This window comes from Streptococcus suis, assembly GCF_002960425.1.
Taxonomy (GTDB): domain Bacteria; phylum Bacillota; class Bacilli; order Lactobacillales; family Streptococcaceae; genus Streptococcus; species Streptococcus suis_S.
Genome location: NZ_POIZ01000033.1, coordinates 1 through 57,671, shown reverse-complemented (window position 1 = coordinate 57,671; position 57,671 = coordinate 1). Strand labels below are relative to the sequence as shown.

Annotated in this window: 58 protein-coding genes, 2 pseudogenes and 1 riboswitch (1 of these 61 running past the window's edge); of the genes and pseudogenes, 11 read left to right on the top strand and 49 right to left on the bottom strand. The window is 43.7% G+C overall.

What is annotated here, in order from left to right; translation table 11 throughout:
• The 15 genes from C1G57_RS04155 to C1G57_RS04075 all read right to left on the bottom strand — a co-directional run.
• Window positions 1-356, bottom strand: partial view of an ABC transporter ATP-binding protein gene (locus C1G57_RS04155; RefSeq protein WP_105113864.1) — the start only. It extends 775 nt beyond the left edge of the window; 356 of the gene's 1,131 nt are visible here — the first part of the coding sequence; the start codon lies at window positions 354-356; its stop codon lies off the left edge, out of view.
• Between the two features lie 109 nt (window positions 357-465).
• Window positions 466-1,320, bottom strand: coding sequence for a helix-turn-helix domain-containing protein (locus C1G57_RS04150; protein ID WP_105113863.1), 855 nt, complete (start codon window positions 1,318-1,320; stop codon window positions 466-468).
• A gap of 1 nt (window position 1,321) precedes the next feature.
• Entirely contained in the window at window positions 1,322-1,720 is a 399-nt protein-coding gene (locus C1G57_RS04145) for a Mini-ribonuclease 3 (protein ID WP_105113862.1), read from the bottom strand.
• A complete protein-coding gene (gene cysS / locus C1G57_RS04140) occupies window positions 1,713-3,056 on the bottom strand; it encodes a cysteine--tRNA ligase (RefSeq protein ID WP_105113889.1) in 1,344 nt (447 codons plus the stop codon). Before cysS ends, C1G57_RS04145 begins: the two co-directional genes overlap by 8 nt.
• A 162-nt stretch (window positions 3,057-3,218) precedes the next feature.
• Window positions 3,219-4,001, bottom strand: a complete 783-nt coding sequence (locus C1G57_RS04135; RefSeq protein ID WP_105113861.1) for a nucleoside phosphorylase — start codon at window positions 3,999-4,001, stop codon at window positions 3,219-3,221.
• A gap of 29 nt (window positions 4,002-4,030) precedes the next feature.
• Window positions 4,031-4,648, bottom strand: coding sequence for a serine O-acetyltransferase (cysE, locus tag C1G57_RS04130; RefSeq protein WP_105113860.1), 618 nt, complete (start codon window positions 4,646-4,648; stop codon window positions 4,031-4,033).
• Window positions 4,649-4,700: 52 nt separating this feature from the next.
• Window positions 4,701-6,920 (bottom strand): polyribonucleotide nucleotidyltransferase, encoded by a 2,220-nt coding sequence (gene pnp / locus C1G57_RS04125; protein ID WP_105113859.1) that lies wholly within the window; start codon window positions 6,918-6,920, stop codon window positions 4,701-4,703.
• A 335-nt stretch (window positions 6,921-7,255) separates the two neighbouring features.
• Window positions 7,256-7,525: a 30S ribosomal protein S15 gene (gene rpsO, locus C1G57_RS04115; protein ID WP_002938849.1), complete on the bottom strand. Its 270-nt coding sequence runs from the start codon at window positions 7,523-7,525 to the stop codon at window positions 7,256-7,258.
• 203 nt (window positions 7,526-7,728) lie between these two features.
• Window positions 7,729-9,006 carry a uracil-xanthine permease family protein gene (locus C1G57_RS04110; protein ID WP_105113858.1) on the bottom strand — a complete coding sequence of 426 codons (1,278 nt, stop codon included), beginning with the start codon at window positions 9,004-9,006 and terminating at the stop codon, window positions 7,729-7,731.
• A gap of 221 nt (window positions 9,007-9,227) precedes the next feature.
• The gene (locus C1G57_RS04105) at window positions 9,228-9,701 is read right to left on the bottom strand and encodes a DUF6773 family protein (RefSeq protein WP_105113857.1); all 474 of its coding nucleotides are present in this window, start codon (window positions 9,699-9,701) and stop codon (window positions 9,228-9,230) included.
• Window positions 9,682-9,900 carry a helix-turn-helix transcriptional regulator gene (locus C1G57_RS04100; RefSeq protein ID WP_105113856.1) on the bottom strand — a complete coding sequence of 73 codons (219 nt, stop codon included), beginning with the start codon at window positions 9,898-9,900 and terminating at the stop codon, window positions 9,682-9,684. Before C1G57_RS04100 ends, C1G57_RS04105 begins: the two co-directional genes overlap by 20 nt.
• A gap of 145 nt (window positions 9,901-10,045) precedes the next feature.
• On the bottom strand, window positions 10,046-10,555 hold the full coding sequence (locus C1G57_RS04095) for a hypothetical protein (RefSeq protein WP_105113888.1): 510 nt from the start codon (window positions 10,553-10,555) through the stop codon (window positions 10,046-10,048).
• Between the two features lie 5 nt (window positions 10,556-10,560).
• Entirely contained in the window at window positions 10,561-11,289 is a 729-nt protein-coding gene (locus tag C1G57_RS04090) for a pseudouridine synthase (RefSeq protein WP_105113855.1), read from the bottom strand.
• Window positions 11,280-11,906, bottom strand: a complete 627-nt coding sequence (locus C1G57_RS04085) for a GNAT family N-acetyltransferase (protein WP_238595264.1) — start codon at window positions 11,904-11,906, stop codon at window positions 11,280-11,282. The genes C1G57_RS04090 and C1G57_RS04085 overlap by 10 nt, the downstream gene beginning before the upstream one ends.
• A gap of 235 nt (window positions 11,907-12,141) precedes the next feature.
• Window positions 12,142-13,311 (bottom strand): MFS transporter, encoded by a 1,170-nt coding sequence (locus C1G57_RS04075; protein ID WP_105113854.1) that lies wholly within the window; start codon window positions 13,309-13,311, stop codon window positions 12,142-12,144.
• A gap of 129 nt (window positions 13,312-13,440) precedes the next feature.
• Between C1G57_RS04075 and def the strand changes: the two genes are divergently transcribed.
• Window positions 13,441-14,055 (top strand): peptide deformylase, encoded by a 615-nt coding sequence (gene def, locus C1G57_RS04070; protein WP_105113853.1) that lies wholly within the window; start codon window positions 13,441-13,443, stop codon window positions 14,053-14,055.
• Window positions 14,056-14,087: 32 nt separating this feature from the next.
• Window positions 14,088-15,185 (top strand): hypothetical protein, encoded by a 1,098-nt coding sequence (locus C1G57_RS04065; protein WP_105113852.1) that lies wholly within the window; start codon window positions 14,088-14,090, stop codon window positions 15,183-15,185.
• A gap of 540 nt (window positions 15,186-15,725) precedes the next feature.
• Here the strand turns inward: C1G57_RS04065 and C1G57_RS04055 are convergent.
• The 5 genes from C1G57_RS04055 to C1G57_RS11470 all read right to left on the bottom strand — a co-directional run bounded on the left by C1G57_RS04055 (window position 15,726) and on the right by C1G57_RS11470 (window position 20,729).
• Window positions 15,726-18,068, bottom strand: a complete 2,343-nt coding sequence (locus C1G57_RS04055) for a hypothetical protein (RefSeq protein WP_105113850.1) — start codon at window positions 18,066-18,068, stop codon at window positions 15,726-15,728.
• The gene (locus C1G57_RS04050) at window positions 18,065-18,949 is read right to left on the bottom strand and encodes an ABC transporter ATP-binding protein (protein WP_105113849.1); all 885 of its coding nucleotides are present in this window, start codon (window positions 18,947-18,949) and stop codon (window positions 18,065-18,067) included. Before C1G57_RS04050 ends, C1G57_RS04055 begins: the two co-directional genes overlap by 4 nt.
• A 68-nt stretch (window positions 18,950-19,017) precedes the next feature.
• The gene (locus C1G57_RS04045; protein WP_105113848.1) at window positions 19,018-19,230 is read right to left on the bottom strand and encodes a hypothetical protein; all 213 of its coding nucleotides are present in this window, start codon (window positions 19,228-19,230) and stop codon (window positions 19,018-19,020) included.
• A 550-nt stretch (window positions 19,231-19,780) separates the two neighbouring features.
• Window positions 19,781-20,392, bottom strand: a complete 612-nt coding sequence (locus C1G57_RS04035) for a hypothetical protein (RefSeq protein ID WP_105113846.1) — start codon at window positions 20,390-20,392, stop codon at window positions 19,781-19,783.
• Window positions 20,393-20,603: 211 nt separating this feature from the next.
• Window positions 20,604-20,729: a hypothetical protein gene (locus tag C1G57_RS11470; RefSeq protein ID WP_264294683.1), complete on the bottom strand. Its 126-nt coding sequence runs from the start codon at window positions 20,727-20,729 to the stop codon at window positions 20,604-20,606.
• Window positions 20,730-20,923: 194 nt separating this feature from the next.
• On the opposite strand from C1G57_RS11470, the gene C1G57_RS04030 reads away from it, so the two are divergent.
• Entirely contained in the window at window positions 20,924-21,784 is an 861-nt protein-coding gene (locus C1G57_RS04030; protein WP_105113845.1) for a helix-turn-helix domain-containing protein, read from the top strand.
• A gap of 74 nt (window positions 21,785-21,858) precedes the next feature.
• Here the strand turns inward: C1G57_RS04030 and C1G57_RS04025 are convergent, their stop codons facing one another.
• The 9 genes from C1G57_RS04025 to C1G57_RS03985 form a co-directional block, all read right to left on the bottom strand.
• Window positions 21,859-22,119 carry a type II toxin-antitoxin system RelE family toxin gene (locus C1G57_RS04025; RefSeq protein ID WP_105113844.1) on the bottom strand — a complete coding sequence of 87 codons (261 nt, stop codon included), beginning with the start codon at window positions 22,117-22,119 and terminating at the stop codon, window positions 21,859-21,861.
• A gap of 1 nt (window position 22,120) precedes the next feature.
• Window positions 22,121-22,342 (bottom strand): type II toxin-antitoxin system RelB family antitoxin, encoded by a 222-nt coding sequence (relB, locus tag C1G57_RS04020; RefSeq protein WP_024391430.1) that lies wholly within the window; start codon window positions 22,340-22,342, stop codon window positions 22,121-22,123.
• 484 nt (window positions 22,343-22,826) lie between these two features.
• The gene (locus C1G57_RS04015) at window positions 22,827-23,612 is read right to left on the bottom strand and encodes an L-threonylcarbamoyladenylate synthase (RefSeq protein ID WP_105113843.1); all 786 of its coding nucleotides are present in this window, start codon (window positions 23,610-23,612) and stop codon (window positions 22,827-22,829) included.
• 59 nt (window positions 23,613-23,671) lie between these two features.
• Window positions 23,672-24,265, bottom strand: a complete 594-nt coding sequence (leuD, locus tag C1G57_RS04010; protein WP_105113842.1) for a 3-isopropylmalate dehydratase small subunit — start codon at window positions 24,263-24,265, stop codon at window positions 23,672-23,674.
• On the bottom strand, window positions 24,265-25,656 hold the full coding sequence (leuC, locus tag C1G57_RS04005; RefSeq protein WP_105113841.1) for a 3-isopropylmalate dehydratase large subunit: 1,392 nt from the start codon (window positions 25,654-25,656) through the stop codon (window positions 24,265-24,267). Before leuC ends, leuD begins: the two co-directional genes overlap by 1 nt.
• Window positions 25,653-26,705, bottom strand: a complete 1,053-nt coding sequence (gene leuB / locus C1G57_RS04000; protein WP_105113840.1) for a 3-isopropylmalate dehydrogenase — start codon at window positions 26,703-26,705, stop codon at window positions 25,653-25,655. Before leuB ends, leuC begins: the two co-directional genes overlap by 4 nt.
• 8 nt (window positions 26,706-26,713) lie before the next feature.
• Window positions 26,714-28,276: a 2-isopropylmalate synthase gene (locus C1G57_RS03995; RefSeq protein ID WP_105113839.1), complete on the bottom strand. Its 1,563-nt coding sequence runs from the start codon at window positions 28,274-28,276 to the stop codon at window positions 26,714-26,716.
• 428 nt (window positions 28,277-28,704) lie between these two features.
• A complete protein-coding gene (locus tag C1G57_RS03990) occupies window positions 28,705-28,938 on the bottom strand; it encodes a GlsB/YeaQ/YmgE family stress response membrane protein (protein ID WP_024378839.1) in 234 nt (77 codons plus the stop codon).
• Between the two features lie 58 nt (window positions 28,939-28,996).
• On the bottom strand, window positions 28,997-30,238 hold the full coding sequence (locus C1G57_RS03985) for an aminopeptidase (protein WP_105113838.1): 1,242 nt from the start codon (window positions 30,236-30,238) through the stop codon (window positions 28,997-28,999).
• A gap of 148 nt (window positions 30,239-30,386) precedes the next feature.
• Between C1G57_RS03985 and C1G57_RS03980 the strand changes: the two genes are divergently transcribed.
• Genes C1G57_RS03980 through C1G57_RS03960 form a run of 5 tightly spaced genes read left to right on the top strand, consistent with a single transcriptional unit; the run spans window position 30,387 to window position 34,914 of the window.
• On the top strand, window positions 30,387-31,088 hold the full coding sequence (locus tag C1G57_RS03980; protein WP_105113837.1) for a glycosyltransferase family 2 protein: 702 nt from the start codon (window positions 30,387-30,389) through the stop codon (window positions 31,086-31,088).
• The gene (locus tag C1G57_RS03975) at window positions 31,085-31,423 is read left to right on the top strand and encodes a DUF2304 domain-containing protein (RefSeq protein WP_105113836.1); all 339 of its coding nucleotides are present in this window, start codon (window positions 31,085-31,087) and stop codon (window positions 31,421-31,423) included. Before C1G57_RS03980 ends, C1G57_RS03975 begins: the two co-directional genes overlap by 4 nt.
• Window positions 31,416-32,669 (top strand): lipopolysaccharide biosynthesis protein, encoded by a 1,254-nt coding sequence (locus tag C1G57_RS03970; RefSeq protein ID WP_193434479.1) that lies wholly within the window; start codon window positions 31,416-31,418, stop codon window positions 32,667-32,669. The genes C1G57_RS03975 and C1G57_RS03970 overlap by 8 nt, the downstream gene beginning before the upstream one ends.
• On the top strand, window positions 32,662-33,447 hold the full coding sequence (locus C1G57_RS03965; RefSeq protein ID WP_105113835.1) for a glycosyltransferase family A protein: 786 nt from the start codon (window positions 32,662-32,664) through the stop codon (window positions 33,445-33,447). The genes C1G57_RS03970 and C1G57_RS03965 overlap by 8 nt, the downstream gene beginning before the upstream one ends.
• Window positions 33,448-33,456: 9 nt before the next feature.
• The gene (locus C1G57_RS03960; RefSeq protein ID WP_105113834.1) at window positions 33,457-34,914 is read left to right on the top strand and encodes a DUF2142 domain-containing protein; all 1,458 of its coding nucleotides are present in this window, start codon (window positions 33,457-33,459) and stop codon (window positions 34,912-34,914) included.
• Window positions 34,915-35,561: 647 nt separating this feature from the next.
• Here C1G57_RS03960 and C1G57_RS03955 read toward each other — a convergent pair.
• From C1G57_RS03955 to dhaS, 4 genes are all read right to left on the bottom strand, one after another.
• Entirely contained in the window at window positions 35,562-36,164 is a 603-nt protein-coding gene (locus C1G57_RS03955) for a nitroreductase family protein (protein ID WP_105113833.1), read from the bottom strand.
• Between the two features lie 143 nt (window positions 36,165-36,307).
• A complete protein-coding gene (locus tag C1G57_RS03950) occupies window positions 36,308-40,699 on the bottom strand; it encodes a PolC-type DNA polymerase III (protein ID WP_105113832.1) in 4,392 nt (1,463 codons plus the stop codon).
• A 116-nt stretch (window positions 40,700-40,815) separates the two neighbouring features.
• The gene (gene dhaQ / locus C1G57_RS03945; protein WP_105113831.1) at window positions 40,816-41,805 is read right to left on the bottom strand and encodes a DhaKLM operon coactivator DhaQ; all 990 of its coding nucleotides are present in this window, start codon (window positions 41,803-41,805) and stop codon (window positions 40,816-40,818) included.
• Window positions 41,786-42,367, bottom strand: a complete 582-nt coding sequence (gene dhaS, locus C1G57_RS03940; RefSeq protein ID WP_105113830.1) for a dihydroxyacetone kinase transcriptional activator DhaS — start codon at window positions 42,365-42,367, stop codon at window positions 41,786-41,788. Before dhaS ends, dhaQ begins: the two co-directional genes overlap by 20 nt.
• A 143-nt stretch (window positions 42,368-42,510) precedes the next feature.
• On the opposite strand from dhaS, the gene dhaK reads away from it, so the two are divergent.
• From dhaK to dhaM, 3 genes are read left to right on the top strand one after another with little or no spacing between them, the layout of a single operon-like run.
• Entirely contained in the window at window positions 42,511-43,500 is a 990-nt protein-coding gene (gene dhaK, locus C1G57_RS03935) for a dihydroxyacetone kinase subunit DhaK (RefSeq protein WP_105113829.1), read from the top strand.
• Between the two features lie 10 nt (window positions 43,501-43,510).
• Complete coding sequence (gene dhaL, locus C1G57_RS03930) at window positions 43,511-44,086, top strand: dihydroxyacetone kinase subunit DhaL (RefSeq protein ID WP_105113828.1); 576 nt, start codon at window positions 43,511-43,513, stop codon at window positions 44,084-44,086.
• On the top strand, window positions 44,083-44,457 hold the full coding sequence (dhaM, locus tag C1G57_RS03925) for a dihydroxyacetone kinase phosphoryl donor subunit DhaM (RefSeq protein WP_105113827.1): 375 nt from the start codon (window positions 44,083-44,085) through the stop codon (window positions 44,455-44,457). The genes dhaL and dhaM overlap by 4 nt, the downstream gene beginning before the upstream one ends.
• A 99-nt stretch (window positions 44,458-44,556) precedes the next feature.
• Here dhaM and C1G57_RS03920 read toward each other — a convergent pair whose 3' ends face one another.
• From C1G57_RS03920 to C1G57_RS03845, 16 genes and pseudogenes are all read right to left on the bottom strand, one after another.
• Complete coding sequence (locus tag C1G57_RS03920; protein ID WP_105113826.1) at window positions 44,557-45,138, bottom strand: DUF4352 domain-containing protein; 582 nt, start codon at window positions 45,136-45,138, stop codon at window positions 44,557-44,559.
• A 10-nt stretch (window positions 45,139-45,148) separates the two neighbouring features.
• Entirely contained in the window at window positions 45,149-45,991 is an 843-nt protein-coding gene (locus C1G57_RS03915) for a mechanosensitive ion channel family protein (RefSeq protein WP_105113825.1), read from the bottom strand.
• Between the two features lie 63 nt (window positions 45,992-46,054).
• A complete protein-coding gene (locus C1G57_RS03910) occupies window positions 46,055-47,389 on the bottom strand; it encodes an alanine/glycine:cation symporter family protein (protein ID WP_105113824.1) in 1,335 nt (444 codons plus the stop codon).
• A 110-nt stretch (window positions 47,390-47,499) separates the two neighbouring features.
• Window positions 47,500-47,604: riboswitch (glycine riboswitch) on the bottom strand.
• 76 nt (window positions 47,605-47,680) lie between these two features.
• Window positions 47,681-47,827: pseudogene (locus tag C1G57_RS11340) on the bottom strand (ABC transporter ATP-binding protein); the annotation flags it as partial.
• Window positions 47,828-48,676, bottom strand: a complete 849-nt coding sequence (locus C1G57_RS03900) for a hypothetical protein (protein ID WP_105113823.1) — start codon at window positions 48,674-48,676, stop codon at window positions 47,828-47,830. It abuts the pseudogene before it with no gap.
• A gap of 10 nt (window positions 48,677-48,686) precedes the next feature.
• Window positions 48,687-49,739 (bottom strand): trypsin-like peptidase domain-containing protein, encoded by a 1,053-nt coding sequence (locus tag C1G57_RS03895; protein WP_161941101.1) that lies wholly within the window; start codon window positions 49,737-49,739, stop codon window positions 48,687-48,689.
• 18 nt (window positions 49,740-49,757) lie between these two features.
• On the bottom strand, window positions 49,758-50,060 hold the full coding sequence (locus C1G57_RS03890) for a hypothetical protein (RefSeq protein WP_105113821.1): 303 nt from the start codon (window positions 50,058-50,060) through the stop codon (window positions 49,758-49,760).
• A 280-nt stretch (window positions 50,061-50,340) separates the two neighbouring features.
• Complete coding sequence (locus C1G57_RS03885; protein WP_105113820.1) at window positions 50,341-50,973, bottom strand: ABC transporter ATP-binding protein; 633 nt, start codon at window positions 50,971-50,973, stop codon at window positions 50,341-50,343.
• A 1-nt stretch (window position 50,974) separates the two neighbouring features.
• Window positions 50,975-52,960 carry a DUF1430 domain-containing protein gene (locus C1G57_RS03880; RefSeq protein ID WP_105113885.1) on the bottom strand — a complete coding sequence of 662 codons (1,986 nt, stop codon included), beginning with the start codon at window positions 52,958-52,960 and terminating at the stop codon, window positions 50,975-50,977.
• 67 nt (window positions 52,961-53,027) lie between these two features.
• Entirely contained in the window at window positions 53,028-53,381 is a 354-nt protein-coding gene (locus C1G57_RS03875) for a lactococcin 972 family bacteriocin (RefSeq protein ID WP_419579852.1), read from the bottom strand.
• Between the two features lie 302 nt (window positions 53,382-53,683).
• On the bottom strand, window positions 53,684-54,541 hold the full coding sequence (locus C1G57_RS03870; protein ID WP_105113883.1) for a helix-turn-helix domain-containing protein: 858 nt from the start codon (window positions 54,539-54,541) through the stop codon (window positions 53,684-53,686).
• A 132-nt stretch (window positions 54,542-54,673) separates the two neighbouring features.
• Window positions 54,674-55,612 carry a peptide-methionine (R)-S-oxide reductase MsrB gene (gene msrB, locus C1G57_RS03865; protein WP_105113819.1) on the bottom strand — a complete coding sequence of 313 codons (939 nt, stop codon included), beginning with the start codon at window positions 55,610-55,612 and terminating at the stop codon, window positions 54,674-54,676.
• Between the two features lie 51 nt (window positions 55,613-55,663).
• Window positions 55,664-55,978, bottom strand: coding sequence for a thioredoxin (gene trxA / locus C1G57_RS03860; RefSeq protein WP_002941035.1), 315 nt, complete (start codon window positions 55,976-55,978; stop codon window positions 55,664-55,666).
• Window positions 55,979-56,377: 399 nt separating this feature from the next.
• Window positions 56,378-56,698, bottom strand: coding sequence for a hypothetical protein (locus tag C1G57_RS03855; protein ID WP_002935924.1), 321 nt, complete (start codon window positions 56,696-56,698; stop codon window positions 56,378-56,380).
• 12 nt (window positions 56,699-56,710) lie between these two features.
• Window positions 56,711-57,097: a hypothetical protein gene (locus C1G57_RS03850; RefSeq protein ID WP_105113818.1), complete on the bottom strand. Its 387-nt coding sequence runs from the start codon at window positions 57,095-57,097 to the stop codon at window positions 56,711-56,713.
• A pseudogene (locus tag C1G57_RS03845) lies at window positions 57,076-57,671 on the bottom strand (triacylglycerol lipase); the annotation flags it as partial. The gene C1G57_RS03850 and the pseudogene C1G57_RS03845, both read right to left, overlap by 22 nt.

Here is a 57,671-nt window from a genome sequence, read left to right as displayed (position 1 = left end):
GCTTCTTCCACACGTTTTTTGATTTCGTCCTTGCTGTACTTACGCAATTTCAAACCAAAAGCCATGTTGTCAAATACAGTCATGTGTGGGTAGAGGGCATAGTTCTGGAATACCATGGCAATGTCACGGTCTTTAGGTGCCACATCGTTCATGAGAACGCCATCGATGTATGCTTCCCCTTCTGTAATATCTTCCAAACCAGCAATCATACGAAGAGTTGTGGACTTACCACATCCTGAAGGACCTACGAATACGATAAACTCTTTGTCCTTGATGTCCAAGTTGAAGTCTTCAACTGAGTAATGCTCGCTGTTAGGATATTTTTTGTAGATATTTTTTAAATTCAATTGAACCATGTTCAATCCTCGCTTTCTTTGATGATTTTATTATAAATGAAAACGCTTTATTTTTCTCTGTCAATGTGAACAAAAATAAAAAAATCTTTTGTACATCTTGCACAAAAGATTAGTAAATTCTATCTAATAATACTTGATAACAGAAACTCAAGTCTGTCAATTCCTTCAATTGAAGACCTGTCATATCCTGCCATTTATCCAATCGGTATTGGAGGGTATTCCGGTGAACATAGAGGGACTGAGCGGTCTTAGTGACCACGGCCCCCTCTGCCCATAAGGCTAGAATGATATCCTGCATATCTTGCTGGTCAATCAGATCTAGCATACTGGCTTTTATCAGACCAAGCTCCAAGCCTGCTCTGCCTTGTCCCCAAAGAAAAAGTTGACTAAAAGAGAGGACGGTTGATTGGTGGTAGTGGGCTCGCCATTGAGCGAAAAGGACCGACTCTGCTTGGTAGAGTTGAGGCCAGCGGTCTGCGAGTTGACGGGGCCAGACCTGGCCGACCAAGAGGGTCAGGCGCAAGCCGAAGTCGAACTCCAAGGCCGACAGGGTGTCTGCAAGAAGAGTTTGATAGTCTGTCCAAGTCCCTTGCTCCAAGATGAAGAGGTAGTCCTGAGCCGTCAGCTGCACCTGAGTCACCTGGCTGGGCAGAAGATCAGTCATCATGATCCGCCAAGCATCCAACTGGGCCTCTTTCTGTGACCAAAGGTGGACATGAATAAACTGAATGACTTCGATCGCCTGGGGCAGTGAGCCCTGACCTTGTAGGTAGGACTGCCAGGGGCTAGACGGTTTCTGCTCTTGAGGATGTGACAACAAGGACAAGAGATAGCGTTCCCGCTCTGTCAAATCCGCATCCGCCAGATTCAGATAGCGACCGTCGCCCAGAGCCAGAGTGTTTTCGCCCGCTTCCCGCGACAACCTAGCCTGCGGAAACCAACCTGCAAGTTCCTTCTCGTTCATCTTATCCCCTTTCTATTTTGTCAATACACCATCCCACCAGTTCCTCCAAGCGTTCGATCTGCTCAGTCATGTGCAGGTAACCCAAAATCGCCTCAAAACCTGTGGACATCCGATAGGTCACCACGTCTGCATTCTTGGCCTTGGTGTGACTGTTGGTGTTGCGGCCCCGTTTGTAGATTTCTTCCTCTTTTTCGGTCAATAGCTGAGCTTCTAAGAGGGCAGAAATCAGGCTTGCTTGAGCCTTGGCAGAGACGTATTTATTAGCCTCGCCGTGCAGTTTGTTGGGCTTGGTCAGCCCCTTGAAAATCAAGTGCCGTCTGATATACATGGAATAGACAGCATCCCCTTCAAAAGCCAGGGCAATACCATTGATGAGATTGACATCTACTGCCTTAGTCACGTGTCCACCTCACACCATCTTTGGTATCCAAGAGCTTGATGCCCTGGGCTGCCAATTCATCACGAATGCGGTCAGCCGTCGCAAAGTCCCGATTGGCACGCGCTGCTTGACGTTCTGCTATCAAGGCTTCAATCTCGCTATCCAAGACTTCTTCTTCAAAGACGATGCCAAAGACGGCGAGCATTCTGCCAAAAGCTTCCTTAACTGTTTCATCGTAGTTGCCAGAGTTGATCCATTTGGCAAAGTCAAAGATAGCCGTAATTCCATTTGCCGCATTGAAATCATCATCCATGGCTGCTTCAAAGGCTGCCAAATGCAATTCAAGACCTGACTTATCCACAAAGTTTTGCACAGGTTGTGTATAAGTGTTTTTTAGATATTTGAGATTGATTTCCGCATCTGAAATAGCCTTCTCAGTGTAGTTGAGTGGACGGCGGTAGTGCTGGGTAGATAGGAAGAATCGCAAGACCTGACCGTCAATTTGTTCCAACATATCATGGGCTGTCAGGAAATTGCCCAAGGACTTGGACATCTTCTCATCGTTGATATTGAGCATGGCATTGTGCATCCAGTAGTTAGCAAAGGCCTGACCTGTCTTGCACTCAGACTGGGCGATCTCATTGGTATGGTGAGGGAATTCCAAGTCCGCACCACCACCGTGAATATCAATGGTATCTCCCAAAATCTCTGTCGCCATAACCGAACACTCGATATGCCAACCTGGACGACCTGCTCCCCAAGGACTTTCCCAAGACACTTCGCCTGGCTTAGCAGTTTTCCACAGGGCAAAGTCGAAAGGATGTTCTTTGAGTTGACCTTCTCCCTCAACACGACCAGAAGCCCCAGCTTCTAGGTCAGACAGGGTTTTGTTGGCCAAACGAGCATAGTTTTCTGCCTTTTCCACACGGAAATAAACATCGCCTGCCGCTTCATAGGCGTAACCCTTGTCAATCAAGACCTGCACAAAATCAATGATTTCATCCATATAGTCGATAACACGAGGATTTTGGGTAGCTGGTTTGACACCTAACTTTGCCACATCTTCCTTGAAAGCTGCGATAAACTTATCAGACAGTTCCTTGGTTGTCATGCCAGCTTCATTAGCAGCTTTGATAATCTTGTCATCCACATCCGTAAAGTTAGAAATGTAGGTCACATCAAAGCCACGGTATTCAAAATAGCGGCGGATGGTATCAAAAGCCACGACACTACGGGCATTGCCGATATGGATATAGTTGTAAACCGTCGGACCGCAAACATACATCTTGATCTTCCCCTCTTCCAAGGGAACAAAGTCACGCAAACTGCGAGTCATGGTATCGTAAATTTTAATCATGCTTTCTCCTACTTTTTCTTCCGCTGGATCCAAAGAAAGACCAGTCGGATCACCCAAAAGATTGCCAAGGCAGCCCAGATATGACCGAGTCCTTAAGAACCCTGGCTATAATTTAAAACAGCCAACACAATGGCCAAAATCAGATTGACTGGATAGAGCCAGTCATTTCCCTTGAATGTTTTCATTTGTTACTCCTTTTGCAATCGCCATGGCCACTTCAAAGAAGGTCATGCTGTCGGCAGTTCGTTCTTCCCGACGGGCATCCCATTCATTCTTGTGGTGGTCCACATAGTCTGCCGTGTAGAAAAATTGATAGACCTTGGCTTGACGAAAGTTTGCCCAGGCCATGATAGCAGAAGCTTCCATATCGACCACCATGGCACCAGCGGCTAGGCGACGCTTGACCTTGGTAGCCGTTTCCCGATAGAAAGCGTCCGTTGTCCAGGTCTTGGCCCGCACGTGCTCGATTCCCACTTGGTCCAAGGCTTTTTCCATGGTCAATAGCAAAGCAGGGTCATAGCTGATTTCCTCGCTGGCAGGAGCGTAGTGATAGCTAGTTCCCTCATCCCGAAGAGCAGAGCTAGGAAAGATAATCTTATCCGCAGCAAGCGACTTATCCAGCACACCGCAGGAACCAAGAACTATAAAATTCTCAAAACCACATGCTTTCAACTCTTCTAGATGACCAACCGCCATTGGAGCACCGATTACTGCCAACATGACTGCAACCTGCAGTCCATCTCTTTCCAAAATATACCAAGGATGACGACCATTTAAGGTCTGTAAATGACCACCTTCTCTGCTCTCAGGTAGCTGACGGACACGATCTACAATTTCCCCATTGAAGGAGAAAATCATGGTGTCACATACCTCTCCGCCACCACGGATAGCCTTGTCCGTTGGTTCAATGACTGCAGAGGTGTTTTCAAATTCTTCTAGTAGCATTTTCCCTCCGAATCTTGTCCCTTACAACTCTACAAATGCGACGAATGATGGCTGGCTTCTCTCAGCTCTGCCAGTTTGGTGGTGTAGTGTTCACGACCACCTTCCATGTCATGAATGACCTTCTCATCTTTTTGACCATGCACACGGACAATTTTAGCTGGCATGCCGACTACTGTCACATCTGCTGGAACATCGGTTAGGACAACGGCAGCTGCACCCACTTTAGCATTTTCTCCAATCTCAATAGGGCCAATGACTTGGGCGTGGGCAGAGACAAGAGCCCCTTTTCGCACGGTCGGATGGCGTTTGCCACAATCCTTACCCGTACCACCAAGCGTTACGCCGTGGTAAAGCATGACACCTGATTCGATAATGGCGGTTTCTCCAATGACCAAACCGGCTCCATGGTCAATGAAGACTCCCGAAGCAATCTCGGCGCCTGGATGAATTTCAATATTAGTCCAAAAACGCCAAAATTGGCTGTGCATCCTAGCCAGCAATTTAAAGCCTTTCTTCCACATCCAGTGGGACAGGCGGTGGGCAGCCAAGGCCTTGACACCTGGGTAGGTCAAAAGAACTTCCAAGGTGGTCCGTGCTGCCGGATCTTTTTCTTTTACAATCTCAATGGTGTCCTTCCACCAACCCATAGTCACTCCTTCTAGCGAAAGACAAGCCCGCTACCGAACTTGTCTACTCAGCTTATTTCTTTTCAACCTTGTGGAATTTAAATTCGCCAAAGTTGTTGTCTTTTTTCTCTTTGTTGTCTTTATGACGGCGTGGTCTGTCAGAACGCTCGCGTTTTTCTGGTTCCACATAACCTTCTGGTTTTGGAAGAAGAGCCTTCATAGAAGCGTCAATACGTCCTTTATCATCAATCTTGATAACTTTGACATCAACAATATCGCCGATTTCAACTAGGTCTTCTGGTTTATTGACACGGGTCCAAGCCATTTCAGAAACGTGGACCAGGGCATCTGTCTTATCGAAGAGGTTAACAAAAGCACCGAATTTCTCCAAACGAACCACTTTTGCTTGGAAGACCTCGTCCACTTTTGCTTCACGAACAAGTCCTGCAATGATTTCTTTGGTCCGTTCAATCGCATCGCGATCTGGTGAGAAGATAGCCACAAGACCGTCTTCGTCGATATCGATTTTCACGCCAGTTTCTGCAATAATCTTATCAATGGTTTCGCCACCCTTACCGATAACAATCTTGATTTTATCTACATCAATCTTGATAGTGTCAATCTTCGGTGCGGTTGGTGCCAAGTCAGGACGAACTTCTGGGATAGTCGCTTCAATCACATCAAGAATTTCAAAACGAGCTTTCTTAGCCTGTGCCAAGGCTTCTTCCAAGATTTGCGGCGTGATACCATCAATCTTGATGTCCATTTGAAGAGCTGTGATCCCGTCACGGGTACCAGCTACCTTGAAGTCCATGTCGCCGAAGTGGTCCTCAAGACCTTGAATATCGGTCAAGACAGTGTAGTTGGTACCGTCTGAAATCAGACCCATGGCAATCCCTGCAACTGGTGCCTTGATTGGCACACCACCGGCCATGAGGGCAAGGGTACCAGCTGTGATAGAAGCCTGTGATGAAGAACCGTTTGACTCCAAGACTTCTGCCACCAAGCGGATTGCGTAAGGGAAGTCTTCCAAGCTCGGCAAGACTTGCTCAAGAGCACGCTCACCAAGTGCACCGTGACCAATCTCACGACGACCTGGTGCACCGTAACGACCAGTTGATCCCACTGAGTATTGTGGGAAGTTGTAATGGTGCAAGAAGCGTTTCTTGTACTCGTCGTCCAATCCGTCGATGATTTGGGTTTCACCCATTGGAGCCAAGGTCAAGACAGAAAGAGCTTGCGTTTGACCACGGGTAAAGAGACCTGAACCATGAACGTTTGGCAAGAAGTCCACTTCTGCATCCAGCGGACGAATCTCATCCACACGGCGACCGTCTGGGCGAACCTTGTCTTCTGTAATCAAACGACGAACTTCTGCGTGTTCCATGAGTTCCAAGATTTCATGGACATCACGCATGATGCGGTCGAATTCTTCGTGTTCAGCATATTTTTCTTCGTAGGCTGCGATGACAGTCTCGCGCACGGCATTGGTCGCATCTTCACGAGCCAATTTTTCTTCAACCTGCACCGCTTTTTTCAAATCGTCATTGTAAGCTGCAACAATCTCAGCCTGCAAGTCTGAGTCCACTTGAAGAAGCTCCACATCTGCCTTTTCCTTGCCGACTGCTGCTACGATTTGATTTTGGAAGTCAAGGAGTTCTTGAATAGCCGCATGACCTTTGAGGAGTGCCTCCAACATGATGTCTTCTGACAATTCTTTGGCACCAGACTCTACCATGTTGATAGCGTCCTTGTTACCAGCCACTGTCAAGTCAAGGAGAGACTCTTCCATTTGAGCTTTGTCAGGGTTGATGATGAGTTCACCATTGACATAGCCGACCTGGACACCTGCGATTGGACCGTTGAAAGGAATGTCTGAGATTGCTAATGCCAATGAAGAACCAAACATGGCTGCCATAGGAGCAGAGGCATCTGGGTCATAAGAAAGCACTGTGTTGATGACTTGAACTTCGTTACGGAAGCCTTCCGCAAACATTGGACGGATTGGACGGTCAATCAAACGAGCAGTCAAGGTCGCATCGGTCGACGGACGGCCTTCACGCTTAATCCAGCCACCTGGAAATTTCCCTGCGGCATACATTTTTTCTTCATAGTTGACTTGGAGGGGGAAGAAATCACCCGTTGCCATTTTCTTGGACATAACTGCCGCTGTAAGAACTGTTGAGTCGCCATAGCGAACAACAACCGCACCGTTGGCTTGTTTGGCAACCTGGCCAGTTTCAACGACCAATTTCTTGCCAGCAAAAACCGTTTCAAATACTTGTTTTGACATGAATTGTCTCCTATTTTTTCTAAAATTTTTCTTGCGTGTTTTCTACAAAAGACAATCAAACAAACTTGTTTCACTCTCTTTTGCACAAAACCACGCATACTATTTATTCTATCATATTTGACGGAAAATGTGGTGAAATGAGGAAGGAATTTGAGGGAAAATCTAACCTACCATATAAAAAACTGAACGAAACGAATACTCTTCACTCAAACAAAGAACACCCAGCTTTTCAGAGCACTACACTTCCATAATGGAACATAAGAAAAACTGCCACTATCCGAAGACATGGCAGTTTCCTATTTTTCAGTCGTTTTTGACGACTTTTGTATCCTATCTTAACGACGGAGTCCGAGTGAGTGAATCAATTCACGGTAACGGTTTACGTCTGTGCGGCGTAGGTATGCTAACAAGTTACGACGGCGACCGATTTTTTTCATCAAACCACGGTAAGTTGCGTGGTCTTTTTTGTGTTGTTTGATGTGGTCGTTAAGGTGGTTGATTTCCCAAGTAAGTACTGCTACTTGAACTTCAACTGAACCTGTGTCGCCTTCATGACGAGCATATTGTGCCATGATTTCATTTTTTTTCTCTTTTGAGATTGCCATGATATGTTCTCCTTTGTTTTTGAGCCTGATCCGAGTGACAGGTTGGCGACCTGCAACCAAGAAAAAGCTAGATTTGTCCTTTTGGACCTCATTTATTCTATCAAGGAATGGCTCTTTTGTCAACTGATTTGATAAATAGCTGAGCTGCTCTGCCATTTTTCCAAAAAAAGCCAGCTGGAGCTGACTTTCAACTATTTTCAAATTTACTCAGCCTTTTCTGCCTTTGGCAAGATGAGGTTGAGGACGATACCGACAATGGCTGAGAGGGCTGTTCCTGACAGGGTGATGGCACCGATATTAAGCACTGCACCACCGAGACCCAATACCAGCATTGAACTCGCGATAATCAGGTTGCGGACTTGACCGAAATCAACACGGCTTTCAATCAAAACTTTCAAACCGTTTGAGGCGATAACACCGTAGAGCAAGATCGACATACCACCAAGTACAGCACTTGGAATGGTGGAGATAAGGGCTGTGAATTTACCCAAGAATGAGAAGGCAATGGCAATCAAGGCTGCGTTGCGGATAACGGATACTGACGCGATGCGAGTCATACCTATAACCCCTGTATTTTCACCGTAGGTCGTATTGGCTGGTCCACCGATAAATGCAGATACAGCAGTCGCTACACCATCACCAATCAAGGTACGGCTGAGACCTGGGTCTTTCAAGAACTGACGACCACAGATTTGGCTAAGAACCGTGTGATCACCGATGTGTTCTGCGATGGTCACGACTGCGATTGGTAGGATGGCAATCATTTCTGGACCGAAGTAGAAATTGTAGGATTTGAAGGTTCCTGTTTCAAATGGCAGGTAGAAACCTGGCAATTCAAACCAAGCAGCTTCCAGCACAGGTTTGAAATCAACTAGACCAAGGAAGAGGGCAATCACGTAACCACCGATGATGGCAATCAAGAAAGGAACAATCTTGGCGAAGCCTTTCCCTTTGGTATTGACAAAAGCCGCAATCAAGAAGGTTGCAATCGCCGCTACAACATTTCTCCAGTCGCCGTCTGCGACGAAGCCTGCTGAAGTCACGGCAGAATTGGCAAGACCCAGACCAATCACGACAATCATAGGGCCAATAACGATTGGGGGTAGGAGGCTGTCGATCCACTTGGTTCCAATAGCTTTGACCAGAGCAGCAATCAGCACATAAATCAAACCGACGAAGAAAATACCAGTCTGAGCTGCCGACACATCACCACCCATTTCCTTGATAGCAAGCGCCATAGCGGAAATGTAGGCAAAAGATGAACCCAAGTAAACTGGAACTTTAAACTGGGTGGCCACTTGGTAAATCAAGGTCCCGACACCTGATGCAAAGAGGGCAACCGATACGGGCATACCGAGAATCAGCGGCACCAAAATCGTCGCACCGAACATAGCGAACACGTGCTGGAAACTCAACAAAATCCCTTGAAGCGGGGCTGGTTTCTCATGGACATCAAACAAAAGATTGGCTTTTGTACTCATAAATTTCCCATTCTGGGTACACAAAAAGACCCAGACTTTCTAAATATACATAGTCATAGGCCCTTAATTGATTTTCCTGTTGTCTTTCTCACCTCACGGGATGAGTTTAAAAACCTACGCTTTTGGTATTGTAACACAAGCCCTTCATCTTAGCAAGGAATTTTCGAGATTTTTTCGGCATTGTTCGGGAAATAGCAGAGCGGGGATAAGAACTCCATTGCTTATTCGAGTTCATCTGCCAGCTCTTTTTCCACCTGCTTCTGACGGTACTTATTCGCCCAAGATAGTATGTTCAGCAATAGCAAACAAAGACAGGTAACAGAGACGAGGAATATCAAAATCACCGCCCAAAAATGCCAATCCCAGACACCAGAATAATGCTGTCCATAGGTCTGGTAGTTGGTCCAAGCCATTACAATCGTTGTCCCTGCAATCACCCCTCCTAAGTAAAGATAACCCTGCCAAGTAGTTCCTCTTTCCATATCAAGCCCTTTCTTCCAATAGCCATAAAAGAGATAGACTGAAACAACCAACATGGCAATCAGTTCAAAAACATAGGTATCAAACGGCCATTTTAAGACCAGACTTTTGATGAGAAATGAGAAGGGCAAAAGAATATTCATGGTCTTTCCCACCCAGGCAAAGACTTGGTTTTCTTCTTGTTGAACACGTTCATCAGTCACAATTTTTTTCATCAGTTGGTTCCTCCCAAAATAATTGATCTAAACTTTTTCCTAGGCAGTGGCAAATCGATAGACAAAGACTTAGACTAGGATTGTATTTCCCTGCCTCAATCAGACCGATGGTCTGGCGGGTCACTCCAATAGCCTCTGCCAAGTCCCCTTGGGTCATATCTTTTTCCACACGCGCTAACTTTAACCGAAGATTTTTCATGCCATAGCCATCCTCCTGTCCATTTTTACAACTTTATTATACACTATATTTTTCTTTTTGCAATATATATATTACATTTTGTTTAGTTTTTTAACAAAAAAAGAAGACAAAACTGCCTTCTTAAAATATCTATGCACCTCTCCGCTTATTCCACACTCTTTATCCGTTTCTTTATCTTCTGACCAAACTCCATCATTCTCCGCTTTTCTTCTGGCCAGATTTTGGTCACGCGATCCACCGCAATGATAAAGATGACAATGACTGCATAATCTTTGGCACTATCAATTACACCTAGGTTTTCCAAAATCGTCAAGAGTAGGTAAAAGCTAAACAAGATGGTTCGTTTGGGCAGAGCCATCAGGAATTCAATGCCAGCCTTATAGCCCAAATAAATCTGCCGATTAAGCCCCTTGGTACGTTCTAACCGACGATTGAGAAAGGCACGAATGCGACTATAAAACCAGTCAGAAGTAAAAAATAGAGACTGGATGGCTATGGCAATTAAGGATAAATTATTGGCATGCTTCTCCGTCATACCAGACACCCTCGCAATGATGTAGGTCCAATCCCCATTATCAACCCACATCCAAATCGAAAGATAGACAACTGCACCTGCCACTACAATCAAGGGCAGGGCACGAAAAATTTTTTCAATATTTCTCATAACTCCACACCAAAAACTTCTAATTGCTTCAATTCAGCAGCAGTCAACCTGCGGTATTCTCCAAGCGCTAACTTGGGATCTAAGCGAAGAGGCCCCATGGTCAATCGTTGCAAGTCTGTCACCGTCTTTCCGCAGGCCTGCACCATGCGTTTGACCTGGTGAAATTTCCCTTCTCGGATGGTGATGTCAACGAGCGAAGTCTGCTTAGCTTCATCTGTAGAAAGGATGGTCAACAGGGCTGGCTGACAGGTAAAGTCTTTCAGATCCATTCCTGCCGCAAATCGTTGGACATCCTCTTGGGTCATAATCCCGTCAACCTGTGCACGGTAGAGTTTATCAACATGTTTTTTCGGAGAAAGCATGGCATGAGCCAGCTGACCGTTGTTGGTCAAGAGGAGCAAGCCATGGGTATCGATGTCCAAGCGCCCAACAGGAAAAACTTCCTTCTGGCGAGCTGTATCGTCCAGCAGGTCCAAGACAGTCCGATGACGGTCATCCTCGGTTGCTGAAATAACTCCCTTGGGTTTGTTCAATACATAATAAACAAAGGTCTCATGGCTCAAGATCTGGCCTGCTACTGCAATCTGGTCCGTCTTTTCGTCAATCTGTTGCTTGGGGGACGTCTCTACTTGGCCATTAACTGTGACTTGCTTGTTTTTCAGGACTTTCTTGACTTCTGTTCGACTGCCAACACCACAATCCACTAAAAATTTATCTAATCGCATACGAGTTTCTTTTCCATTTTGATATATTCTGCTTGCTGTTCTCTTTCTGTAAATCCAAGAGCATGAAAGAGGGTTTGAGCTGCTTGATGAAAGGCGGCAACTGTCAGTTTGATACTAGCTGGCTGAACATTCTCTACTACATAGTCTTCAATAGTCTGGTAGAAAGCTCTGCCATTTCCCTGACCTGTCAAAGACGGTTTCATGCCCAAACGAATGTCAACGGTCTCACCATCTTGGTCAATACAGAAATAGCCCATGAGGGCGGCATTACGGATGACTGCAAAAAAGCGGTCCCCACGCGCATCAGGCGAAATCATCTCAGCATAAATCTTGGGGTTTGCACTAATCGTATAGGCATCCAAAGGTGGTTGATAGCGCCATTGGTTAGCAATTTCCAATGCCAGATCCTGGGGCAGGGGCATGATGTAAAAATAATCCATTCTTCGGAAATTTTTTGCCAAATTTTTAATCCGACGGTTTTGGGTGGCGTAATGATCTGTCTGATAGACATAATCCACATAGCCCAACTGATAAGAGGGAATCATATCCTTAAAAATCAACTGAACATCCTCGGGAAAACGGAGTATTAATTCATTTAAGCGGTTGTTTTCTAACATAGGAATATTATACCAAAAGAGGCTGGGCTCAAGCCCAGCGACTACTACTCAGAGTTCGTGTCAACATCTCAGCGCAGTGGTTGATTGGGTTTAACAGTCCTGTGGACTGTTAAAGGTTGGAGATAAGATTTGCGAAGCAAATCTCAGCAATTCGTGTATTACACTCCAAATCTGACCTAATCAACTGTGCGGGGGTGAGAAGACGAACTCTTTTTTAGACCAGTCGAGTTCTTTCTCACTCCCACTTCTTCAGTTGATTATAAATCAAGCCAGCGCTTATCAAGGCACAGCCGATGGCGTAAATGCCAAAGGCTCCTGTTGGAGTTGGATTGAGTTTTTCCAGATAAGTCGGCAAGATGGCAGATGTGGCACCACCGATATTGCAACCCATAAGGACGATTGTCATGACTGCATTGAGCAAGGCCTTGGGTGCCCGGTCTGTTACCTGACTAAAGACAATGGTTAGAATGATGCTGTAGAAAAACCCTGACACCATGCCACCAAGTCCCAGCACCCAGAGATTATCCGCAAAGGCAATGCCGACAACCGCGAGTCCAAAGACCACGTAGGAAACAGCTAAAAGCCAGCCCTTCAAACGACCAACCAGGCTACTAAAAACCGTCCCTGCCACAATCCCCATGACCTGCATAAGACTGAGAATCAGACTGGCTTGCTGAGCAGTACCAATGCCCTTTGCCAAAACAATCTGAGGAATACGAATGGTCAGGAAGGTATTGACATTGATAACAAAGAAGGCTAAAAATGCCAGATAAATGCCCATCATCCACATGGTCTTATCCAGTTTGACCTTGGGCGCATTCTCCTCAACCTTTACCTCCATACGAGCCAACAATTCCTCCTTGGGAACAAAGAGAAGGAAGAGGGCCAAGATGACCAAGGCAAAAAGGTAGACCAAAAAAGCAGGTTGCCAACCAAACTGGGTCAACCAACCGACAAGGAGGGTAAGCCCTGCGCTTCCTACTACCTCTGCTGAACCACGCAAGCCCATCATCTGCACCCGCTCTTGACCGGTGAAAAAATTACCGATAATGTTAATAGCACGCGCATTGATCAAGCCAATCCCCAAACCAAGCAAGATACGAGCCAATAAAATCAGAGGATAAGCAGTTAGAAACATGGGCAAGGCTCCGCCGATGGCCATAAGCAAAAGCCCTGCAATGATAATGTTTCGTTCAGACAAGAAACGGACAACTAGACCATTTGCCAATAGAGTAACCATAATAGCAAAGGAGGTCACCGTAATCAAATTTTCCACCTGGGCCGCTGCAATTCCCTGCTGGGCAAAATGCTCAATCATCTGCGGAATAGCTGGTGAAACTGCAAATGTCGAAACCAGCATGGTGGATAGGGCCAGCAAACTGGCTTTTTCTAAAATTCTTTTCATTTTTCTCCCTTTCAACGTTCGTCTTTTACTAGTATAGCAGATTTGAGACAGAATAGATAGGTGACTGAGACTTTTATTCTCCTAGATTTCATGCTATACTTAATCTATCGATACCCAAAGGAGAGAATTATGTCTGTTATTGAACGATTGACAAAAGCTGCCCATTTGATTGACATGGATGACATCATCCGTGAAGGGCACCCAACCCTACGCCAAGTCGCTGAAGAAGTTGTATTTCCCCTATCTGACCAGGAAATTATTTTAGGCGAAAAAATGATGCAATTCCTCAAACATTCGCAGGATCCAGTCATGGCGGAGAAGATGAAACTTCGTGGCGGAGTTGGTCTAGCTGCTCCTCAGATTGATGTGTCCAAACGCATCATTGCTGTCTTAGTCCCAAATCCAGAGGACGAAGAAGGCAACCCACCTGCTCAAGCCTACTCCCTCCAAGAAGTCATGTACAACCCTAAAATCGTGGCACATTCTGTCCAAGAGGCAGCTATGGAAGGGGGCGAAGGCTGCCTATCTGTTGATCGAGAAGTCCAAGGCTACGTAGTCCGCCACGCGCGCGTGACTGTTGATTACATGGACAAAAATGGAGAAACACACCGTATCAAACTCAAGGGATTTAATGCCATCGTGGTCCAACACGAAATCGACCACCTCAACGGTGTCATGTTCTACGACCGCATTGACCCAGAACACCCATTTGCCATTAAAGAAGGCATGCTGGTGATTGAGTAAATATAAAAAATTTAAAATAGAAAGAAAAAGAGATGAAGAAAAATACGCTATTAACTAAGCTCACCAAGACTACAATCATCGCTACACTAGCCCTGACAAGCATTCCTGTCGGCTTGCCTTTGACAAACACGACCACTGTCTATGCGAATACAAGCGCTGCAACTGTCCATGTTCCAAAAGACGTATATGTTTTTTCTGGAACAGCTCTCACAAAGCCTATTGCCATCACAGGTGTCAATGGATTTAAATCTGCTCATTTTATTCAAGCTGGAAATAGCAATGTCCAAAATCTAGGTCAACTCACTATTTCTTCTAATAAAATCCAAGGTTCTGTTTCTGGTCTTGGCTCCTATCGTCGTCGCTTAGCCATCAATGGTACGGTGGTAAAAACTGCCAATGGCTTGCGAGCAACTAGCTTCAAAACTAGTCCAGTGATGACCTTCCACGTCCTTGATGCCAAAGTAGTCGGTACCGTTGAAAAAACAACTGGTCAAGCAGTTACTGCAAAAGAAATCTTAAATCAGGTTCAAGTGATTGAAAAAAGCGGTCTAAACCTCTCTTCTATCGTGACCAAAGAAGTCATCAGTCCCCTACCAACCAGCGGTTCTGGCAACCAAGTTCAAGTACGTTTGACTACTGCATCTGGTCAGGTAAAAAACCTCTCTGTAACTGTCAACTTCTCGAAAGCAGCTACCCAACAGCCTGTTACACAACCGCCTGTGAACCAGCCTCCTGTCAATCAAGCACCTGTTATGTTAAATGGCTTTGCGATTGCATATCCTGCTGGAACCACTACTGCAGGAACAACACTTCCTAAGTCCTATTCTTCTTTCTTCACTGTTCGTAACATCAATCGTATCACCGAGCATGAAAGACAAATGATTGAAAACGTCCTAAACTATAACATGTCATCATCCGGCCGCCCTGTAAAAATCGTATTAGGCAGCAATGGCATTTACAAGGCCTACAAGCAAGACGGGACAATTATCGAGGAACAAAATATCCGCCTCTTTATCAAGCAAGACACGGATGGCGACCAGGTTCCAGACTACATGGAAATCGAGAGAGGCACAAACCCTCACGATGCTAAATCTTATCCAAAATGGGAAATGTTAGCCATTATCAACTAAGAACTTCTTCTGCTAAGCAGCACGAACCCATAACACAAAGATACCGACCAGGTCCCAGAAGGAAAGGTCGGTATTTTTCATATGTTTCTAATACTCAATGGAAATCAAAAGTAGCCTAGGAAACGAAGCCGAAGATAGAACTCCGCTCCTCTCCTGTTTCAAGGGAGCAGGCTGAGGCTGAGCAAAAAGTCCAGCCTCTCTTCTCAGAGTTCGTGTCAACATCTCAGCGCAGTGGTTGATTGGCAGATTTGTTCGTGTTTCACACTCCAAATCTGACCTTACGACTGTTGCGAACAGAGTTCGCTTCATTTCCAACCTCAAAAGGTTCACTGAACCTTTTGAGCTGTGCGGGCGTGGGAGTAAAATAGTCCAGTGGACTATTTTAGCCCGAACCTACTGTTTGGAAGTGAGGGGAACTCTTTTCAGACTGGTCGAGTTCTTTCCCACTCCCACTCATCTAGGCAAGTTGACAACGGATATGTTTGATTTTCGAAGAGTATAACTCTATATTTACATGCCCCTGCTCACTCAGCTTCCCTTTTATAAACATAGCAAAGCGAACTGCCTAAAGATTTCCTGCCCATCCAAAATCAGGTCTTGAAAGAGGAGGTAGTCCAGCAGAGCCAGTGAGCCAGCTAGCAGGATGAAAATCACTAAGCGGTTTGAAAACCGAACCTGCAAAAGATGATTGAGACTGACTAGAACAATTTCCAATACCAGCAAGCCAAGCACCACCCACAAGAGATAAGGAGCATTTGGAAGGAACCAAGCCCAGAGTTCTTGTCCCCTCAGGAGTTCCAGGAAAATCCCCCTCTCCGAATGCGAAAGCAAGACAAGGCCATCTTCCAGATAACCGATTCCTCCGACCAGACTATTGACCATGAAAAGACTGGCTAGAAAGAACACTGTAAATCCTAGTGCCTGGCCCAGTCCCAGCAACCACTTGGTGACTAGAACCTTGCGCAAATCCACAGGCTGGGTCTGATAGAGACGCCAGTTTTTCCCTGCAACCTCCACCGCCTTACCCCGACTGCCAATCCAAACCGCCAGCAAGAGCACCAACAAATAGGCCGGACCATCAAAGAGAGAGCGCAGACTGCCAATACCTGACAGATCTCTGGAGCGGTCCCAAGAAGGATCGTCTACTGGAACCAAGGCATCATTGGTATCAAAACGATTTTCCAAACTGGTCAAAACGACATCCTTGCCCCGCTTTGTTGCTGGCACCCCAGCCTCCATCAGTTGCTGCCAGTAATACTGACTGACCTGATTGCGGGTTTGGTAACGGCGAAGATTATCTACCGTCTGGCTGGCCCCAATATCACCATTGGCAAAAGCCTTTTCCTCTCTAGCCCATAGATAGACCTGCTCTGCCTCCAGCATAGCAAGGTGACTAGCCGGCAGAGCCTTGGGATTGTCCTGATATACCTGCCATTGCTTGACATAAAGGTCCTTGTAGACACGGTATTCTTGCAAGAGACCAACCCTCAGCTCCAACTCCTCCTGATAGCTCGCGTCCTCTTTGACCAACTGCCTCAGACGGTTGATTTCCGACTGCAAACTCTCCACATAGACCCCATCCTGCTCATAGGACTGGGCAACCAACTCCATCGAAACCCTCTCCTCCTGGGCAACCTCTTGCTTTTCTAGTCCCGTCAGTAGGGAAAATAGCAGAGCTAGGAGCAAGTTTACTAAGACGAGCCCCTTCCAAGAATTGATACGACTAAGGATGAGAACATCAAAAGACCAAACCTTGTCCAAATGCCCTGTGTCTAACTCCTTCTGATGCCCCACGGTCAGGACCAGCCTTTTCTTTTCTGTCAGCACATAATAAGCAAGGAAAAGTCCAATGGTCAGCAGGAGCAAGACATCCACCGCTACAAAGACCTGTGAAAATGTACCTGTGTCTAAAAAAACAGGAAAGGCAAGCAAGGGCAGAATTTGATCTGACCAACCAGCTACTGCACCTGCCTGATAGGAAAGAACCAGAGCCAACAGTAAGCCCGTCACCACAAAAATCAACCGACTGGCTAACAAGTGATCCAAAAATCCAAAAAGTAAGCGAACAGCTAGGAGTAAGATTAGCCAAAAACCAAGCAAGATAAGCCCGTAAAGCCCAGAACCTATCAACTGACTCTGACCCAACATCTCAAGAGGAGCTTGAAAACTAGATACAGCCAACTGACCTGTCAGCCCATCATAGACCAGGATAAAGAGAAAACCTATCCCCACAGCAAGCAAAAGCGAAAGCAAGGAAGCAGCCAAACGCCTGACCCCCTGCAAACTCAGACTATCCCATTGCCGCAACTGCCAAACTTGATGCGCAAGTGTCTTTTCTGCCAGCTGATTGGCAAGCAGAAAACCAAGCACTAAAAATACAGGAAGAAAACCAAACAAACTTTCTAAGTAGGCTTGAACAATACGCCCTGTTGACCAAGCCTTGTTTTCAGGACCATCAGGCAATTGGTAGGCAAGCAACCAGTCATTCCATCTGGCCAAACGCTCGACTTCACTAAGCGTCAAGGATTGCCGCGTTTGAAAAAGCTGCCGATTGCGACTGATAAAATAGTCCAAATCCTGATACATAAGTTTGCGGTAGTTGGGGATAGCTTCAAACTTCCCCTCATCCAAGGCCTGACTGATACTTTCAATATCGGATTTCAAGCCCACCATCCGCGGCGCCTCTTCTGTCCCCTCCTCAATTTTTATATCTGCCAAGACACTAGCCAATTCACTCAGTTCTTCTTTATAGGTTTCCACATAGGCCGCTTGATGGGCTTGCCTTTGTGAGATGGGAAGGTAGGCCAGACCTAAAAAACCTAGCACGAGCAGGCAATAGAGAGGCGACCATAGAATTTTCTTGATTTCAAAGTTCAGCCTCATGTCTCCTCACCACCTTCCTCCACATAGAGATCACGATAGAGGGATTCCATATAGTCACTGGCTTTTGTAAGGCCAGCCACCTGCTGGATTGGAATACGATCCAAACAATCCAATAAATCTCGCTCGGGTAAGAAGATTTCCACCAGACCCTGCTCTGCCTTTTTCCACAAGAGTTGAGGATAATCCCGTAAAAATTCCTGGACCTGCTTGGAGTTTTTCACAGCAAGATGGTAATCATAATCCGCCGTCAACTCCACTTCTGTAGCAATCAACTTGCTAGCCTTGAGAAAATAAACCTGATTGGTCAGCTTCTCAATCTCTGACAGATGGTGGGAAGAAAGTAAAATAGCAACACCTTCTGCCTGTAGATTTAGAAGAAATTCCCGCTGTTGAATGATATTGGTCGGGTCCAAGCCGATGTGGGGTTCATCCAGCAACAAGAGCTTGGGCTTGGGAAGGACAGCCATGGCAAAGAGCAGCTTCTGCTTCATACCCATGGAATAACCAGCCACTCGCTTTTTGACATAGTAGCCCATCCCCAATTCTTCCACTAACGCATCCACTTCCTTTTTCCCCAGCTTGTGAGTGGCAGCCACATAGGTCAGATGGTCATAACCCGTCAACTGTGGATAAAGAGCTTGAGCATCCAACATGACAGACATATCCTGAAAAATCGCTCGGTCACTATTGGGCCGACCATTGATGGTTACCGACCCACGGTCAGCGGTTTCTGTATTGCTGATGATATTCAGGAGGGTGGATTTTCCCACACCATTGGGACCAACTAGGGCCACCAAGTCCCCCGCTTGCAGCTCAAAGGACACATAGGACAAGACCTGGTGGGCACCGTATCGCTTGCAGATATCGACTACTTTCAGCATAGAAACTCCTTTCTTGGGGAAATGGCAGAGCGAAACAACAGCCTTTCATCAGCTTATTATTGGCTAGACTACTTCTTGAAAGCCTTATACAGCAAATAAAGCCCTACAAGAAAGCCTAGACTAGCAGCAGGTTTTAAAAATAGCACATGAATAAATGAATTTAGCCAGAGCCAAATCTCTCTATCTACAATCTGAATCGGGTCCAGATGAAATAATAAAACACTACATGAAAGAACAATGATACCACTTAAAAATAAGGTGTTTTTATCAATCTGTTTCATTAGGTTACTCCTTTTCATAGCTGACTAATTCCAATTTTAGTCTACACCCTCATAAATACTTTGATATAATAATATCATTTTTTGTCCGAACAAACAAGGAAAAATAAGTAACACTTTTACAAAAAGAGAAGACTGTAACAATCTTCTCTAAAATAACTATCTAGCTTATTGATAGTAAGCAAACTATCTCACTTTTCGACTATTTTCCCTAAAGAATGAATGGATAACCACTCAGAAACTAAAATTGCAATGAACATACCAAGAAAGTAAAAATCAACTGCATTTGTCCGCTTAGCTAAAAAGTCCGCAATAAACGGAGATAGTAAGTACAGAACAGTCTGTAAGATACCTATAATTTTTCTGTTCATTATCTAATACCTCACACTTCCGTGATAATAGAGACCCTTAACAAAACTTGTCGTTGAAGATACCGACATACTAGCATTCACAGCTCCACCTATCTCAGCACCAACATTATTAGAAATGGTCGTGGTTGTATTTAATCGTTGTAATGTCATTACAAACTCTAACTAGGGATGCGAAGTCTTTCTTACCACATTTTTTTGATTTCTTCACGCATTGCAACATGTTGTTTGCGATTAGCATCCGAATAAAAATGATAAACATATTTATAGTATTGGTACCCAGCTTTATAGTATCTATTAACAGTGATATACATGCCAGGTGCCTTTTGACTAAATAAATCGTCTAGGATCCCCCCTATACCTATTGCTGGCGATAAAATCGGTACTAGTAGCGAAATAACACCCAACATTACAGATTTTGTCCTATTTTGAAAGTCTATATCATAGCTATACGTATCTAGGTAATGCCATGTTGCCGAACTCCGTTCTGTACCAATATTGCTTACAGATTTTCTTATTTCAAACATTAACAAAGCTTGTTGATGAGTCATTTCCAACTTACCATCAACATATACATCACCTTGATCGTTTACAAAAATATCCGAGATATTACCTTCACTAGAAATAAATTTAAAATGATTATTATCTATAGTTTCTATATCTTCTACAACTTCTGGAGCCTCTATAATTGCTGTAGATGAATTTCCATAATCAAAAATATCTTCCGCAAAAACAACTACTGGACATACTATATTCAATAAAACTACGCTTAAAAGCAATGAAACTATTTTCTTCATTTTACTTTACCTCCTATAACTACGTAACTTATAACTAATCCTAGTAGCGCCAAAAATGTTACTTGAAATGACGGATAATTATATTTAAAAAAAGATAAATACAAACCATATATCAGCAAAGCCAGCGCTGTTAAGATATATATTGAATTAAATAATATTCTATTCAAATTTTTTTCCATATTAACACCGTCCGTACTATTTTATAAATTACCTACCCCACCAGATGAGTTGCCGGTTGGGTTTCGTAGATATCTTCATCTGGCTCACCAAAAATACGAATGACCGAAATAAGTAAGATCAATATGGCTATTGTCATATATGCAACCTTCTTTTTCATCCTTCCCTTCCTCCTCTCTGATGGGATTTTTTCTTGAATACCTCAACTCCTACCAAGAATATCGTTTCCGTTTTTCCTTTTCTCCTTTCTACCCGATAGAAATTGATGTATATTTTATACCATTATGATATACTATTTTTACAAACATTGTCTATTTTGTTGCATATTTTCACAGTTTTTGAAAGGAGTAGTTTATGCGGTGGGATTACGGAAGTGTTTACAGAGAAATTCGGAAAAGCAAGCATTTGAGTCAGGAGCAGATTTGTGGGGATTATATCAATCGAACGACCTTGGTACGTTTCGAGAAAAATCAGAACATTCCTAGCTATGAGCTCATGCGTTTTTTACTCAAGCAAGTGGACATGACCTTCGAGGAATTTGAATACCTCTGTAACTACTATCAACCCAGCCAACGCCAACAATTACTCTATGATATAGATAATCTTAAAAATCCGACCACACAAACAATGGAAGACCTCATCCAACGCTGCCAATCCCATCTGAAAAAAGAACCCAATGATGTTCCTATTCACAGAAGGTGCCTCCTCTTGGAGACCGTTGTAGCTGTCCGAAAAAGTTCTTCTATCACCCAGCTTTCCGAAGAAGCAGATAGCCTTTCAAAACTTCTGTGGTCAGAGCTAGAACGATATGACAACTGGTACAATAATGATATTATCTTAGTAGGCACTCTTCTGTCCAAGATTTCTTCACTTGATGCCCTTGAAGAAACTGCCAATCTTCTTCTAAAACGATTAGAAAAATACAAGGATTACAAGCGAATCCAGCCGACCATACTCTCACACTATCGATCTCTTTCTTATTTTTTCTTGGAGCAAAAACAGTACAGCAAGTCTACTTGTTTTGCCACCAAACTCATGGAACTAGCCAAACAAGAAAAACGCTATGACCAACTAGCCCGTGCCTATGTCTACCTGGGTATCGCCCAAAACGAGCAGGAACTGATTGACAAAGGGCTACACATCTTAGAATGGACAGACGAGCAAGCTCTACTTGACAACCTCAAATCACTTATCAAACAACACCAGACTGACTGAAAAATTTTCGGTCAGTTTTTTGTGGGACTGAAAAAACGACCCTTTCGGATCGTTCTAGTTCATATTAACAGCTATTAGTAAATATCTCTACGATGACCAAATTCAAGTGCCAGAATAACCATTCTATCATCTTGTATATCGCAAATCAGCCGGTAATCACCGATACGATAACGCCACTCATTGGCATGGTCTCCTGTCAATCCCTTGCCATGCAACCTCGGATTAACTGTACCATCTAAGTGTTTATCCACCCATGCAAATAATAATCTTTGGATTGGCTTATCCAATTTTCTAATTTGTTTCTGTGCCTTCTTAGAATACTCTACATAGAACATATTACAGACCAAGTTCCTTCTTGAAATCAGCATGACTGATGGTTTCCGGATCTTTCTGGTACTCCTCGTAGGCTTGATGGTAAATGCTCAAATCATACTCATCCTCAATATCACGCTCAAGCGCCTTCTTAAATAAACTTGAAAGACTTTGACCAGTTAATTGAGCATAGCTCTTGAAAAATACTTCTTCCTCTTTGTTTAATCGGATAGTTACTGTACTCATCATCTTACCTCACTTCTTTGTGTTACATTGTAACACATTTCGCAAAAATTGTAAAGCCATACTGATAGACTAGAGCAAGAACGACCCTTTCGGATCGTTCTCAATTATAGTCTTTTAGTTTACTTTTAGTACTCGCTTCAAAGGTTTGGGGAACCTTTGAAGGCTAGAGATAGCGCGAACCAAGTTCGCTACAAAAACCGCAGGCATAACTCAATGCTTTCTTGTTTCTAGGCATTGACTTGCTGAGTTACTTCGCTTTTTTGTTTTCAGGCTCAGGTACGAATAGTCCACCGGACTATTCGTATCCCCCAGACTGTTTCAATCAGGCAAGGTGAGTTCAAATAATGATAAAATTATTTGAAGTTGGAAATAGGGAAACGGAGTTTCAAACTACCACTCTTTTAATGAAAGGTGGTAGGCTGAAAACCTCCACTGGAGCTTTTCAGTCGTCGAAGTAATAAAAGATAAACTAAATGACGATATCTTAATAATATTCCCCTTGTCTATAATCCCAAGAGTTGAAGTGGTCTGACAAGTGCATCATGATTTTATCGATGTCCAGACCCTTACGGATGACAACTGGGCATGGGCTGATAGAACGGCTATCTGCACCCTGTTCCGAAATTAGTTTACCATCTTTATCTACCATAGACACCATAACCCCTTGCTCATAGCGGGTCTCAATGGTCTTGTCTGGCTGGATAGATGCCACGTAGTCATCCGCCTCGATAATCAAGTCTACCTTAGACGCAATACGCTCACCGATACCTTCTACCTTACCACGATTTCCCTTCCCTGATGGGTTAGCAGATGAAGCGTAGACCATACGGCCTTCTTTTTCCCACATTTCCTTGGCAATCTGCTCGCCAGCCACACCAAACTTGATAACAAAGCATGAAGTACCACGAACGTCGGTCATCAACTCTTCACGACCATCGCCATAAGCCTGCAACTTGGCGTAAGCCTCTGGTTTCCAAGGCAGGATACAACCCAACAAAATGTCCTCATCCCAATGTTTTTGGTAGAAGGCATCAATCTCAGGGGTCAACTGAGCCAACTCACGAAGCTCCTCCATGCTACCACAAAGGACCACGCCCGGCTTATTACGCTTACGCTCTTTAGCGTCAAACTTCCGCTCCAAGCCAGCCTTGTCAGATGTCATGATGATGTAACCAACCTTAGTCGGGCAGACAATCACGCCCCCCTCGCCCTTGATAATCTCAAGACCTTCTTGTGAAAGTGCGCCATCCCAGTGAATTTGTTTCGTCATAATCATTTCCTCTTTTCTTTTGTTTCATAGCAGAGCGACCTGCTTGTTTTCTAATAGTTTTAGTTTTGCCAATAATTCGGCCTGTTCAGTTCATACTCAGCAATCAAATACTGATACTGCAACGTAATACCAATATCATCCAAACCATTGAGCAACTTGTGTTTCCAGTCCTGTTCGATGTCAAATGGGAATTTCCCAAAAGGCGTCCGTATCAACTGGTCTGCCAAGTCAACCGTAATTTCTTGGTCTGGATCCAGCTGAGCCAGTCGGTCCCTGACTTCTTTGGGCTGGATAATGGGCAGAATCCCATTGTTCAAGTCATTATTGTAATGGATATCCCCAAAGGAGCCTGCAATGATGACCTTGAATCCGTAATCTGCCAGAGCCCAAGCAGCGTGTTCCCTAGAGGAACCTGCTCCGAAGTTGTCCCCAGATATGAGGATACTAGCTCCTTGATAGGCAGGCTGATTGAGAATGAAATCAGGATTATCCGTGTAATTATCGTCTAAGTATCGCCAAGCATAGAGCAGATATTTGCCAAAGCCCTTTTTGTCAATCAGCTTGAGAAACTGCTTGGGCAGGAGCTGGTCGGTATCAATATTATCATTCATGAGCGGAACAGTCGTTCCTGTCCATGTGGTAAATTGGTGCATTAAACTCCCTCCTTGAGAATGTCTAGCTGTCTGGTGTCGACAAATCGTCCATAAAGCGCAGCTGCGGCAGCCATAGCAGGACTACACAAGTGGGTCTTGGCCCCAAAGCCCTGTCGGTCTTCAAAGTTTCGATTACTTGTGGAGGCACAATGCACACCTGCAGGCACCTTGTCTGGATTCATCCCCAGACACATGGAGCAACCTGGATCCCGCCATTCAAAGCCTGCCTCCATGAAAATTTTGTCTAGCCCAAGCTTTTCTGCAGCTCGCTTGACAGGGCGACTACCTGGTACGACAATGGCCGTAACCTGCTCTGCTATTTTCCGCCCCTGAACAATCCTAGCTGCCAGCTGCAAATCGCTGAGGCGAGCATTGGTACAGGAGCCTAGGAAGACATAGCCAATGGGAATGTCGGCAGCCTTTTGCCCCGGAGCCAAGTCCATGTAAGCGTAGGCCCGCTCGTCGTTGTGGTCACTGATAGCTGGGAAGGTTTCATCGAAGCTAACCCCCATAGCAGGCGTCGTTCCCCAAGTGACCATCGGTGCCAAGTCCGACACATCTAGGACTAGGTGCTTATCATAGACGGTGTCGGCATCTGAGTAGAGCTCCTTCCAGTCTGCCACCGCCGCCTCAAAGTCCGCTGGTGCACACTCCCGACCTCGCAGGTAGTCAAAAGTGGTCTGGTCTGGAGCCATAATGCCCATCTTAGAGCCGAACTCAATGGACATATTGCAAATGGTCATCCGCTCTTCCATGCTGAGGCTGTCGATGACTGGACCTGCAAATTCAACCACGTGACCCAAACCACAATCCACGCCGTAGCGGGCAATCAGAGCCAGGATAAAGTCCTTGGCATAGACACCTGCTTGGGCCTGACCGACAAACTCCACTAGGAGTCGCTTAGGTTTGACCTGCCAGATTGTTTGAGTAGCCAGAACGTGCTCCACTTCGGAAGTACCAATCCCAAAGGCAATGGCTCCAAATGCTCCGTGAGTCGCCGTATGGCTATCCCCGCAGACAATGAACTTTCCTGGCTGGGTCCGACCTGTTTCTGGTCCAACCATATGGACAATCCCCTGATGTTCCGAACCATGGGCTGCGTGGGGAATACCGAAATCTTCTATATTCTTCGCCAAGGCATCCATCTGAGCCTTGGAAATGACATCACGGATATTGTGAATATCAACGGTTGGTACGTTGTGGTCAAAAGTCGCAAAGGTCAAGTCTGGGCGCCGAACAGGTCGCCCTGTATCCCTCAATCCTTGAAAGGCCTGGGGACTGGTCACCTCATGAACATAATGCTGATCAACATAGAGGAGCTGGGGCTGACCTTCCTGCCCTGTGATCACATGGCGATCCCAGAGCTTGTCGAAAATGGATTTGCCACTCATGGTGACCTCCTTTCAAGTTGTTCAATAATCGCCGCTGTCATTTCTTTAGTAGAGGCGCTACCACCTAGATCTTTAGTGAAAATCTCCTTGGCAAAGACTTCTTCAACGGCTTGGCGAATGCCCTGACCTGCTTGGATCAAATCAAAACTTTCTTCCAGCATCATAGCAACAGATAGAATCATACTGACAGGATTGGCAATGCCCTGACCTGCAATATCGGGTGCCGAACCATGGATAGGTTCGTAGAGACTGGGACCTGCCACCGCATGACTAGCAGAAGGCAGAACCCCTAGCGTTCCTGTTAATACGCTGGCCTCGTCCGACAAAATATCGCCGAAAAGATTTTCCGTCACCAAGACGTCAAATCGACTAGGATTGGTAATCAAAAGCATGGCTGCACTATCCACCAACTGGTGCTCCAAGGTCACATCTGGATAATCCTTAGCCACCTCATCCGCTACCTTCCGCCACAATTTTGACGTCGCCAGTACATTTTGTTTATCAATGCTGGTGACTTTTTTCCGTCTTTTTTGGGCTAAGTCAAAGGCAGAGCGAACAACCCGCTCAATCTCTTCTGCCTGATAGGTATTGCTATCGCTGGCTTGGTCTGTTTCCAGAATATGCTCTCCAAAATAAATCCCACCTGTCAACTCCCGTACCATGACCAAATCCACACCGTCCAGTCGGTCGGCCTTCAGAGGAGAATGGTCTTTTAGGCTATCAAAAATTTTCACTGGACGGATATTGGCAAAAAGACCCAATTCTTTACGAAGTTGAAGAAGACCTTGCTCTGGACGGACAGCCGCACTGTCATACTGAGGGCTACCGATAGCTGCCAACAAAATCGCATCCGCCTTTCGGCAAGCTTGCAAGGTATCCTCAGGTAGAGGGTGCCCGCTCGCATCAATCCCAGCGCCACCAAAAGCTTTCTCCTCAATCTCATAATCAAATCCTACTTGCCCAGCCACAGCCTCAAGGACTGCTAGGCCAGCCTCCATGATTTCAGGACCGATTCCATCACCAGCCAAGGCTACAATTTTTTTCGTCATATTCCCTCCTAGATGTGTGGCAAGTCTTTCTCTGATAGTTTCTTATCTATCTGTCCACTATTTTCTTTTTGCACCATGACATTAGCATGGATATAGGCAATGGCCGAAGCCTTCAGTACGTCAAAGTCAATACCAGAGGCGTTGAAGACTGTCTCCGTTGCCTGATTTTCTACGGCTACCAGCACACGCGCCTGAGCATCAATTCCATATGTAATGGCGTCAATGTGGTAGCGTTCCAAGCTGATGTCCTGCTGGAAGAATTGGTCAATGGCATTAAAGACAGCTTCAACCGAACCCTTACCAGTCTCAGCAACCACCACTTCTTCCTCATCTTGATTGATAAAGATGACCTGAGCCTGAATGCTGCCGTCAGACTGACTATCCAAACGCAAATCTTTAAATTGGAAACCATCTCGATTGCTGATTTCTGTACCAGCAACCAAGGCACGAATATCCGCATCCGTAATTTTTTCCTTCTTGTCTGCCAGGTTTTTGAAACGAGCAAACAAACTAGCAACATCACTCTCTTCAAAATACAGGTCTAGTTCTTTTAGCTTTTCTACAAAGGCATGGCGACCAGATAGTTTACCCAGTGGCAGAGAATTTTTCTTGACCCCTACCAACTCAGGTGTAATGATTTCATAGGTCAATGGATTTTTCAAGACACCATCCTGGTGAATACCTGACTCGTGTGAGAAGGCATTGCCACCAACCACCGCCTTATTACGTGGAATGGCAATCCCTGAGAAGCGAGATACTAATTCCGAAGTATTAAGGGTTTCCTTGAGGACAATGGGACTGGTTACATCGTAGAAATCTTTCCGAATTTCAAGAGCAACAGCTACTTCTTCAAGGGCCGCATTTCCAGCCCGCTCACCGATACCATTGATAGTTCCTTCGACCCGACCAGCTCCATTTTTAATAGCTGAAAGGGTGTTGGCAACAGCCATGCCTAGGTCATTATGGCAATGGGGACTGAAAATAATCTCACGGTCCGATTTGACATTAGTTGTCAGATAACGGAAAATTTCTCCGTAGTGCTGAGGAGTGGTAAAACCAACTGTGTCTGGAATATTTATGTAAGTCGCACCCGCATCTACCGCTGTTTGCACCACTTCAAGCAAATAATCCAACTCAGTCCGCGTCGCATCCTCTGGCGAGAACTCCACTATTTCAAAACGCTCACGGGCATAGCTGACATGTTCAGTGATTTGCGCCAAAATTTCTTCCTTGGTCTTTTGCAGTTTAAATTCCCGATGGATAGGACTGGTCGCAATAAAAACATGGATCTGCGGATACTTGGCATCTTTCAGAGCCTCATAACAAGCATCAATGTCTGATTTGACTGACCGAGCCAAACCTGTCACAGCCGTCTTGGTCATCGCTGCCGCAATTTGACGAACCGCTTCAAATGAATCAGGACTGGCCGCTGGGAAACCCGCTTCAATGGCAGAAATCCCCCATTTCTCCAACTGCTTGGCGATGGTCACTTTTTCCTTGATAGAAAAATTCACACCCGGCGTCTGTTCACCATCTCGCAAAGTTGTATCTAAAAATTCAATCACACGCATAAGAACACCTTTCTAAATAACCCTAACGTCAATATTAGGTTCTCTTTCTTAGATTTCAAAGTATACTAAGAAAAAGAAAACACCTCGAGGAAAACTACCCGCGAGATGTTGTCAACAGCGCCCGCTTGGTAAGCCAAACAGGACTAATGCATTCTTTCAGCACTAGCCCGACCGTCGCAACAACAAAGCAAAGAATTTTGTAGTGACAGGTTTCATTTGACTTTTTCCTTTCAGTGTTCTGGAACCTGTATTCACAGTTCAGCACTTCACTTGTGAATACAGGTTCTTAATTGTTTACAATGATACCCTACTTATTTTCACTTGTCAACAGAAAAATGGAAATTTTCTGAAAAATCCGAATAATGTCGCAATTCGTACAAATTCAGACCACAAAAAACCGTGCTCCAATTGAAGCACGGTTCCGGTGTTTAATTTCGTCTAGAACTAGAAAAAATCGCCACCAACAATACGGCTCCAAAGACTGACGGTACCAAGGCCATCCCAGCAAACTGTGGACCCCAGTCACCAAAGAGCAACTGCCCAATCCATGAACCAGCAAGTCCAAGGATAATATTTCCTAGACAGCCACGACGGTCATCTGATGAGGTCAAAGCCCCAGCAATCAGGCCAATAATGGCACCAGCGATTATACTTGATAACATCTTATATTCCTCCTTATTTACAAAATAAGACTGGTTGCCCAGTCTTATAGCATCATTTTTAGATTGCCCACTCACCGTCACGGAAGATTGGCACACGAGTGCCGTCTTCACGGATACCGTCAATGTTCATCTTGTTAGAACCAATCATGAAATCCACATGGACATCAGAACGGTTAAGGCCTGCTTCTTTGAGCTCTTCTTGGCTCATTTCTGTACCACCTTCGATAGAGAAAGCATAAGCAGAACCGATGGCCAAGTGGTTTGAGGCATTTTCATCAAAGAGAGTATTGAAGAAGGTCACGCCTGATTGAGAAATCGGGCTCTTGTCTGGCACAAGGGCAACTTCACCAAGACCACGCGCTCCAGCGTTGTCAAAGACCAACTTCTTCATGACTTCATCGCCTTTTTCAGCAGTTACATCCACAATTTCACCATCTTTGAAGGTTACCTTGATGCCTTCGATGATGTTACCGTTGTAGCTGAGTGGTTTTGTGGATGTTACATAGCCGTCTGCCACACGGTAGTCAGGTGCTGTGAAGACCTCTTCTGTTGGCATATTAGCAATAAAGTGCTCACCTTGGGCATTGACCGAACCAGCCGCTTCCCACAAGTGGTTTTTCGGCATACCGAGAACGAGGTCGGTTCCTGGTGCTGTGTAGTGCAATTTGACAAACTGCTCGTCGTTAAGGACCTTGGCCTTAGCAACCAAGCGTGCCTCGTGCTCTTCCCAAGCCTTGATCGGATCTTCCTCGTAGATACGGCAGGTCTTGAAGATTTGGTCCCAAAGGAGGCCCACTGCCTCTTCGTCAGATGTTGCATTTGGGAAGACTTTTTTGGCCCATTCCAAACCAGAGGCTGCACCAAGTGTCCAACTAACCTTGTTCGCTTGCGTTGCTTGACGCATTGGCTGCAAAGCTTGACTGAGTGCACGAGCGCTGCGAGACAATTTCTCTGGATCCACACCGTCGTAAGCTCCTGGATCTTCAGACAAGACCACCAAACGACTTGCCTTGCGCTCCAAGAGGTAGTTCATTTCGGTAATGCGTTGTGGATGAACTTGTTCCAAAAGTTCCACATCTACATTGACCAAACGTTCACGCGCAATCACATCGTCCAACCAGTTGACCAAGACTTCAGCCGCACCGTGCGCATAAGCTTCTTTGACAATCAAACGAGCCAATTCAGCCTGTTCCACACCGATAGTCAATTGAACCGTGTGACCCGGCTGCACATTGATACCTGTTGAAACCAAAAGTTTAGCATATTTAGCGAGATTTTCTTTAAAATTTGGTAATACCATTTTTTTCTCCTTTGAAATGTAATACTAGATTATTGTATCATATTTTTTATAATTTTCCTCAATCTTAGTCAATAAATAACTATATTGAGTTGCATTCCTCATAGAAAAATTGGTACAATATATAGGACAACATTTAGGAGAATTACATGTGAAAAAGTCTGAATTACTCATTATCATCCCAGCCTATAATGAAGAGGAGTCTATTCAAGGAGTTATTGAAAACCTCATACAACACTATCCCCAATTTGATTATCTCATCATCAATGATGGCTCAAAAGATAATACCTCTTTGATCTGTCACCAAAAAGGATACGCTATTTTAGATTTACCTATCAATTTGGGATTGGCTGGTGCTTTCCAAACAGGCCTACGCTACGCTTACAAACATGGTTACAAAAAAGCCATTCAATTCGACGCCGATGGTCAACACTTGCCAGAATATATCCAAAGCCTCTCTAATCAAATAGACCAGGGCTATGATTTAGTCATTGGTTCTCGCTTTATAAACCAGCCCAAAAATTGGTCCTTGAGAATGCTAGGCAATCGTCTCATCGCCAGTGCCATCAGACTGACGACAGGAAAGGAAATAGCTGACCCTACTTCCGGTATGCGCATGTTTAGCGCACCTCTCATCAAAGAATTTGCCTTGAATATTAACTATGGCCCAGAACCAGATACCATTTCCTACTTGTTACGAAACGGCGTCAAGGTAAAGGAGGTTCAAGTAACCATGCAAGAGCGACAAGGAGGACAAAGCTATCTCACACTTTCTCGTTCGATTCAGTACATGATCCATATGTTTGCCTCCATCCTTATCATCCAAAACTTTAGAAAGCGAATGAACAAATGAGTTTATTATTTCAAACAATTCTTATCCTCGTATCTCTCCTTACAGGAATTCTGATACTCAGAAGGATACGAAAATCGCAGCTACAAATACCTGATGCCCTATTCTGGATTTTTTTCTCCGCACTCTTGCTTATCCTCAGTCTATTTCCAAGTTTAGCTGAAGCTATAACCAAATTGTTAGGCATTGCCTTACCAGTTAATTTCATTTTTCTCTTTATCATTTTTTTACTGATTATCCATCAATTCCAGCTGACTATGCGCCTATCAAAATTAGATAACAAGCTAAAGGAGCTAGCACAAACCATTGCAATCGAACGGTTTGATAAAGATGAATAATACACAAAAATCAGTTTATTTTTGGAATATGGTTGGTAATCTAGCTGCGGCTGCTGTATCTGTTCTCTATCTGCTTATTGTATCGCGCTTTTCAAACGCAAAAACGGCAGACGACTTCAGTATGGCCTATGCTATCGGTAATCTTTGGGTAGTGATCGGTCTCTTTCAGGTAAGAAATTATCAAGGGACAGATATCAAAGAAGGCCATTCTTTTGCTGCCTACTTATTAGCGCGTAGCTATTCTTTGACACTTATGGTCGCAACCATTCTGCCCTATCTCCTTCTCACTCAGTATCAGTCCAGCTATGAACTTGTCCTCTTGGTCATTCTTTATCGTGTAGGCGATGTTATCTCCGACTTATTTCAAGGTTTTTTCCAGCAACGAGACCGACTGGATCTAGCAGGGAAACATATGACCATCCGCTACACCGCTAGCACCTTCATACTGACCACCTCACTAGCTATCGGAAAACATCTGCCTCTGGCTCTAGCTCTTATGGCAATAACCAACCTGATTCTAGTCTTCCTTTTAGATCACCGACAGGCTCAGAAATTGCATCCAACTAAACCCTATTCTCTATTTGAAACATCATTACATAAGGATGCCTATACTATTTTGCGTGCCTGTTTCCCTCTTTTTATCAATGGTTTCCTACTCACTTATATCTTTAATGAACCAAAACAAGTCATCGAAACTGGCCTAGCCGATGGAAGTCTGATGACGGGCATGCAACGTGATTTCAGCATTCTATTTATGCCTGTATTTTTCATGAGTCTCTGTGTACTAATCCTGCGTCCATTGATTACCAGTTTAGCTAAACTTTGGTACCAACATAGCTACCAGGAATTTCGTCAGATTTGCAATCGCTTGGTACTAGGCTTGTTCATCGGAGGCAGTCTAATAAGCCTATTGGCTTTCGGCATAGGCACTCCCATCCTGAGCCTTCTATTTGGGATTGATTTGACAAGCCATAATCTGACACTAGGAATTCTAGTTTTTTCAGGGATTCTATATTCCCTAGCTATTGTTTTTGAAAATCTTATCACCATATTTCGACAACAAAAAATCCTGGTCTTTGTCTACCTCCTGCTATTTATCTTTTCCAGAATCATTACTAGCCCGCTCATTTTTCATTATCAATTACTTGGAGCTGCAATCAGTTTCTTACTAACAATGACCATATACGCTCTAGTCACGGGGCTACTAACTATCTATCTCTATTCCAAAGGAAAAAAGAATGTCTAATTTACAGTCACTACATACCTTCATTATCTGTGCCTATGGAGACAGTCCTTTTTTAGAATCCTGTATCCAGTCACTGCAAGGGCAAACTGTCTCCTCTTCTATCCAGCTCTATACTTCTACACCTAGTAAACACATTCAACAGCTTTGTGAGCAATATGCCATTCCTATGCATTCTTCTATAGGTGGAGGTATTGGAAAAGATTGGAACAATGCTCTCTCCTTTACTTCCACTCCCTATGTAACTATTGCCCACCAAGATGACATCTATCAACCAAGCTACGCTGAAGAAATGCTCACATCTCTTCAAAACAACCCAGAAAACCTTATTGTCTTTTCAGACTATATGGAATGTAAGAATGGACAAACTATCTCCCGTAATACCAATTTAACCATCAAACGAATCCTACTAAAAGGACTATCCTTGTTCCCACAGTCCAAGATCTGGAGGCATTTTATCCTCAGCTTTGGGAATTCAATTTGTTGCCCTGCTGTCACCTATAACATGGATAAACTAAGGGGCTTTCAGTTCAATGAACAAATGCGCACCAATTTAGATTGGTATGCCTGGTATCAAATAAACCAGTATAAGGGAGTTTTCTCCTATATCCCAAAACCACTTATGTATCATCGCATTCACCAAGAATCCGAGACCTCACAGACCATCGCTGACAATACTCGGACAAAGGAAGACTTGATGATGTTTGAACTATTTTGGCCGAAACCGCTTGCCCATCTAATCAATGCTTTTTATATCAAAGGGCAGGACTCAAATCATTAGGAGGTTCTTGTGTTACATAAACTTAACCAAAATAAATGGTACTTGTTTGCCAGCTTCATTGCTTGTTGTACAGTTTATACGATTTATATACGAGACTATCACGCATCCGCAGCTGTCTATCCTCTAGCCTTATTCATGATTGGTTTCATTCCCTTAATCCCTAAGAGGCAAGATCTAGCTTGTTTGCTTGTTTTACTACTATCTGGTGTGGCCTTCTCTATCATTACTCCTGTGTTAAACACCCCAGATGAATATGTTCATCTTTCTCGTGCTATGCATATCGCACAAGGAGATATCAATTTAGACAATAATCCAGAAAATCTCCAAATATCTGAAGACTACTTTGTCATTATTGATGACTACAATATGCCTCCCTTGGCTGTAGATGCCTTTGAACATCAACCTAGCTCTACAGAGGTTCCTTTTAGGGGCCTAGCTGATTTCCGTACGACCAATGCCTATTGGTTTATCGGCTATATACCTCAGGTTATCGGCATTACACTTGGACGAATATTACATTTAAATGTCGGTCTTATCTACTACCTCGGTCGAATTCTTAACGCTCTTTGTTATGCTCTATTGGCTTATATAGCTATCAAATTAAGTGGTAACTTTAGACAGGTTATGATGCTGATTGTACTCATGCCAATGAACATTTTTCTAGCCGCCTCCTATAACCAAGATGGGATTGCACTAGGACTCATCTATGTTATAATCGGACTCTTTATCCACTATCTAACCAGACAGAAACCGATTGGCTATCCAGAGCTTGTCATTTTTACGGCTCTTTCTTGCCTGATTATCACATTAAAATTGCCTTATATCCTATTGATGGGACTTCTTTTCTTTATCCCCAAAGAACGCTTCTCCATCAAATCTCCCTTCATCATCATTCTGTTAGCTTCCTGCATCATTTTTGCTCTAACGGCCATCTGGTTTATCGGTTACCAACAAATAAAATCAACAACCACTCTTCAAGGGGTCGGTTTAATTGGACAAATCCAGTACTTCTTATCCAACCCCACTCATGGATTGTTAGCTCTATCAAAAGAATTCTTCATGACCCCTCATCGCTTAGTCATGTTGTTCTACTTTGGAATCTTGAACTTGCCGATGCGGGAAACCTTAATCCCAATTTTTACCTTCTACTTATGCGTTATCGCTAGCAATTTAGGACAGAAACACATTGCTCTTCGCAGTCGTATCGGTAGTATTCTCATCGGTTTGGGAATCATATGTGGTATTATTCTCGTTATGTATCTAACCTGGACCAAAATTGGCTACGGACATGTAGATGGCATTCAAGGCCGTTACTACCTAGGAGTATTACCCCTTTTTGCACTATCCATAACTACCCTACCTATAAAGGCTTTTACACCTTTCCGCATACCTGATGATTTTGTTATCAAAGGTAGTTGGATTGTCTTAACAATGGTATTAGTATTTATCGTCCTATCTACCTACTAATACTCACTATCAGACTAGCGTAACAAACTGGAAGCCACCCTTTTGTTGCTAGAAATCATAAAAAAACTAGATAATAGTCATATTAAGGAGACATTATCTAGTTTTTTATTATACTCAATGAAAATTGGAATCAGACTAGGCGACGCAGATGTAAATAGACCCCCGCTCCTCTCCTGTTTCAAGGGAGTAGGCTACAAAGCTCCACTGGATCTTTACACTCCCAAGGTAAGCTAACAACGGATAATTCCAATTTTCGCAGGGTAAAGTTTTCAGTTTGCTTTTAGTACTAGCTCTAACTGTCTGGGAGACAGTTAGAGGTTGGAAATAAAACGAACAGAGTTCGTGTCAACAGCCGCAGGCATAACTCAATGCTCTCTTATTTCTAGGCATTGACTTGAAACAGTCTATTCCCAGACTGTTTCACTCCCACCCCCGCATAGCTCCAAAGGTTCGGGGAACCTTTGGAGGTTGGAGATGAAGCGAACTTTGTTCGCAACAGTCGTAATGGTCAGATTTGGAGTGTAAGACACGAACAAATCTGCCAATCAACCACTGCGCTGAGATGTTGGTACGAACTCTGAGAAGTGGCGCCGGGCTTTTTGCCCAGCCCTCAACCGCCGAAGTAATAAAGAAAACTGTAAACTTTACTAGTTACCAAAAACCTTTACACGGTCAGAATCCACCATATAGTCTTTGTCTGCTGCTGGAGCTGCGATGCTTCCGAATGGTGCTTGTGCACGGAGTTTCCAGTTAGCTGGGATACCGTATTTTTCAGCAACTTGTGCATCAACCAATGGGTTGTAGTGTTGTACGTTCATGCCGATATTTTTCTCAGCGAAAGCCAACCATACTGCGTACAAGTTGATACCGTGAGCTTGCTCAGACCAGATTGGGAAGTTTTCAGCGTAAAGTGGGAAGCTTTCTTGCAAGCCTTTGACAACATCTTGGTCTTCGAAGAACAAGATAGTACCAGCACCAGCTGCAAAACCAGCCAAGCGACCTTTTGTTGCTTCAAATGCCTCTGCTGGCGTTACTTTTTCCAATTCGCTGTAAGCAATTTCGTTCCAGAAAGCATCTGATTCAGCACCGAAAAGCACAACGGCACGGCTTGATTGTGAATTGAAAGCTGATGGAGATTCTTTCATGGCTTTTTCAACAAGCGCTACTACTTCTTCGTTTGATACTGGCAATTCTTTACCAAGTGCATAGATAGAACGACGAGTTTCTTGAAGTTTTGCAAAGTTTGACATAGGATTTCCTCTTTTCTAATTGTTACTACTTAGTAGTATTTATCACTATGTAGAGATTATATACCTGTCCAGGAGAATAGTCAAGAGTTTTGACTTCTTTTTTTAAAAAAAATTCACTGCTTCCAAAGAAACAGTGAACAAGTTTAAAACAAATCATCAAAGAGGCTGAGCTGGTTATCCTCTGGCATTTTACCGAGAATGCCCATTTCATCCATTTTTTCAACAAGAGTGCTAGATAGACCTCCCCGTTTACGGAGTTCTGTCTTGGAGAGGAATTCTCCCTCGGCACGCGCCGCCACAACCTGCTTGGCTACGTTTTCTCCCAGACCATCCATAGCAACAAAAGGTGGGATAAGGGTATCCCCCTCAATCAAGAACTCTGTAGCATGAGATTTGTATAAATCTAATTTACCAAACTTGAAACCACGTTCCAGCATTTCATTGACCAATTCAAGCGTGGTATAAAGATCCTGTTCAACGTTTGAGGCTTCGTTGTTTTTCTTCTTGAGGGCAATTTCTTCCATCTTGGCCTTGACTTTATCTAAACCACCAGACATGGTCGCCAAATCAAAGGCCTTGGCACGAATAGAGAAATAAGCACAATAGTAGTAAATTGGATAGTGAACCTTGAAATAGGCAACCCGCAAGGCCATCATAACGTAGGCAGCCGCGTGGGCTTTAGGGAACATGTACTTGATTTTTCCACAAGATTCGATGTACCAGTCTGGAACCTTGTTATCCTTCATGGCTTGGATGTAGCCATTTCGCTCTTCCTCGGAAATCTTGAGCCACATCCCTTTCCGCACCCGTTCCATGATGTTAAAGGCCATCTTAGGTGGCAAACCTGCGTGCATGAGATAAACCATGATGTCATCCCGACAACCGATAACGGTGGATAGGTCGGCAATTCCTGCCTTAATCAAGTCCTGGGCATTGCCCAACCATACATCTGTACCGTGGGATAGACCAGACAGCTGCAAGAGTTCCGCAAAGGTGGTCGGTTTGGTTTCCTCCACCATCCCCCGTACAAAGTTGGTCCCGAATTCAGGAATGCCTAGCATACCTGTCGGTGTCCCAATCTGCTCTGGGGTAACGCCCAGAATTTCCGTACCTGAGAAAAGGGCCATAACTCCCTTGTCGTCAGCAGGAATGGTCTGCGGATCAATGCCCGACAAGTCCTGCAACTTGCGGACCATGGTCGGATCATCGTGTCCCAGGACATCGAGCTTCAAGACGTTTTCATCAATATCGTGGAAGTTAAAGTGGGTGGTCTGCCAGTTGGCCGTCACATCATCGGCAGGATATTGGACAGGCGTAAAGTCATAAACATCCATGTAGTCCGGGAATACGATAATTCCTCCTGGGTGCTGACCTGTCGTTCGTTTGACCCCAGCCGCACCAGCAGCCAAACGTTCCACTTCTACATCACGGTAGAATTTTCCATAATCCCGCTCATAGCCTCGGACAAAACCATAGGCCGTCTTGGCCGCCACCGTACCAACGGTTCCTGCACGAAAGGCATTTTCTTCACCGAAAATATCCCGAACATCCAAATGGGCAGACGGTTGGTCATCCCCTGAGAAGTTCAAGTCAATATCGGGAACCTTGTCCCCATCAAAACCAAGGAAGGTTTCAAAGGGAATATCCTGACCATCTTTTTTATACTTGGTCCCACACTTTTCACAATCCTTGTCTGGCAGGTCAAAACCGGAACCATAGGAACCGTCTGTGATAAATTTACTGTGTTGACAATTTGGACAGACATAGTGAGGAGGCATGGGGTTTACTTCGGTAATCCCAATCATAGTTGCCACGAAACTGGAGCCGACAGACCCCCGTGAACCAACCAGATAGCCTCGTTCATTTGACCGTTGCACCAACATCTGCGATGCCAGGTAAATCACGGCGAAACCATTACCCAGAATGGATGTCAGTTCCTTTTCAATCCGCAGGTCAATAATATCTGGAAGAGGATTGCCATAAATTTCAAAGGCTTTTTGATAGGTCAATTCCGCAACCGTTTCCTCGGCCTTCTCAATATAAGGCGTATAAAGGTCAGTCTTGACCACCTGAACATCTTCAAAACGGTCGAGCATAGCATTGGGATTGGTAATGACAATCTCACGCGCCAGACTTTCTCCCAAGAAAGCAAACTCGTCCAACATCTCACTGGTCGTTCTAAAGTGAGCCTTAGGCAGAGGTGCTGGCTGAGCATTCTCCCCATTTCCAATGGTCCAGTTAATCGGTGCCCCTTGACCTAGAGCACGGACAATAATTTCCCGATAAATCTCTTCTTCTGGATCAATATAGTGGACATTTCCTGTCGCCAGAACTGGCAGACCTGCCCGATGCCCAACCTCAATCAACTGCTTGATCGTCTCTTCAATCTCCGACATGTCCTTGAACTGCTCCTTGGCAATCATAGGAGCATAGAGGGCGGGAGGCATAACCTCAATAAAATCGTAATAGGCTGCCGTCTTGACTGCATCATCCAGGCCCTTGGACAGCAGGTCATCAAAAACCTCGCCCTCCTGACAGGCTGTTCCCAGTATCAACCCTTCACGGTGGGCATCTAGCACCGTTCTAGGAATTCGTGGCACTCCCTCAAAATACTTGGTATTGGATAGGGAAACCAACTTAAAGATATTTTTCAAACCGACCTGATTGACCACGTAGAGCGTAGCGTGTTTGACACGGGCCTTTTTGTAGGAATCCTCCGCCACCAATTCCGTATTGAGCTGATTGATATTGGTCAGATTATGTTTCTCCAAGGCTTCTTTCAAGAAGATAAAGAGCAGGCGACCGGTTGCCTCCGCATCGTAATTGGCCATGTGGTGGTGCTCCAACGCAACACCAAATCGCTTGGTCAAGGCCGCCAAACCGTGCCGTTTGTAATCAGGATAGAGGTTGCGAGCAAATTCCAGCGTATCGATGACTGGCTGACTAATGGTCGGCAGACCGGCACGCTCGTAGTTGACATTCATAAAACCAACGTCAAAGGTCGCATTGTGGGCAACCATGACGGAATCCTGACAGAAATCTTGAAATTCACGCAGGACTTGTTCCAGAGGTTTAGAACCACGAACATGCTCATCTGTAATCCCCGTCAACTCGGTCGTAAACTGACTCAGAGGATGACCTGGATCGATAAACTCATCAAATTCCGCAATGATATTGCCCTTGTGCATTTTCGAAGCCGCAATCTGAATGAGGGCATTATTGACCGCAGAAAGACCGGTCGTTTCCACGTCAAAGACCACATAGGTCGCATCGGACAAGACCACATCCGCCTCATTATAGACAATCGGCACCGAGTCCTCAACGATATTGGCCTCCATCCCGAAGAGCGGCTTAATCCCAGCCTTTCGAGCAGCATGATAACCATGAGGGAAGGACTGGACATTGCCGTGGTCAGTAATAGCCACCGCCTTGTGACCCCAGGCAGCCGCACGCGCCACCAAGTCTTCAACAGCAGGCAGGGCGTCCATAGTAGACATATTGGTATGGGCATGGAACTCCACACGCTTCTCACCCTCAGGCATGAGGTCCTTACGGATTTCCTTCTTGACCTCTTGGACCTCCTGGACATTCATGGTCAAATCACGGGTGAAATTATTGGTCTCCACATTCCCACGTACCCGCAACCAGTTGCCCTTTTTGACCATATCAAACTTCTGGGCCTCTTCCTCATTCTTAGCCCACTTCTGCAAGGTAAAGGACGAAGTATAGTCGGTCATCTTAAAGTTGATAATGACCCGCCCCGTCTTGGTCGTCTTCTGCTCGACCTCAAAGACCAGCCCCTCAAAGACAATCCGGTTCTCCTCACTATCCACCTCAATCATAGGCGTAATCTCAGCCTTTTCAATAGTGACCTTGGCAGGACGATTTTTCTTATATTCTGGGACAAATGGCTGAGCTGCCTCTGGTGGCGGCGCCATTTGAGCCAGTTGTTCAAGGGCCGCCAAGTTTTCTTCATTGGCCTGCTGGTAAATTTCCTCATTCTGCGCATGGAAGGCCGTAGCCTGCTGCTGCGTCATCTCCTGACAAACTTCGATATCCACCCCAAGAGTGCCAAAACCAAATCGCTTGTATTGCTCGACAAGATTTGGCAGATGATTCTTCCGAAAATGAACGGTGTCAATGGTTTCAGGACCTTTTATCCATAGAGTATTCGCCCGATAAGCAACCTCCAAAGACTGAAACAGAGCCTTGAAACCAGCACTCTGGCACAAATCTTCCGTAAAGGCTTCTGGATAATAGGCTTCTACCAAACCAGCTTCAAAGGCTTCCGCATCGCTGACAATAGAAAATTGAATCTTATTGCCCACCTTTTCAAACTCCGTAGTCAAACGAGCCTTGAACAGTCTATAATCCACTAGCGGCAAGGGCTTTTCAAAACGGAAGGTAAATTCCCAGAGTTTGCTGACCTTGTGTAAGACCACTTTCTCAATCGTTGCAGTCGAAAAAGCCCCTGATTGCTGGGCATCAAGAGGCATCCCGATTTGTTGAAGCAAGAGTTGAAACTTATCTGACATGACCATTTCCTTTGTAATTTGTTAGAAACATTTTACCATAAATGGAAGAATTTTTCTTGGGAGAGAGAAAAAACCTCTTTGGCATTCCAAAAGAGGTTCATAATTTGATACTTAACTTACCAAGCCGCAGCTTCTGTCGGAGCCTGCAAGAAGTCTAGCCAGACTGGATCCTTGACACGACAAAGGGTGACAGATATACCTTCCATATCCAAACTGGTCATAAACTTACCTGTTTTAATATAGGGTAGTTTCAAGCCTTCTAATTCCAAGAACTGGTACAAATCATTGAGAAAGATACCTTGCTCCAACTCAGACAGGTTCCCTAGATTGTTGACCAAGAGGACATACTCCTCCCCCTCCTTCCAACGGAATTTCAGTTTTAGCTTATTGACAATTTCATTAGCTAACTGCTCCGAAGATTCGTAGGTTACGGTGCGATAACCTTCCTCTCCATGAATGCCGATTCCATAGGAAATTTCTCCATCCGCCAAATCAAATAAAGGCTGGCTGACATCTGGCAAGCAGGCTGACTTGGTCGCAAAACCAATGGTCGCTATCTCTGTTGCTAGAGAAAGCCCCAGTTGTTCCAATTGATCTAAATTGTAGCCAGAGAGAGCTGCAGCCCCAAGAACCTTATGCAGAAGAATAGTCCCCGCCAGCCCACGGTGGCGCATGCGGAAATTATCCTTGGTATCGACTGAGATATCGTCATGGGATACAATATATTTCACAGCTATACCTTCTTGTCTTGCTTGCGCAATGGCTTGACCAAAGGTTTCTAAATCTGCCTCAAAGTTTTTTACAATCAGAAAAACTCCCTTACCCTTATGAACAGCACGAATGGCTGCCAAGACTTCTTCGGTAGTTGGTGGGGTAAAAATCTCTCCATAGACTGCTGCAGTCAGCATTCCTTTGCCCACGAAACCGACATGGGCCGGTTCATGCCCAGAACCACCACCTGAGATGATGGGAACCAGCTGAATGTCCTGTTCTTTTTGAACTAGAATAGGTTGATGTTCAAGTTTCTTTACATACTGATTTGTCCGATAGAATCCTTCAATGTAATCCGCAATCACATTATCCTGTCTATTTTTTATAAATACCATCCCTCTTCTCCCTCGAATTGTGATTAGAAAATGACTGCTCTAGTAAAGTGATAATTTGGCCATACAGGCTATGAATAGCACAAGGGGATTGAGCTAGCCCCTTCTTAATCAGACCAATCCAAGCGCTCGAATGGTAGGTCACTAAAAACTCCTGTTCCTGCCTTGTAAAATAGCGACCTTCTTTGGACTGATATTCCGCCAATAATTTTTCCATCAGAACCCTAAAATAGCCTTCCAGATAGGTCACAAAGTCATTTTGTCCCTCAATTTCAAACAAGTGTTTGTAAAATACCTGGTTACAATCGATGTAATAGAGCAGTTCATCTAAGAGCTTCACCCCACTGATATAGGTCAGATTGTCTGTCACCTGCTCCTGCAACTCTGTTTCAAAAATCCAATCCAGTAGCTCATACTTGTCCAAAAAATGATTATAAAAGGTTTGACGACGGATACCTGCTTCCTGCATGATATCTACAACAGAAAGCTTATCAAATGATTTAATAGATAATTGCCTTTTAAAGGCCTTGGCGATTCTTTTCTTGGTAATCAACGAGGTTGGCATATGTCACTTCCTTTCGCTTCCTCTCCATTATACCCTATCATGCTTTTGATAGAAACAAAAGGGACACATTTTAGAATTTGTCCCTTCCTTTTTCAATTATTTAAAAATATAATAACAGTATAAAAAACAAAGGAGTCTATCTCATGAAAAAAATCATTAACCAACCTGAACATGTCGTTGACGAAATGTTGAAAGGCCTTGTCTTTATGCACCAAGATGTGATTGAGCGCATTGACGGTTTTGAAGTCATTGTTCGCAAAGCTGAAAAGACTGGCAAAGTCGGTATCATCTCAGGAGGTGGCTCAGGGCACGAACCTTCTCATGCAGGCTTTGTCGGTAAGGGCATGTTGTCTGCCGCTGTGTGTGGCGCAGTATTTACCTCACCAACCCCAGACCAAATCTTGGAAGCCATCAAGGCTGCTGACGAGGGTGCTGGTGTCTTTATGGTCATCAAAAACTACTCTGGCGACATCATGAACTTTGAAATGGCACAAGAGTTGGCAGAAATGGAAGGTATCGAAGTGGCTAGTGTCATCGTGGATGATGACATCGCTGTGGAAAATAGCCTCTATACCCAAGGTCGTCGTGGTGTAGCAGGTACTATCCTTGTCCATAAGATTCTCGGCCATGCTGCAGAAACGGGCAAATCCCTAGCAGAAATTAAGGAGTTGGCTGACCGTCTTGTTCCACAAATCAAGACTATCGGCTTAGCCCTATCAGGCGCTACTGTACCAGAAGTGGGCAAACCAGGCTTCGTCCTTGAAGAAGATGAATTTGAATATGGTGTCGGTATCCACGGCGAACCTGGCTATAAGAAAGAAAAACTCCAACCATCTGCTAAATTGGCAGAAGAATTGATTGAGAAATTGGCAGAAGGCTTTGATATTCAAGATGGCGAGCACTATGGTGTCCTCATCAACGGTCTAGGCGCAACCCCTCTCATGGAACAATATGTCTTTGCCAACGACGTTGCGCAATTACTGGCTAAAAAAGGTGTCCTTGTCGACTACAAGAAAATCGGTAACTACATGACTTCGATTGATATGGCTGGACTATCACTAACTTTGATCAAACTAGAAGACCCAAGCTGGATTGATGCTTTGCAGGCACCTGTTGAAGTTGTCGCTTGGTAGGAGAAGAACTATGGATGCAAAACAAGCATTGCTCTGGATGGAGACATTCAACAAAAAAATTCAAGAGAACAAGGATTATTTGAGTGAACTGGACTCTCCTATCGGAGATGGAGATCACGGGGGCAACATGGCGCGTGGTATGGCTGCCGTCATGCAAGAACTGACTGAAAAAGACTACGCGAGCGCTGACCAGGTTTTCAAAGTGGTTGCCATGCAACTCCTCAGCAAGGTGGGCGGCGCTTCTGGTCCTCTCTACGGTTCTGCCTTTATGGGGATTACTAAAGCCAGTCAAGCTGGCGCGGATTTAGCTGATACGCTACAAGCAGGTTTGGACATGATCCAAAAACGTGGCAAGGCTGAATTAGGCGAGAAAACCATGGTAGACGTGTGGATTCCTGTCATAGCTGCTCTAAGAGAAAACCAGCTAACAGTAGAAGTTATCCATGAGGCTGTTCAGGCAACAAAAGATATCGTTGCAACCAAAGGCCGTGCGTCCTATGTCGGCGAACGCTCTATCGGTCATATCGACCCAGGCTCCTTCTCATCTGGACTTCTCTTTGAAGCAATGCTGGAGGTGGGACTATGACAGCAGTTGGAATCCTACTTGTATCCCATTCCAAAAATCTAGCTCAGGGCATTATCGACCTAGTCTCCGAGGTCGCCAAAGATATTCCAATCACCTACTGTGGTGGACTAGAAGATGGTAGCATCGGTACTAGCTTTGAAATGGTACAAGACAGAATGGACAGAAATCCAGCAGACACACTTCTAGCCTTCTTTGATCTGGGAAGCGCACGGATGAACATTGAACTTGCTGCTGATTTTTCTGATAAACAGGTTCTTATCCAAACCGTTCCCGTTGCCGAAGGTTGCTACACTGCTGCCGCTCTCTTGCAGGCTGGTGCAGATCTGGATACCATCCTTGAACAGTTGCAGGAACTAGCCATTAAAAAATAAATGCCCTCCCCCCACTAACATTTGATTTTCGAAGAGTACGAACAAGTAAAAATAGCTTAGAAGCAAGACTTCTAAGCTATTTTCTATTACCCCCGTCCCCTATATTCCCTCTGTGAGAAACTCTGTCCAGACGGCTCCCTCATACACCAAGCCCAGATTGCTGGCCTGATCTACTTCATAAATCAATTTGACTGTAATGGCTTCTCCTGGATTGATCTTTTCTGGTAAATTGACATCATAGGTCCGCATATCTAAATCATAGGGAATGTAGGTTTCGACATCGATTAGTTGAAACATATATTCATCAAAATAGAGGGGTTCTGCTGATGTATTTTTCACATCCAGTTCCACAAGATAGGCAAAGCCATTGTCTCCAATAGGTGCAAGACTATCGTCCTTACCCATGGAGGTCACGGTAATCTGTAGACCATCAGGGAAAACCACTCTTTCTCCTACTTGGTGCTCTGTGTAGGTCACCGTATCATCAAAGTAACTTTCCGAACTCCAAGAATCACTTGTATCTGACAAGCTTAGACCAGCCATTAAAATCAGACAGGTCACACCTAAAACAAAAGACAAAAGGCATCCGACCAGACTGGTCCAAAATAATGGTTGCTTAAAGAAAGGCTTTTTCTTATAGTACATCTGCCCATTTTCAACAACAAAATCCTTAGCTTCCATATAACTCTCCCTATTTTGTTAGGCTGGTGGACGGAAGGTCAATACCTGCTTGCCGTAGTGCTTCCTGATAAAATCCAAAGAATTGGTGGTAAATGCTACTCTGTTGACCATTGGCAACAAAGAGATTGACCCGGTAGACAAATTGACCGTTGGCAGTATTTTGCGGTCCCAGCACCGTCACACCTGTAATCTGGTCAAAATTGCTCACTTCTCTCCGATTGACTTCCTCAATCACTCGACCGACCTGCTCCAAGTCAGTATTAAACTTAAGTGGAATATCCACCTGAGCCCGCATATCGCCACGGGATTGGTTGGACACGACAAGGATGTTGCGATTGGGAATAAAATGCAAGGTTCCATCTGCATCTCTTACCTGGGTGGTCCGAATACCCATACTAACGATGGTACCCGAAATGGTAATAGGACCATTGGTCAACTTGACCACATCCCCCACATCAAATTGACGCTCCAAGAGAATAAAGAAACCATTGATTAGGTCTGATAAGAACCCTTGCGCACCTAAACCAATCGCTACCCCAGCAATCCCAGCACCTGCAAAAAGACTAGACACAGGCAGTCCTAAGATGGTCAAAATACTGTAAATCAAGATGAAGTAGAGCAGGTAGTTGAGCATACTTTCAACCAGACGGCTGATGGTCTTTTGACGACCAATATCCTGAGTAGATACTTTAAGAGACGGAACCAAAACCTTTTTAACCGAAGCCTTGGCCAGTTTTTTCACTATATAAAAGGCAAGAAAGAGGAGCACTAAAGACAGGGTTTTATTGATAAAGGCTGTCAAGAGAGCGTCCACATTAAACTGAGAAACATATTTCTGGATAAATTCATTCATACCATCATTATAGCAAAAAAACCTATAAAAAACTAAAAGACAGCCGAACGACTGTCTTTCATCTTATTTCTTCTTAGCAAAATACTGGCGTGTTTCCTTGATAATGACAGGAGAGAGAGCCAGTAGGGCAATCAAGTTTGGTAGAGCCATAAGCCCATTCACAATATCTGCTATGGTCCAAATCAAGTCTAGCTTGAGGAAACCACCTAATGCAACCATGGCTACAAAGACCAAACGGTAGGGCAAGATAGACTTGGTCCCAAAGAGGAACTCAATACAACGCTCACCGTAGTAAGACCAGCCCAGAATGGTCGTATAGGCAAAGAGGACTAGACTAATGGTCAAGGCCAAGGCACCTGGCTGACCAAAAACTGTCGCAAATGCTGCCTGGGTCAGCGGAGCACCTTCCAAGCCAGCAACTGACCACTGGCCGGTCACCAAAATCGTCAAACCTGTCAAGGTACAGATGATAAGGGTATCAATAAAGGTACCAGTCATCGAAATCAACCCTTGCTCAACAGGGTTGTCTGACTTGGCAGCCGCAGCCGCAATCGGAGCCGATCCCAAACCTGATTCATTTGAAAAGACCCCACGCGCAACCCCACGTTGGATGGCCTGTTGCACGGTCGCCCCAGTAAAACCACCCACAGCCGCGGTCGGAGTAAAGGCTGATTTGAGAACCAAAGCAAGGGTTGGTATGATCTGATCCCAATGCAGAGCCAAAACAGTCAAACTGGCCAAAATATAAAGGATGGCCATAAAAGGAACAATTTTAGTTGAAACTTCTGAAATTTTCTCAATTCCCCCAAAGATAAAGAAGGCAATAGAGATTGCTGTCACAATGCTGACCAGCTGGGGAGCCAAGCCAAAGCTAGCAGACATAGATGAGGCAAAGGAATTAACCTGAGAAAAGGTCCCCATCCCCAAGAGAGCCACTAAAACACCTGAAATGGCAAAGAAAATTGCCAGAGGTTTCCACTTTTGTCCCATACCCAAGGTGATGTAGTGCATCGGACCCCCTGCTGCTTGCCCATTGGCATCCTTGGTACGGTATTTAATGGCTAAAAATCCTTCTGCATACTTGGTTGCCATCCCGAAAAAGGCCGCAACCCACATCCAGAAGAGGGCACCAGGTCCACCAGTCGTAATGGCTGTTGCCACCCCAACGATATTTCCCGTACCAACCGTCGCCGCAAGGGCCGTACACAGAGCTGCAAAACTGGACACATCTCCCTGACCAGACTGGTCGCTGGAAAAAATCAAACGAAAGGCCGTCGGCAACTTGCTTACCTGAAACACTCCCAAACGAAGGGTAAAATAAACACCCGTTCCGACCAAGAGTAACAAGAGGGGCGGACCCCAAACAAAATCATTGATGTGCTGCATCAATTCTAACATAGCTTCCTCCTAAGCATCATTCTTAATCCGATAAAGCTGCCGGAAAAAACAAAAGAGGCTGAATTCATCAACCTCCAGAATCAACGTGAAAAATACAGAAAAATCCTATTTTTCAACGCTCTGTCCTTTTACCTGAGAGTTTCAGCAACTCTACTTTTCCAAGTAGAGCTACCTTGCCCCTTCGGTGCCAAAATGGTCTCTCCAGAGTTCCGTCCTTTGGACAGTCAGTCGCCTTTCTGCCCACTATCAACCGGTTATTCAGTTTTATCTTGCTCTATTGTAGACTATTTTTCAGGAAAAATCAAGAATATTTTTTGAAAAATTATAAGTCTTCCATTTTATGATAAGGTCTGCTCGCTCCCAAATCAAAGGATTATGGGTCGCAATCACAATTAACCGATCTGGACTTTTCAAAGATAAGAGAATACCCATGATTTTTTATTCTACAGTCCATGCTACTCCTTCATAACGCCAACCATAACCCATCAGTGTATTTTTTTCATTTGTATCCGTTGTGAACAGATGTTTTTTTATTCCTTCATGATACAAACGATAAACTGGGACTGTTCCACTGGTACGATAAGCCTCCCCCTCTTGAACCCAACCACGAGTTCCTAACACTTCATACTCGTGACTATCTTTTGTATAAAAATGAAATCTAAGCTCAGGATGATAGAGTCGGTAAACCGGATTTCCAGCACCTGTACTAGTACTCCAAGCCTCCCCTTCATAACGCCAGCCATTATGAGATAAGACTTCTTTTTCATTCATGTCTATTGTATAGAGGTGGACCATCAGTATGGGATGATAAAGCCTATAAACAGATGTATTAATAGGAAGTATCTTAACCGTATACACATTTTTAATAATTGGTTCTATCTGCGGTCCTTCATCTATCGGAACAGCATACTTTACAAGTTCTTCCCGAAACTCTTCTGACTCTCCTGGACTAACCGCCAAATAAACAAGACCTGGTTTTAAGGCTTGCCAATTTCCTCTTCGATCTAACTCTAGTAAATCGTTCCCTTTAAAGTCATCAGTAATAATCTTTCCATCTACAAAAAAGTCAAATCCGTATTGAAAATCTTTTATCAAACTATCTGATAGCGGTCGAATTCTTCCCGAATCTCCCACATAAATAATACTTTGAGGCACCGTCGCCTCATCTAAATAGTTCAAATTCTTAGTACGACTATATGTTTCTGCTTTCGCTAAAAAGGAGCAAAGAAACATAGCTGTAAATGCAACCAATAATAGTACTAATCGGTAGAAATTTTTTCTTTTCATATGCTGACTCCTATTCTACTGACCAAGCAATCCCTTCTTTATTCCATCCATTTTTTGGAAGTGTATTATACTCATTTATATCTGTTGTATATAAATGCACCTTTAATCCAGCATGGTACAGGCGATAAACATTCTGTGAGCCACCTGCATGAAATATTATCCCCTCATCTTTCCACCCACTTTTTATTAAGACATTTTTTTCATTTTCACTTGCTGTTAATAAGTGTTTCCTTAATACTGGACTATAAAGACGGTAGACAGGATTACCAATTGAATTTGTTCTCCATGACACCCCTTCAAATCTCCACCCTGCTGTCCTAGATAAAACATTTTTTTCATTTCCACTAGTTGTGTATAGATGATATTTTAATCCCTCATGATACAGCCTATATGTTGCAATTGTTTTCGTTACCGCTGTACTAGATTTACTATCAGTTAATGCCATATTTATCAAATTCATTGCCGTATTGTCAATAATCCTAGCAGTATTTTTTCCATAGAGCTGAATATAAGATGTATTACTAGGATTTTCCGCCACTCCACTTGTATGAATCGCTATAATGTTATTATTTTCATCTAAAATTGGACCACCACTATTTCCACTAAGTGTATCAGCACGATGCTTCATAATTGATGAATTTATTTCTAGTACCGTACCATGACTTTCATACATCTCTTCTCCTTTATCCGAAGGATAACCAATAACTTTAATGTTTTGACCTACATTTAAGACCGTTGTTGTTTGTAAAGGATTAACACCTACAACACTCGAGTCTAGAGTGATAATAGCAAGATCGTTACTTGGTACTTCAGATACATTATAAGCAGATAAAAAATGATATACCCCGCCACTATATGAACCATATGGACCATTCAAAAGTGGTACTTCTCCATTCTTCGCTGGAACTACGCTAACAAAATCCTCCCACTTTCCTGTATGGATATTTTTTAAAACGTGAGCAGCAGTTAAAACTTTATCATGAGAAATAAGCACTCCTGTACCGACTGCATAGTATTGATTCTTGGTATGTGCTAAAATATCAACAACACTCTGATATGGCAACAATCTAGAATCAACAACTCATCGACGTTCGTCAGGATAAAATATTGATTCCGTTTTCTCATCTTCTACAGAACTACTATTCACCCCAGAAGAAATATCCTCCGTAAGCACCGAGGTCTCTGTAGCGTCCTCTTCTTCACCATAAGTTTCTGATAAGTTCTGTTCTACAGGTTGTTCATAATAACCATTCTCGTCTTTATTTACAGAAATGTTTTCTGAATTTTCTAATGATACACTCAAATTATCTTCAGCCCGTATTGGCAACAATAAAATTAGCGACATCAACATCAATAAAACCAAAAATACTCTTGTCTTTTTCATATTTCTGACTCCTTGTCTAGAATAACCTACTAGCAGTATAAATCATTCCAAATTCACGCAAACACAATTCTTCAGCTAACTCTTTAGATTCTTTTCCTCCCTTCTCAATTACTAGCACCTCTCAATAAGATGGTTAATGTGTAGGTACAGACCTACTCTCTCCACTAAACAAACATATAAGATTTTATATTATTTTAACATATTATATTGTGCGTTTCAAATATGTTTATTTATCAATCTACATTAAATTCCTTATCAATCAATAATATTTTTAGAATTTTTACAAGTCTTCTATTCTTATGATAAGGTCTGCTCGCTCCCAAATCAGAGGATTATGGGTCGCAATCACAATTAACCGATCTGGGCTCTTCAAGGATAACAAAATATCCATAATTTCTTGGGAGCTTTTAGGGTCTAAGGCAGCCGTCGGCTCATCTGCCAAAATCAATGGAGGATTTTTCAGAATGACTTTAGCAAGAGCTACCCGCTGGGCTTCCCCTCCTGAGAGTTCATAGATAGGCTGGGATAGGTCCAGATAAGACAGACCAACTGCATCAAGTGCTGCTTCCTGCCTCGATTTCCTTTCGTCTTTGGACAATTTCTGACCAATCAGTCCCAAATCCAGATTTTCTTTGATTGTCTGACTTTCTAACAAACCAAAATTCTGAAAGAGATAGCCTAATTCCTCCCTAAAAAAGAGATGGGGCTTCAACTTTTTCAATTCCTTACCCTTGTAGAGAATGTCACCTGCATCATAGGACTCCAACTTGGCTAAAATATTCAGCAAGGTCGTTTTGCCGCTACCACTGGCACCTATCAAGGCATAGACCTTTCCAGCCTGCAAGTCTAGCGTTACATCAGAAAACAAGCTGCGCTTCCCAAATTTCTTTTGAATTGATTGGATAGAAAACATACTAGGCTCCTTTCAAAATACGGATATTCCAAGCTCCTTCTTTTCTTGTCTGCCACCTCAATAAGTAGAGCGCGTTGAGCAGAAACAAGATAAAACTGATACTACTTATGAATATGTGACCTGTTACTACTACGCTCACTCCCAAGGCTAATAAAAGGGCCAGTAGCTGAACCGTTAGGTATTTCTGATGAATGCCCCAAAAATCCATCCCTGCAATTTCCTTGATGAAAATCTCACGTTTAAATTCTTCAAAGTATAGAAGATTCATGGTATTAAACAGGACAATTGATGTCACAATCCCTAAAATGGCACCCATAGATGTTGAAATGGTCTCTATCCGAATACGATCTAAAAGTTCCGTAAAGAGGGAGGAACTACTTTTCACTTCATTGACAAACTGAAACAAATTTCTTGCCTTCAATTCGCGCAACAGTTTATCTCTATTTTTAAATAAGATACTGCTATCTACTTCATTCAACCAAAAGTCAGCAGATTCTTTTCCCAGACTTGACGGTGCCAGCACAACTAAAATAGGGTCTGTCAGGTATTGCACATGTTGACCAGAACGATGATTGTAGATAAACTGCTTCTGCCCATTTTTTAAATAGGCAACTTTTCCCTTAATGGTAGCTGAGCGTGCTTGATTAGCAGGTATAACCATGCGATTGATATAATCTTGGTAAAGATGGAGATAAGTATCGCTTTCAGGGCGCAATTTTTCAGGTAATAGAAGTTGAAATTCTCCTTCTTGTAGAGGGAGTGCTACTTCTCCTTCTGCTAAGTTTACATCCTGTATCTGCAAATAATTTGGACTAACGTAGAGGGTGTTGCCTGCTGGATGGTAGCTGTCAAGGCGTGTCCCATCTTCCGGTTGGGAGCCCATTAAATAGGCATTCAAATTACTTTTGACAAAGAGCGTGCCATCTTCCTCCAAAGCTTGCTTTAGTAAAGGATACCAATTTTCAGGCGAATTTAGTCCTGAGCGACCATCCGCAGAAATATTCCAAGCTAAACTATAGTAATCCCCTTCATTCTCCCACTGCTGGGCACCTACTTGGTATTCCTGCCAAATCCCTGAATAATAGACGGTTTGAGCCACCCCCAATGACACCACCAGTAGAGCCAGCATTTGCCCCATAACCATAATGGTCAGGATTCCTTGCAGGGGCATCTTCCCTTTTAACAAGGGTAAAAAGTGATAGGTCCGAATGGCCAAGGTAAATGTAGCAGCGAAAAAAAGGACAATCAAACCAAGCAAGAAATGATAGCCCACTAGAGCTGCGACCAGATAGTAGACAGAATAGCCATCTAATCCAACGAGGTAGGCCAGTCCAACTGCTGGAAGAACCGCAAATGGGATAGTTAGAGCTATCTCTTTCGCATTTTCCTGTAGAGATAGTAGAAATAAATGCCAACGTGAATCTCCTGCAATCAAACGGATACCTGCTGTACGCAACTGCCTTACATTGGCAATCACGACCAAAGCCATATAGGTAATGAGAAAGACCAGTATGGCTAAGAATTGACCACCTTGTATCAGAAATGCTAGTAAAGTAGCAATAGTCGAAGGCTTCCGAATCTGAACTTCATCAAATCCAAGCGAAACAAGAAGAGACCGAAGTTCCTCTACCGTCGCTTTCCCTTGGAAAATAAAATATTTGGTTAAAAGTGCAGACTCCACTTTTTCTGATGCCTGAAATTCCTCTAGTCCTCTTGGTAGGGAAGACTGACTAAAATTGTCATAGGAAAAGGTACGTCCACCTGATGTACTTGGCTCAATCACCCGTCTGGCAATCACACTATCCGTCTGTTGAGAATAGTCTTCTAATCTCTGTCGTACATCTGAGTAAGTCACGTCCTCAGATACCGACAAAGTGGTCACAGAAGGAAAATAATGAACAAGCATAGTCTCCTTTGGGCTAACCCCCAACCAAATCATAAAGACGGCTAGAATGATCGTCGATACAAGTACAAATTTTCCTTTCATCACAATCACCTGTCTTCCTATTCTCTAAAATGTAAGAAAAGGCGATGTTCCCATCGCCAATAATCTACTAATCACTCAAATCGGCAGAAAAATAGGCCACCTCTCCGAAATTCGTATTGATGAATGCTCTAGAAGTTCCACCTGGTCCTGCAGTACCTTTACGTGACGACGAATCACTGTCCCGAACTACTCTTGACCAGTGACTGCTACTAGGATGGTAAAAATTTGAAAAGGCTCCCCAATTATTCGGATCATGATGCCCACCATAACTCCAATTTCCACCTAAATAAGGTGCAGCAAGAACAGTAAGCGGCGCTATCAGGGTTCCTAGTAAGAGAGTTGAAAAAATGACTGTTTTAGGTTTTAATGTAGTAACACTCCTTGTAATCCATAAAAATATGAAACTAAGTACGGCGACCAACAATAACCCTTATTCATGACCAATATCGTTTCCTAGATTTTCCTCCTTTCTCAGTCACTATTAAGGATTTATAAAACAATTTAAATAGTAAATATAACTACTCCCTTCGGTGAATAATATCAGGTTCCCATCCCTGTGTTTTTACTTTAGCTAATGGGAATAGGGTCAATAATATAGTTACCATCAAAAGAATTGATATATATTTCTTCATAAAATCACCCTTTTTGTTTTTATTTTAACATATTAACAATGAGTTTACAACTGTTTTTTGATTATTTTTAAAAATAATCTTTATACAATTGTTAAATATCTTTCGATAGATATTCTTTTAAACTGAGATAACTATTTTGCGGACCAAAAAATTTGAATAGACATTCCGCTTCTCTATAGTAGGAGAGAATTTCATCCTTTGATAAAAATCCCTCTCCTACATTTGCGATTAAACAAAGCGTATCAGCCAAAAGATAACAACTCTTCTTGTCTCGCAAGATTTCGATTAGGTCTGTCAATTCATCAATTGCCTGTGACTGTCTCTTTCTTTTAAAAAGATAGTGAGCGTGATTGTAGCGAATCTTGATATACTTATGAAAACGATCTGTATCTGTTATATCCAAATGACTAAGCTTTTCTGAAATCTCCTCATACAAACTTTCTAGATCCTCATCTCGGGAAGTCAAGGCATAAAAATTAGCCAAACTACTGTATACATCCAGATAAAAACTAGATTTCTTACTGATTCGATGACTAAGTTCTTCCATACGTACAATTGCAATATCCTCCTTATGATAATGATGAAAGTCCACTATACAAGCCAGATAAGTTAAATATTCACTGCTTTCCTGCGAATGAACAGCTTCTTTCTGCTTCTCTGCCTGTACAAGATAAGCCAGTTGATCATAGGAACGAGTGAACAGAGCTTTGTCCACCAATCGTCTAAATACCGTAATATCAGGTGCTTTATCTGATACACTTTCATCAAAAAAATAATCCATGCACACCTGTAAGCGTTGTGATAAGGCAAATAATATATCCGATGTAGGAGCAACTCCTAATTTTTCAACTCGACTAATCAAACTCTGTTCACAAATTCCCTCTGCAAGTTCCTTTTGAGTAAAGCCAAGTTCCTTTCTTCTATTTTTAAAACGTTTACTAAGAATCATTTTCATAACCTTTCCATATATCCCTTAAGAAAAATCTCTATATAGATTATTATATCAAAATTATCTTTTCTAACATACTATTTCGACACAAAAAGCCTATTCTTGACGAATAGACTTCCTACATTCCTAAATTTATTTAAGTAGTTCCAAAAACAAACCATATCCTGCTTCTTCCATCTCCTCTCTCGGTATGAAACGAAGGGCTGCGGAGTTGATACAGTAACGTAATCCACCCTTGTCACGCGGTCCGTCATCAAAGACATGGCCTAGATGAGCATGACCAGCCCGACTGCGGACTTCGATACGATTCATGCCGTGGGAAAGATCTTGGAAATAAGTCGCAACTTCCTTGCTGATTGGTTTGGTAAAGGAGGGCCAGCCGCAGCCTGAGTCGAATTTGTCTGTCGAGAGAAAGAGGGGCTCACCAGTCGTAATATCGACGTAGATGCCAGCTTGGTCACTATTCCAAAACTCATTTTCGAAGGGTCTTTCCGTCGCAGCTTCTTGAGTGACTTGATACTGGAGGTCGGTCAAGCTGTCTTTTAAGACTTGCTGGTCTGGCTTTTGGTAGTCTGCAACATCAATCAGAGGGATTTTTGCCTGTGCAAGATCGATATGGCAGTAGCCTTGGGGATTTTTCTTGAGATAATCCTGATGGTAGTCTTCGGCGGGGATGTAATGCGCGAGTGGCTCCACTTCAACGGCTAGGGGGCGTCCGCCAAAGAGCTGAGACTGCTCCGTCATGACCTGCTCGATGGTCGGCAAATCAGCCTCATCTGTGTAATAGATACCCGTCCGATACTGGCGCCCCTTGTCAGGCCCCTGCTGATTGACAGAGAAGGGATCAATGACGCGGAAATAGTAGAGGAGAATTTCCCGCAAATGGATACGAGTCTCATCATAGGCTAGATATAGTGTTTCTGCGTGATCTGTTTGTTTGAGGAGTTGATAATTGGTCGTCTCCACCTGTCCATTGGCATAGCCAACGCTAGTGTCAAGAATACCATCGATCTGGGAAAAGTAGCCTTCCATTCCCCAGAAACAACCGCCTGCTAGGTAGATTTCTTTCATGTGAGATTCCTTTCGATGCAGAAAAAGGTTGAGTTTCCTCAACCTCCATAATTAACCAATCTCTGCCAAGATTGCTTTGATTTGGTCTTTGGTGTGAACACCAGCAACTTGTTTCACAACCTGTCCATCTTTTTTGAACAAAAGGGTTGGGATAGACATGATTCCAAACTGACGAGCTGTGTTTGGATTTTCATCAACATCCATTTTGTAGATGCGCAATTCATCTTCATCCACTTCACCTGCTAATTGCTCTAAGATTGGCGCTTGCATGCGACATGGACCACACCATGGTGCCCAAAAGTCAACAAGGACTACGCCTTCTTGTGTTTCAACTTCAAAGTTTGCATCTGTAATAACTTGAACCATAATTTTCTCCGTTTCTGTTTTTCTACTATCATTCTACACCAAAAGAAAATAGAAAGCGAATTTTTGCTACGGAAGAGAAATGAGATAGTCATGCTTAAACAATTGTGATTTGAAAGCATGTTGGTCATTCTAAACTAGACCGCAGGGTGACAAGGGGGAACTGGGAGACTGTTTTGCTTATAAAGTCCAGTTGTAGTAACGAGACAAGGTGACGGAGTAGGTGCTACGGAAGAGAAATTGAATAGATATACTTTAAAAATCTTAATTTGAAAAGCAGATTGTTCAAGTGAAACTAGACCACAGGGAGGACGAGGGGGGGAACTGGGAGACTGTTCTTCCTATCAAATCCAGTTTTAGCAATGGGAAAAGATTTACGAACGGATGCTACGGGATGAGATATTACTCTACCTCTTCCAATTTTGTATATTCTTTTGCCTTTTCTTTCACAACTTGTTGTACCTTTTTTGAAAACTCGCCTTTTATACTTGTATCAAAACTGTTTGCAATCAATTTTACGGAATTTTCTCCATCATTTCCAATTGTTTGAATTTTCTTCTTGTGTTGTTTTAAAATTGCATTTTTTTCTCGCAGTTTGAGCGGAGCATAGATAGAGCGAATCAGCCAACGTTCAATTTCTTTCTCTATAGCATTAATCGTCGCGTAGTCTATCTGGTCAGCTTTGGTATATAAATCTTGCAACATTTGATAAAGTTGATGCATTGGCTCTCCCTTCTATTCTCGGTATTTTGTATAAATTTCGTCAATCTGATCTTGCATTTTTCGGTACTGGTTTTTATAGTAGGTATCCAAGTCCTCTTGTTTCTGATCCAATCGGTGAATGGAGCTGTATCGCTCTTGATCGATTGCGGCATGCCATTCGGACATGCCATTGTTGAGTAAATGGTGCAAGTCTCCAGTCTCGTCTCCGACTTGTCGCAATTCTAACAGAACTTCTTGATACTTTTCTTCCAACATTCGAGTCAATATTCGAGTGGTTTCTTCAACATTTTCATAGTGTTCTTGTAGTTCTCTTTGAGCTTTTCGTTGTTGGTTCTCAATATCCTCCCATTCCCACTCTTTCTTCATTAACTCTGTCTTTAATTTATCGTACTGGTCCATTCTTGTATCCTCTGTGCTAATGTCTGGTCTTCCGTTACTTTCTGCTCGATCCCTGCTTGGATTTGACTTTCTAAGTCCACTAAATCCTGCTTGAGTTGATTGGAGCGAGTGATAAACTTCTCGACTTGATTGGTGCTATCTCCTACCAGGCTATGATAGTCAACACCTGCACTGCTGTAGGCCTGTCTCACTTCATCAGGACTCAAAATGAAGCCAAAAGGGACATTTCCTAAGCTACTGTAGACTTCATTTACTTCTGTAAGGGTGGAAGTGGTCTCTTTTTCAAGGGTTTGGTGAGTGGTTTCCGCAACCTTAACCAGTCCTTGAGCCAGGATGCGGGCTTGTTCGCTGTCCAGATAGATGGTTTCATGCGAACTGAAACCACCACGGGATAGGGTTTGTTTCATCTGTTGGAAGCGACTCATTTCAATGATGGTCCCATTTACCCCCTCAGTGGAAGAAGTCTGTAGGACCTTAATATTGTCAGAAGTGTCTAACTGATAGCCATAGGTCATGTGCTGATTGCCAAGATCGATATCCTTACTTTCCACGAAGTGGACCATCCCAACGGAAT

Coding starts and splice junctions, on each gene's coding strand:
- C1G57_RS04150 (WP_105113863.1), bottom strand. CDS start 1,320: ATGAACGAGAAGGAACTTGCAGGTTGGTTTCCGCAGGCTAGGTTGTCG.
- cysS (WP_105113889.1), bottom strand. CDS start 3,056: ATGATTAAAATTTACGATACCATGACTCGCAGTTTGCGTGACTTTGTT.
- C1G57_RS04135 (WP_105113861.1), bottom strand. CDS start 4,001: ATGCTACTAGAAGAATTTGAAAACACCTCTGCAGTCATTGAACCAACG.
- cysE (WP_105113860.1), bottom strand. CDS start 4,648: ATGGGTTGGTGGAAGGACACCATTGAGATTGTAAAAGAAAAAGATCCG.
- pnp (WP_105113859.1), bottom strand. CDS start 6,920: ATGTCAAAACAAGTATTTGAAACGGTTTTTGCTGGCAAGAAATTGGTC.
- rpsO (WP_002938849.1), bottom strand. CDS start 7,525: ATGGCAATCTCAAAAGAGAAAAAAAATGAAATCATGGCACAATATGCT.
- C1G57_RS04110 (WP_105113858.1), bottom strand. CDS start 9,006: ATGAGTACAAAAGCCAATCTTTTGTTTGATGTCCATGAGAAACCAGCC.
- C1G57_RS04105 (WP_105113857.1), bottom strand. CDS start 9,701: ATGAAAAAAATTGTGACTGATGAACGTGTTCAACAAGAAGAAAACCAA.
- C1G57_RS04100 (WP_105113856.1), bottom strand. CDS start 9,900: ATGAAAAATCTTCGGTTAAAGTTAGCGCGTGTGGAAAAAGATATGACC.
- C1G57_RS04090 (WP_105113855.1), bottom strand. CDS start 11,289: ATGCGATTAGATAAATTTTTAGTGGATTGTGGTGTTGGCAGTCGAACA.
- C1G57_RS04085 (WP_238595264.1), bottom strand. CDS start 11,906: ATGTTAGAAAACAACCGCTTAAATGAATTAATACTCCGTTTTCCCGAG.
- C1G57_RS04075 (WP_105113854.1), bottom strand. CDS start 13,311: ATGAAAAGAATTTTAGAAAAAGCCAGTTTGCTGGCCCTATCCACCATG.
- def (WP_105113853.1), top strand. CDS start 13,441: ATGTCTGTTATTGAACGATTGACAAAAGCTGCCCATTTGATTGACATG.
- C1G57_RS04065 (WP_105113852.1), top strand. CDS start 14,088: ATGAAGAAAAATACGCTATTAACTAAGCTCACCAAGACTACAATCATC.
- C1G57_RS04055 (WP_105113850.1), bottom strand. CDS start 18,068: ATGAGGCTGAACTTTGAAATCAAGAAAATTCTATGGTCGCCTCTCTAT.
- C1G57_RS04050 (WP_105113849.1), bottom strand. CDS start 18,949: ATGCTGAAAGTAGTCGATATCTGCAAGCGATACGGTGCCCACCAGGTC.
- C1G57_RS04045 (WP_105113848.1), bottom strand. CDS start 19,230: ATGAAACAGATTGATAAAAACACCTTATTTTTAAGTGGTATCATTGTT.
- C1G57_RS04035 (WP_105113846.1), bottom strand. CDS start 20,392: ATGAAGAAAATAGTTTCATTGCTTTTAAGCGTAGTTTTATTGAATATA.
- C1G57_RS11470 (WP_264294683.1), bottom strand. CDS start 20,729: ATGAAAAAGAAGGTTGCATATATGACAATAGCCATATTGATCTTACTT.
- C1G57_RS04030 (WP_105113845.1), top strand. CDS start 20,924: ATGCGGTGGGATTACGGAAGTGTTTACAGAGAAATTCGGAAAAGCAAG.
- C1G57_RS04025 (WP_105113844.1), bottom strand. CDS start 22,119: ATGTTCTATGTAGAGTATTCTAAGAAGGCACAGAAACAAATTAGAAAA.
- relB (WP_024391430.1), bottom strand. CDS start 22,342: ATGAGTACAGTAACTATCCGATTAAACAAAGAGGAAGAAGTATTTTTC.
- C1G57_RS04015 (WP_105113843.1), bottom strand. CDS start 23,612: ATGACGAAACAAATTCACTGGGATGGCGCACTTTCACAAGAAGGTCTT.
- leuD (WP_105113842.1), bottom strand. CDS start 24,265: ATGCACCAATTTACCACATGGACAGGAACGACTGTTCCGCTCATGAAT.
- leuC (WP_105113841.1), bottom strand. CDS start 25,656: ATGAGTGGCAAATCCATTTTCGACAAGCTCTGGGATCGCCATGTGATC.
- leuB (WP_105113840.1), bottom strand. CDS start 26,705: ATGACGAAAAAAATTGTAGCCTTGGCTGGTGATGGAATCGGTCCTGAA.
- C1G57_RS03995 (WP_105113839.1), bottom strand. CDS start 28,276: ATGCGTGTGATTGAATTTTTAGATACAACTTTGCGAGATGGTGAACAG.
- C1G57_RS03990 (WP_024378839.1), bottom strand. CDS start 28,938: ATGTTATCAAGTATAATCGCTGGTGCCATTATTGGCCTGATTGCTGGG.
- C1G57_RS03985 (WP_105113838.1), bottom strand. CDS start 30,238: ATGGTATTACCAAATTTTAAAGAAAATCTCGCTAAATATGCTAAACTT.
- C1G57_RS03975 (WP_105113836.1), top strand. CDS start 31,085: ATGAGTTTATTATTTCAAACAATTCTTATCCTCGTATCTCTCCTTACA.
- C1G57_RS03970 (WP_193434479.1), top strand. CDS start 31,416: ATGAATAATACACAAAAATCAGTTTATTTTTGGAATATGGTTGGTAAT.
- C1G57_RS03965 (WP_105113835.1), top strand. CDS start 32,662: ATGTCTAATTTACAGTCACTACATACCTTCATTATCTGTGCCTATGGA.
- C1G57_RS03955 (WP_105113833.1), bottom strand. CDS start 36,164: ATGTCAAACTTTGCAAAACTTCAAGAAACTCGTCGTTCTATCTATGCA.
- C1G57_RS03950 (WP_105113832.1), bottom strand. CDS start 40,699: ATGTCAGATAAGTTTCAACTCTTGCTTCAACAAATCGGGATGCCTCTT.
- dhaQ (WP_105113831.1), bottom strand. CDS start 41,805: ATGGTATTTATAAAAAATAGACAGGATAATGTGATTGCGGATTACATT.
- dhaS (WP_105113830.1), bottom strand. CDS start 42,367: ATGCCAACCTCGTTGATTACCAAGAAAAGAATCGCCAAGGCCTTTAAA.
- dhaK (WP_105113829.1), top strand. CDS start 42,511: ATGAAAAAAATCATTAACCAACCTGAACATGTCGTTGACGAAATGTTG.
- dhaL (WP_105113828.1), top strand. CDS start 43,511: ATGGATGCAAAACAAGCATTGCTCTGGATGGAGACATTCAACAAAAAA.
- dhaM (WP_105113827.1), top strand. CDS start 44,083: ATGACAGCAGTTGGAATCCTACTTGTATCCCATTCCAAAAATCTAGCT.
- C1G57_RS03920 (WP_105113826.1), bottom strand. CDS start 45,138: ATGGAAGCTAAGGATTTTGTTGTTGAAAATGGGCAGATGTACTATAAG.
- C1G57_RS03915 (WP_105113825.1), bottom strand. CDS start 45,991: ATGAATGAATTTATCCAGAAATATGTTTCTCAGTTTAATGTGGACGCT.
- C1G57_RS03910 (WP_105113824.1), bottom strand. CDS start 47,389: ATGTTAGAATTGATGCAGCACATCAATGATTTTGTTTGGGGTCCGCCC.
- C1G57_RS03900 (WP_105113823.1), bottom strand. CDS start 48,676: ATGAAAAGAAAAAATTTCTACCGATTAGTACTATTATTGGTTGCATTT.
- C1G57_RS03890 (WP_105113821.1), bottom strand. CDS start 50,060: ATGAAAAAGACAAGAGTATTTTTGGTTTTATTGATGTTGATGTCGCTA.
- C1G57_RS03885 (WP_105113820.1), bottom strand. CDS start 50,973: ATGTTTTCTATCCAATCAATTCAAAAGAAATTTGGGAAGCGCAGCTTG.
- C1G57_RS03880 (WP_105113885.1), bottom strand. CDS start 52,960: ATGAAAGGAAAATTTGTACTTGTATCGACGATCATTCTAGCCGTCTTT.
- C1G57_RS03870 (WP_105113883.1), bottom strand. CDS start 54,541: ATGATTCTTAGTAAACGTTTTAAAAATAGAAGAAAGGAACTTGGCTTT.
- msrB (WP_105113819.1), bottom strand. CDS start 55,612: ATGAAAGAAATCTACCTAGCAGGCGGTTGTTTCTGGGGAATGGAAGGC.
- trxA (WP_002941035.1), bottom strand. CDS start 55,978: ATGGTTCAAGTTATTACAGATGCAAACTTTGAAGTTGAAACACAAGAA.
- C1G57_RS03855 (WP_002935924.1), bottom strand. CDS start 56,698: ATGCATCAACTTTATCAAATGTTGCAAGATTTATATACCAAAGCTGAC.
- C1G57_RS03850 (WP_105113818.1), bottom strand. CDS start 57,097: ATGGACCAGTACGATAAATTAAAGACAGAGTTAATGAAGAAAGAGTGG.